This window comes from Caballeronia sp. LjRoot29, from assembly GCF_964252755.1.
Taxonomy (GTDB): domain Bacteria; phylum Pseudomonadota; class Gammaproteobacteria; order Burkholderiales; family Burkholderiaceae; genus Caballeronia.
This window is the reverse complement of the sequence record NZ_CAXUPU020000010.1, coordinates 114,141-171,180: the sequence shown is the minus strand read 5'-3', so window position 1 is coordinate 171,180 and position 57,040 is coordinate 114,141. Positions and strand designations below refer to the sequence as shown.

Below are 57,040 nucleotides of genomic sequence, written 5' to 3'. Positions count from 1 at the left end.
CGGAAATCTGGCGGAATTCGCGAAAACTCAGTTAAAATAAGCGGTTATCCAACGGCTTGCAGTTCGGAACACGCTCAGTTTCGGACAAATTCCACAGTGGAATGAGCGCGGTGGGAATAGTCAACAAGTCAATGAATAGTCAGTGAGGCGGCTACAGCGCCGGGTTTGCCAGGGTTTGCAATACAAAAGCAATCTCGATTAAACGAAGCAACCCTGCCACGAGCCGGCCGTCCACACTGCAGCGATCAGGCTCACATTTTCGTACAGGACAGTTTTTTAATATGAAGACCGCACAAGAACTCCGCGTCGGCAACGTCGTGATGATCGGCAGCGATGCCATGGTCGTGCTGAAGGCCGAGTACAACAAATCCGGCCGCAATTCCGCGGTCGTGAAGATGAAGTTCCGCAACCTGCTGTCCACCGGCAACATGGAATCGGTGTACAAGGCGGACGACAAGTTCGACGTCGTCCAGCTCGACCGCAAGGAAGTGACGTATTCGTACTTCGCCGACCCCATGTATGTGTTCATGGACGCCGACTACAACCAGTTCGAAGTCGAAGCCGACATGATGGGCGACGCCCTGCACTACCTCGCCGACGGCATGCCGTGCGAAGTGGTGTTCTACAACGAGAAAGCCATTTCGGTGGAACTGCCGACCACGCTGGTTCGCGAGATCATCTATACGGAACCGGCTGTCAAGGGTGACACGTCGTCGGGCAAGGTCCTGAAGACCGCCAAGCTCGCCACCGGTTTCGAACTGCAAGTGCCGCTGTTTTGCGGTATTGGCGACAAGATCGAAATCGATACGCGTACCAACGAGTATCGCAGCCGCGCCTAAGGCTCTTAAGGCTCCGGCGGCTATCAACGCCGGCCCGACGCTCCAGGTACAAAAATCAAAAAAAGCGCCCTTCGGGGCGCTTTTTCTTTTTGCTGAACATTATTGCCAATTCAGGCAAACTTTACCGGAACGTTTCCTGAAATTGCCGGGTGATTGCTGCATGGAATGGTATGTCCTCTGCTAAAACCTTGATTTCTTGTCGTTGTAAAGATGGCATGAAACCTGCTGTGGTTGTTGTGTCCGCGCTGTGACGGCGTCGCATTTTTCAACAATACAGACCATGCCAATTACAAAAACCACTCTCGTCCGTCTTGTCCTTGCTGTTTCATGTGCCGTACCGGTAGTCGCGATCACTGCGGGATGCTCGTCGACACCGACCCATGAATCGGCTGGCGAATACACCGCCGACTCCGCACTGACCGCCAAGGTGAAAGCGGCGTTACTCGCTGACCCGGGACTGAAATCGCTGGCGGTGAGCGTGACGACGTATCGGAGTGAAGTGCTGCTGTCGGGCTTTGTGAATTCACCGGATCAGATTCAAAAAGCGGTGGCGGTCGCGCGCGGCGTGGATGGCGTGCAGTCGGTCAAGAATGAGCTGAACGTCAAGCCGCAATAGCGCGCGAATATCACGCCGATGGGCCGAGCGATCGGGTCGGGAGCACGGTGTGCTCAGACAAGACAAGACTGGCTCATCAGGAAACACGTGGAAACCATCAGGAAGCGCAGCACAAAGACCCCGCAATGTCGGGCGAGGGCTGGAAGCTTGGGCGGAGACCGAGAATTTGACGTCATCCCGCCATCAGTCCGCGCCGGCGTAGCCCGGTATCGAGGCGTCCCCGCTGGATCTCGCCATTGAAGGCGACCGGTACGGAACGAATTTTAGACCACTTAATACGTTGTGTCCGCCATGCCACACGCTTTGATTGTCGAAGACGATCCCAATAGCCTTTCCGGCTTGTCTGCCATCCTAGCGGCCGACGGTTTTTCCGTCGATACCGCCACCACGCTCGCCGAAGCGCGCTCTGCCTTGACGCGTTTCATCCCGGACGTCGTGCTGGTCGACTTGAATCTGCCCGACGGCAGCGGTCTCGATCTGCTCCACAACCTGCCGGCGCAACCGCCCGGTGGCGCGCTGCCCGTGATTGTGATGACGGGTAACGCGACAGTGGAGAGTGCTATCGAAGGCTTGCGGCAAGGGATCTGGGATTACCTGCTGAAGCCGGTCAACATTCCGCGCCTACGCAGTTTGCTGGCCCGGATTCCGCGCCCTTACGAGCTCACAGAAGAAGTGCGGGCGTTGCGTTCAACGCTGCGTGAGCTCGGCTATTTCGGTGGATTGCTTGGGCGCAGCGGTGCGATCCAGCATGTCTACGATCTGATTGAACACACCGCGCCCACGGAAGCGGCTGTGCTGATCTGCGGCGAAAGCGGCACCGGCAAGAAGGTCGCCGCCCGCACGCTGCATGAGATGAGCCGGCGCCGTAAAGGCCCGTTCGTGTCATTCGATTGCGCCGCGGCCAACGAGACCAGCAATCGTTCGATGGAAAGCCTGATCTTCGGCCACGAGCGCGGTGCGTTTGCCGGCGCGGAGAATCGCGAACCCGGTTTGCTCGAGCAAGCGGGTGGCGGGACGCTGTTCCTCGACCAGATCGACGCGTTGCCGATCCCGCAGCAAGAAGCGCTGTTACGCGCGCTTGATTCGCAGACCTTCATGCGCGTGGGCGGCAGCAACAAGATTGTGACGGACTTCCGCCTGCTCGCCGCAACGCGCACGCCGGTGAAGGACGCCGTCGCCGATGGCAAATTGCGCGAGGATCTGTTCCTGCGCCTGAATGCGTCGTCGATTGCGTTGCCGCCTTTGCGTGACCGCGGTGACGATATCGCGTTATTGGCCGAGCATTTCGTCGATGAACTGAATCGCGAGAATCACGTGAGCGGCGTCACGAGCGGCGCGCCGAAACGCGTGAGTCCGGATTTCATCCGGGAGTGTCTGGCGACCGAATGGCCCGGCAATGTGCGCGAACTGCGTGAGCGCGTGCGCCGCGCGTATCACGCATCCGGCGATGTCATCGAAACCCTGCGCGCCGATGAGCAAGGCGGTGCCGGCGGCCGCGGACTCAACGGCAGCAGCGTGCAAGTGACGGTAGGCACGGCGCTCGCCGATGTCGAAGACATGCTGATTCGTGCAACGCTTGAAGCGGTGGGCGGCACGCGGCATCGCGCCGCTACGCTGCTCGGGATTAGTCCTAAGACGCTTTACAACAAGCTGCAGCGAATGAAGCTGGAGTGATGAAACGTTGATCGAAAAAAGCCGCTCGTTCTTGCGAACCAGCGGCTTTTTTCATGGCTGTGTTTGTCTCACTCACCCACTTGCGCGAGCGCTTTAGCTTTAGCCCAACGCGCTTTTCACCAACGCCAGCGCCTGTTGATATTCCACCTGCTCCATCAACTTGCCCCACTTCCAGGCGCGCCCTCGCGGCCGCATCCGCCGCAAGCGGGTCTGCGATGCCTTCGTCGGCACGAACGTGAGGCGATCCAGCACCTTCCCCGCTTCGTCCGGTTGATTGCAGATCAGCACCATGTCGCAGCCGGCCGTGAGCGCCGCCGTGGCCGCTTCGGTCAGCGTTCCGCCGGCGCGGGCGGCTTCCATCGAAAGATCGTCGCTGAAAATCGCGCCGTTGAAACCGAGCTTGCCGCGCAAGATCTCCTGCAGCCAGACGCGCGAAAAGCCCGCGGGTTTCTCATCGACCTGGCGATAAATCACGTGTGCCGGGATGACCGACGCCAGCGACATGCCCAGCCAGTCGTACGGTTTGGTATCGGCGGCGAGGATGTCCTCCAGCGAGCGATCGTCCACAGGCAAGGCCACATGTGAATCCGCCGATGCAAACCCATGCCCCGGAAAATGCTTACCGCAGTTCGCCATGCCGGCGAGCGCCAAGCCATGGTTCAGACTCTTGGCGAGCATCGTCACTACGCGCGGATCGTGATGCAAAGCACGATCGCCGATCACCTTCGAGTGCCCGTAATCCAGGTCGAGCACGGGCGTAAAACTCATGTCGACGCCGCACGCCCGCAACTCGGCCGCGAGCACATAACCGAAGGCGGTCGCGGTTTTTGTCGCGAGCAACACGTCACGGTCCCACAGTTCGCCGAGTTTGCCAGGCGCGGGCAGGACGGTGAAGCCATCGGTACGAAAACGCTGCACGCGACCGCCTTCGTGATCGACGGCAATCAGGATGTCTTCACGCACCGCGCGAATCGCGTCGATCAGCGCAACGAGTTGCGCGCGATCCTGGAAATGCCGTGCGAAGAGGATGATGCCGCCGGTCATCGGATGGTCGATACGGCGAATGTCGGCGTCGGAGAGCGTGGTGCCGGCCACGTCGAGCATGACGGGTCCGGGAATACGTTTTAACGAGTTCAAATTTTGAGCTAAAAAGTCAGGGGGTTTTTGTTGCTGGGGTTGCGTCCGGACTCACGCCCGTTTCAGCGATCACAAACGACACCGCGTAATCGCGTTCATCGGTGATCGTGACCTGAGCGGTGATGCCGCGCACCGCCATCCAGTCAGCGAGTTCTCCCGATGCAACAATCTTCGGCTTGCCGCTCGGCTCGTTGAGCGTTTGCAGCGCGCGCCATGTCATCGGCCAGTGCATGCCCAATCCGATTGCCTTCGAAAACGCCTCTTTCGCGGAGAAACGCGTGGCGAGGAAGGCGAGACCGCGGACTTCGGAGCGCGCTTTACGCGCGTGGTAGATACGAAGTTCGTCGGCCCCGAGGACCTTCTCGGCGAAGCGCCCATTCGTGCGCTCCATCACGCCCTCCACACGGCTTACCTGAACGAGATCCGTACCTATTCCGTAGATCGCCATCGTTGGGTCCGGGTTAAGGTTATGAGCTTTCTCAGTTATCGCGATGCGGTCGCGGCAAGCCGCGATGCCACCATGATTGCCTTCATCTCGCGCACCGCGTTGTCCCATCCGGCGAAGATCGCGTGCGCAACGATCGCATGGCCAATGTTCAATTCCACAATGCCTTCCAGCGCCGCGATCGGCTGGACATTCGTGTAATGCAGGCCGTGTCCGGCGTTCACTTTCAAGCCCAGTGAATTGCCGAAATCGACACTGCGCGCCACGCGCTCGAACTCCTTCTGCCGGGTGGCTTCGTCGTGCGCTTCGGCATAAGAACCCGTGTGCAATTCGATTACCGGCGCGCCCGCTTCATGCGCTGCGCGAATCTGCGTTTCATCCGCGTCGATAAACAACGACACCCGCGCGCCCGCCCGAGCCAGTTGCTCGCATGCAGCTTTCACGGCCTGGAACTGGCCGACGACATCAAGCCCGCCTTCGGTCGTCAGTTCCTGGCGCTTTTCCGGCACGAGACACACGTCATGCGGACGAACGCCGCACGCGATATCCAGCATTTCCTGTGTGACCGCGCACTCAAGGTTCATGCGCGTCTTGAGCAGCGGACGCAACGCGTGGACGTCGGCATCGACAATATGTCGGCGATCTTCCCGCAGATGCAAAGTGATGGCGTCCGCGCCCGCTTCTTCGGCTTGCAGCGCAGCGCGGATCGGATCGGGATACGACGTGCCGCGCGCGTTGCGCAGCGTGGCGACGTGATCGATGTTGACGCCCAGATCGATCACGTTAGCGGGCGACGAGAGAAAGAAGCTCATAGATTTTGCAGGTCGATCAGGATTTGACGGGTGGCGAGCGGTGTGCCGCCAAGATACACGTTCAACAGAAAGCGCATCAGCGTCTTGCTTTGCGCGGCCGTCTGCGGACGGCTGTATTCGTCCTTCTCCATATCGAGAAGGGTTTGCCCGGCGATCACCGGCCATTGCGACGGCACATCATCCGATGCATCGCGCACACCGCGCTCGGGATCGAACACGTATTTCTGATCGGCGAGAACTGGTTGGCGCGTGATGGTTTTATTCAACGCCATTGCGTAGCCGGTTTCACGCAACAGTACGCGCTCAAACGAGCGCAGCGCATGCAACGCAGGCTCGCCGTGCGCGAGACGCGACAACGTCAGCACATAGTGATTGAACAAGGCAGGGTGCGCGTCTTCGCGAGCGCAGAACTTGACGAGCAATTCATTGACGTAGAAGCCGCAAAGCAACGCGTCGCCGGCGAGGGGCAACATGCCACCGACCCATTCCGCTTGCGTCAGCGTTCGGACTTCGCCCTTCCCCGTCCACGATAACCCCAGCGGCTGGAACGTTTGCAGCACGCCGCGCAACGCGGAATGCGGGCGCTTGGCGCCTTTGGCGACCAGCGCGACGCGGCCGTGATCGCGTGAAAACACGTCGAGCACGAGGCTGGTCTCGCGATACGGATAACTGTGCAGCACGAACGACGGCTGCTCGGCGATACGAAAGTCCGAGCGAGGAGCCGCGCGCGGCGCTCTTGGGGCTTTCGGTTCTTTGGATTCTTTCGGTGCGGCGGATTTCGTTGACGCGGACGCAGACGCCGTCCGGCGCCTTTTAGGCGCAGGTGCGGAAGGCTCGCCGGAGCTGAAGTTATCGTCGGCGAGCGGATCGGATTCTGCGTTGGAGGACTGGGTCATCCACGCGTCATTCGTACCCATAGGCGCGTAGTCCAGCTTCATTGTCCGCCCAGCCGCTCTTCACCTTGATAAAGGTTTCGAGATACACGGGACCGTCGAACAGCCTTTCCATATCCAGGCGCGCTTCGGTGCTGATCTGTTTCAGCTTCGCACCCTTCTGGCCGATGATCATCGCCTTGTGGGTATCGCGTTCGACCAGGATGGTCGCGAAAATGCGGCGCAAGCGCCCCTCCGTTTCCCATTTATCGATGATGACCGTGCTCGTGTACGGCAACTCGTCGCCGGTCCAGCGGAACACTTTCTCGCGCAGGATTTCAGCGGCAAGAAAACGCTCGCTGCGATCGGTGAGATCGTCTTCGCCGTAAATAGGCGAGCCTTCCGGCAAAAATGGCTTCACGACCGTCATCAAACGCGTGATGTCGTCGGCATGCTTCGCGGTCATCGGCACGATTTCCTTGAAGTCGTGCAGCGCGCTCATTTTCTGCATGAACGGGAACAACGTTGCCTTATCGGTCACGTGGTCAAGCTTGTTGGCGATCAACAGGCAAGGCGTGTCGTTCGGGATCAGGTCGAGCACCTTCTGGTCATCAGGACCAAAACGGCCCGCTTCGATCACGAACAGAATGGCGTCGACAGACGTCAGCGTGGACGTGACCGCGCGGTTCAGCGAGCGGTTCAGCGCGCCACTATGCTTGGTCTGGAAACCGGGGGTATCGACGAAAATGTACTGCGCGTCGTCCAGCGTGTGAATGCCGGTGATCCGATGGCGCGTGGTCTGCGCCTTTCGCGACGTGATGCTGACTTTCTGCCCGACGAGCGCGTTCATCAAGGTCGATTTGCCGACGTTCGGCCGACCGACGATCGCGACCATGCCGCAGCGGAAACCAGGAGGAGTGGGAGCGTTCATCATGTATGGGGCTGCAGATTCGGTGAATTCGTGGGGACGCGTGGCGTCCGGATTATGCTTGTGATCGATAGCGTGCGAGCTTTAGCGGCGAGCCTCGAAGCTCGCCCTGGAAGTCCACGTCAGTGGCCGGTATCGGCGGCGCGTACGACGGTTGCATCGGCGCTTTCTTCCAGGTGCGCTTCGACCTTTGTTTCAACGCTTTCCGCGCCCTTCGAGGCCGTCGCAGAATGCGCGGCGGGCACGTCTTCACGCTGCCGCGCGGGAACTGCGGACTTCTCTACGGGTGGCGCTTCGGCATTCTTCGCGGCAGGCTTGTCAGCCGGCTTCTCAGCTTGCTTTGCGGCCGCCTTTTCACCTGCACTATCTGCCTTCGTGGCGCTTTTTTCCACCGGGCTATTCACAGCGTTATCCACCGCGGCTTCGACGTGCGCAACCGATGTCTTATCCGCGCTCTCGGTTGCTGCCGCCGTCGCCTCGGCCGCCGCTTTTTCGGCCTTTTCCGTCTTCTCCGCCCGATGAATCGTCGCCCGCTCGGTTTTCTCCGCGCTGGCGAACGTACCCGCCGACGGTTCCACATGCGATGCGCGAATCACAGCGAATGGTGCCGTAGCCGGACGCTCGGGATCGTTATGCGTGTTGCTGCCATGGCCTGCGCTAATGCTATTACTGCTGGTGCTGGCGCTGGCGCGTGCGCGCTCACGACGATCCGGCGCGCGCAGATCGAGCGCCGCCTGTACGCCCGTCACGCCCGGCACAATTTCCTGTTCAGCTTGCTTGGCCGCGCGCGAACCCTTGCGCTTGGGCTTCGCCGTCATGGCTGGCGCGGCGGAAGCCAACTCATCAAGCGCCTTCTTTGCCGCAGCCTGCTCAGCCGCGCGACGGCTTGCACCCGAACCCGACACCTTCACCTCGAGCTTCGGCACCGTGCATTCCACTTCGAATTGCTGGTTATGCGCCGCGCCGTGCGTGGCCACGACCGTATAAGTCGGCAACGCGATCTTGTGGCCCTGCAGATATTCCTGCAGCAGCGTCTTCGCGTCTTTGCCGATCGTGCGTGGATCAATGTGATCGAGAATCGGCGTGTACAGCCGCTTGATCACCTGAAGCGCAGCGTCAAAACCGCCGTCAAGAAAGACCGCACCGAAGATGGCTTCGAGCGTGTCCGCCAATATGGACGGGCGGCGGAAGCCGCCGCTGCGCAACTCGCCCTCGCCCAGCCGCAACGCCTCCGAGACATTCAGCGCCTGCGCAATCTCGTAAAGCGACTGTTGCTTGACGAGATTTGCCCGGACGCGAGAAAGGTCGCCTTCATCGAGTTTTGCGAATCGTTGGAACAAAAGCGCAGCCACCACGCAATTTAGAACGGAATCTCCGAGAAATTCGAGTCGTTCATTGTGCGTGGCACTATGACTGCGGTGGGTCATCGCCTGGCGCAGCAATTCCGCATTGCGAAATTCGTACTGAAGCCGGCTTTCCAACGGGGTTGAGGGCATGGGCAGAGTATAACGCGGGCGCCGGGAGGGGCGAATCCGGCTGAAAGGCCGAAAAAACTAAAAACCGCAGGGAAAAATGGCACAGCAAGCACACCTTAGCCGCGATTCTTCGTGCTGTTTCTAGGCGGCCCAGAGGTGACTTGCAATAACAACTACGCCGCGATGACGCGGCGTAGTTGTCGAACGAAATTACTGCTGGCGATACTGATCAAAACCGCGCTTCAATGGAACACCCCAATGCGCTTCAAACTGCTGAAGTTCATCCATATAAAGAATGCGCGGCCGACGATATTCGCGTCAGGCACGAAACCCCAATAACGGCTGTCCGCGCTGTTATCGCGGTTGTCACCCATCATGAAATAGTTACCCGCCGGCACTTTGCAAATGACGCCTTGAGCGTTGTAGTCGCAGTTGTCGCGGAACGGGAAGTCGTCAGCGCCAATTACGAACGGCGGCACTTGTGCGTTATTCAGGATCGCATTCTTGCGGCCATCGAGATTTTCTTCGAACTGCTTCGCATAACCGACGCGTTCGTCATCGAAATAATCAGGCAGCGCCGTTTCAGGAACCGGCTTGCCATTAATGGTCAGCTTCTTGTCCTGATACGCAACGGTGTCGCCCGGAAGGCCGATCACGCGCTTGATGTAATCCACCGATTCGTCTTTCGGATAGCGGAATACCACCACGTCACCACGCTTGAGCGGCGTGCCGCTGGTCAGTTTGGTATTGCTGATCGGCAGACGCAGGCCATATTCAAATTTATTGACGAGGATGAAATCGCCTACCACCAGCGTGGGCACCATGGATCCGGACGGAATCTTGAACGGCTCGACCACGAACGAGCGCACCACGAACACCACCAAGATTACCGGAAAGAAGCTTGCGGAATATTCCAGGTACCACGGCTGGCGGAGCTTTTCATCGCGTAGGCGAGCGCGCGTTTGCGGCGCGTTTTCATCGGCGAAACGGGGTTCAAGGCGCGCCTGCTGTTGATCGAATTCCACCACCGCTGCATCTGCTGCCCGGCGCCGTTGCTTCTCGAACACCAGTTTGTCGAATACCCACGCAATCCCCGTCACGACGACGAGCACCAAAAGAATCAACGCAAAATTCATCAATCGTTTCCGGTTGTTTTATTAATCTTCGACGCGAAGAATCGCGAGGAAAGCTTCCTGCGGAATCTCGACCGAACCGACTTGTTTCATGCGCTTCTTGCCGGCCTTCTGCTTTTCCAGAAGCTTTTTCTTTCGCGAGATATCGCCGCCGTAGCACTTTGCCAGAACGTTCTTACGCAATGCTTTAATGTTCTCGCGCGCAATAATGTTCGCGCCAATGGTCGCCTGAATGGCGACGTCGTACATTTGGCGCGGAATCAGTTCGCGCATCTTCGACGCTACTTCGCGTCCACGATGCTGACTCTGCGACCGGTGCACGATCACCGACAACGCGTCGACCTTGTCGCCATTGATCAGCATGTCGACCTTCACCACGTCCGACGCGCGATATTCCTTGAACTCGTAGTCCATGGACGCATAACCGCGCGATGTGGACTTCAGCCGGTCGAAGAAATCCAGCACGATTTCCGCCATTGGGATCTCGTACGTGAGCTGGACCTGTCGGCCGTGATACAGCATGTTGATCTGCTGGCCGCGCTTGTTCGTGCAGAGCGTGATTACCGCGCCCACATACTCCTGCGGCATGTACAGGTTCACGGTCACGATCGGCTCGCGCACTTCCTCGACGTACGAAGGCTCCGGCATCTTGGCCGGATTCTCGACCTGGATCAACTCGCCGTCGCGTTTCACGACTTCGTACACCACGGTTGGCGCCGTGGTGATGAGGTCCATGTCGAATTCGCGCTCAAGCCGCTCCTGCACGATCTCCATGTGCAGCAGACCAAGAAAGCCGCATCGGAAGCCGAAACCAAGCGCTTGCGACACTTCCGGCTCGTACTGCAGCGAGGAGTCGTTCAGCTTCAGCTTTTCCAGCGATTCACGCAGCGCGTCGTACTGATTCGCTTCCACCGGATACAAACCCGCGAACACTTGCGGCTTCACTTCCTTGAAACCAGGCAGCGGCACTTCGGCCGGACGCGCCAAGGTCGTGACCGTATCGCCGACTTTTGCAGCCTGCAATTCCTTGATGCCCGCGATGATGAAGCCCACCTGCCCCGCCGACAACGACGCAAGATTCGTGGCTTTCGGCGCGAACACGCCGAGGCTTTCGACCGGATAAATCGCGCCGGACGCCATCATCTTGATCTTGTCCTTCGGGCGCAGCGTGCCGTTCTTGATGCGCACGAGCATGACCACGCCGACGTAATTATCGAACCATGAGTCGATAATCAGCGCTTGCAGCGGTGCGTCCGGATCGCCCTTCGGCGGAGGCACCTTGGCGATCAGCGCTTCGAGCACGTCGGTCACGCCGAGACCCGTCTTGGCGCTACAGCGCGCGGCATCGGTTGCATCGATGCCGATCACATCTTCGATTTCCGAAATTGCGTTCTCGGGATCAGCCGCGGGCAAGTCGATCTTGTTCAGGACCGGCACGACTTCCACGCCCAGTTCGATCGCCATGTAGCAGTTGGCGACCGTCTGCGCTTCCACGCCCTGGCTGGCGTCGACCACGAGCAGCGCGCCTTCGCAAGCGGACAGCGAGCGGCTGACTTCGTACGAGAAGTCGACGTGGCCCGGGGTGTCGATGAGATTCAGGTTGTAGACCTGACCGTCGAGCGCCTTGTAGCTCAGCGCCGCGGTTTGCGCCTTGATGGTGATGCCGCGTTCGCGCTCGAGATCCATGGAGTCGAGCACCTGCACGTCCATCTCGCGGTCGGACAAGCCGCCGCACAACTGGATGATGCGATCGGCGAGCGTCGACTTGCCGTGGTCGATGTGCGCAATGATCGAGAAGTTACGAATATGATTCATTCAGTGCCGATCAAGCAAAAAGGCGCGCCCAGACAAACGCGGAGCACGCCTTGAAAATGGGGGTGAAAAACCTGTCTATTTTAGCCGAAAAGGCGGCCTGACGGCGGATTTTACGGGAAAGGTCCGATTGCTCAGGGACTTATGCGCGTGCTGGAAGTGTTCAGGAGCGCGTCCCGTACGCGCATTTCGTCCAGCCGGTAATGGCATAACTCCACGCCATCGAACACCAGCACGGGAACAAGTTCGTCGTATAACGCCTCGAGCGCAAGATCCGTGTCGATATCAATCCATTCGATAGCAACGCCGAACTCAGCCGCAATTGGCTCAAGCCCGGCGCGCAAATCTTCACACAAGTGGCACCACGCACGCCCATAAAGCTTAAGCGCGCTCATCGTGCTTATTTCTGCGCCGGCGCGCTGCGCGGACGCAACGGCACGAACTGCGTGTTGTCGCCGCGACGCACCAGCACCGCGACCATCTTGCTCGGATCGACGTTTTGCGCGACCGCGTCGAATTGCTTCGCGCTCGTGATGTCCGTGTCGCCGATACGCAGGATGATGTCGCCCTTCTGGAAGCCGGCACGCGCCGCCGGACCTTCCACCGCGTCCACCATCACGCCATTGGTGAGTTTCAGCGTCTTCTTCTGGTCAGCCGGAATGTCGCTCACCGCAATGCCGAGCGTATTGCTCGCCTTCGCCTTTGGTGGCGGCGTCTTCTTGGCCTCGGTCTTCGCGACCTTGTCCGGCTGCATTTCTGCGATCGTGATCGGCAGATCGCGCGACTGACCCTTGCGCCACACGGTGATCGTCGCCTTTGTGCCCGGCTTCGTGTCACCGACCATGCGCGGCAGGTCCGTTGCCGTGGAGACATCGTGGCCGTTGTATTTCAGGATGATGTCGCCCGGCTGGATACCGGCCTTGTCGGCCGGGCCGCCCGCTTCCACGCTGCTCACCAGCGCGCCCTGCGCCTTCGGAAGCCCAAGCGAATCCGCCACTTCCTTCGTGACCTCGCCGATCGCTACTGCAATGCGGCCGCGCGTGACCTTGCCCGTTGTCTTCAGCTGATCGGCGACGCGCATGGCTTCATCGATAGGAATCGCGAACGAAATCCCCATGAAGCCGCCCGTACGGCTGTAGATCTGCGAGTTGATGCCAATGACCTCGCCCGCCATGTTGATCAGCGGACCACCGGAATTGCCCGGATTCACCGCTACGTCGGTCTGGATAAAGGGCAGGTAGTCGCCCGTGTCCCGACCCTTCGCGCTGACGATACCCGCCGTCACCGTGTTATCGAGCCCGAACGGCGAGCCGATTGCCAGCACCCATTCGCCGACACGCACCTTGTTCGAATCGCCGATAGTAATAGCCGGCAGGCTCGTCGCCTGGATCTTGACGACCGCGACGTCCGTGCGTTCATCGACGCCGATCAGCTTCGCCTTGAATTCGCGCTTGTCCGTGAGCGTGACGTAGATAGTGTCGGCGTCGTCGACCACGTGGGCATTGGTCATCACGTAACCATCGGCCGACATGATGAAACCCGAGCCTACGCCGCTGCTCTGTTCCGAATTGTCCTGACTGTCAGGGCTGCTGCTACTGCCGCTGTCGCCACCCTGGTCGCCGTTGCCGTTGCCGTTGCCGTTCCCGCCATTGCCGCCATTGCCACCATTGCCACCGCCACCGTTGCCGCTTCCGCCTCCGTTACCACTGCCGCCACCGCGCGGCGACCCCGGCGTACCCGGCATTGGAATACCGAAGAAACGGCGGAAGAACTCGGACATGTCGCCCTCGTCCATACCGGGCGGCAAGCCGCGCAGGTCGTTGCTGCTGCTGACGCGGGTTGTCGTACGGATATTGACGACCGACGGACCGACTTTATCGACCAGTGTGGTGAAGTCGGGCAAATTCACTCCCGGCACCGCGACCGTCGTAGCGGACGGCGCAGGCGTCGACGCGGGCGCCGCTGCGGTTGCTGTGGCCGCGTAGGTCGCGAGCGGCAGGCATGCGGCAAGCGCCGCGGCCGCGAAATAGGTGCGCAGCGAGAGATTGCTCATATCGTGGTGGGCCGAGGAATTACTTGGAAGGCTTGTATTCTATGGCAGAAGCAAATTGCTGCAACGTGGCCTGGGGCACTTCGCCCAGCAAGGTAATCCAGAAATCACCGCGGCGCTTGACCAGCACGTGCGTCGCGCCGCTGTCGCCAGCCCCTTCCTTGCGGGAATTTTTTTCCGCCGGCTCGACAAAAATCGAGATTGCCGCCAGTCCGTCGGAGAAAACAGCCTGATCGACGGGAATAGGCGGTTGGCCCTTTTCACTTGACGCCATTGGCCGGCGCAACTCCCGGATTTCCCGGAAACCCGGCACGGCAGGGGTGATTTTCCACCCCTGCGCGGCCATATCGACCGGCTCGACCGGTGGGCGCACGACCGTCCACCCGGCTAGGCTCTTGATTCCGTTCGCAATCCCGGCGCGGTCCACGGACCCGCCAATCTGAACTTGCGAGAATGAAAGCTGTTCGAGCACCTGACCGTCGGGGCCAAGCGTCTGCGCTCGCAGTAGAAGGCCGGTTTTCGAGTCGGCCCAAAGCTTGTAGGCAAAGCGCCAGGCGTCTTTCGGATCGAGTTCGATCACCTGGCTATCAATCCCGGCCACGCGGTCCAAACCGAGCATTTTCGGCTCATAGACCATCAGGACCTGGTCGCTGCCGGTTGTCAGCAACGCCGGGAACGCGTCCTTGTTCTGACGTTTTTCGACGACCACCAAATGCCGTTCGGGGACGAACGTGTACATGTCGTCGTCGTGGCGAAGCATCTTGCGAGGCTTGCCATCCAGACTTTCCAGCGACTCGAACTCACCGTCGCCGCGTGCCGCAGAATGGATAATTCGCGACGATTGCACCGTTGTCCCACGCTGGTAGACGAAGGTGCCCTCGTAGTTCTGCTGCTGTGCGGCGTCGTGGATCCTGTTGAGCAGTTCCGCAGCGGACTTGCGCGCGGCGGCGGAATCGTCGCCCTGCGCAAAAGCACTCGATGCCGCTGATAACAACGCAGCTGCACAGAACATCAACGCCGGCAACCGCCCCCAATGAGTCGTTTTCTTCAACCGCACACGTTGCATCAGTTATTGGCCTTGGCTGGTAGCCGCAGTGCGAATCAAAGGCATCGAGCCCGGCATGACGGGCTGTTGGGAGAATTGCTGATGCGCTTCGAGATACTGGTCCAGGCTTGCGTCGCGAATGATGTTCGCTTCGACAACCGGCGAGCGCGTACTGGTGACGGGCATGGAAGCCATGGCCACGCGCTGTACATGATCTGAAGACACGGACGACATCTGCACGCCGTTGTGGCTGTCCACGCCCTGCAATTGAGGCACCACGATCCACGTCAGCGTGGCAGCGGCAGCGGCGACGGCAAAAGCCGGCACTACGCGTCGGCGGAACAGCCGCGAACGCAGGCGCTCAGCGGAAGCTGCTGGAATGGCCGCGGGCGCAAATACATGCGCTTCCGCTTCAAAACGCGCCGAGAACGCGTTCATGAACGCACTGCTGGCTGCAGGACTGGCCGCGAGATCGTCGGAACGCAGGGCGTCGCCGATCAAGTGGAAATCCGACCACGACGCGCGATCCTTCTGCGTAAACCCGGAAAGAAACTGACCGATGTCGCCCGAACCGTCGAACGATTCTCCGTCGACAAAAGCGGACAGACGCTCGCCGCGCGAGCTAGCTTGCGATTGCACCGAAACCGACCCCATGATGCTCCCCATCTTGACTGCACCCCGTAGTGACACTACCTGACTCAGATACCGCGTCCCTGCCCCGCGCAACCTCGCTGTTACCAGCGCTTGCCTTCGGGAGTGTCCAGCAGCGGACGCAATTTTGCCGCAATGGCTTCGCGAGCACGAAAAATTCTTGATCTGACCGTCCCAATTGGGCAATTCATCATTTCGGCAATTTCTTCGTAGCTCAGACCTTCAATTTCACGAAGAGTAATGGCGGTGCGCAGCTCTTCCGGTAAAACCGCCATTGCAGCATTGACCGTCTGTGCGATCTGCTTGCTCATCAACATCGACTCAGGCGTGTTGATATCCCTTAGTTGGTCTGCGTCGGAGAAAGTTTCCGCTTCTTCTGCATCAGCTTCGGTAGAAGTTGGAGCCCGACGGCTCTGAGTGGCAAGGTAGTTCTTCGCGGTGTTCACCGCAATCCGGTAAAGCCACGTATAAAAGGCCGATTCTCCGCGAAATTGCGGCAACGCGCGATAAGCCTTGATAAAGGCGTCCTGCGCGACATCCTCAACCTCGGCGGGATCGCGCACGAGGCGCGAGATAAGCCGGATGATTTTGCGCTGATATTTGGCGACCAGTAGCTCGAACGCTGCTTTATCGCCTTTTTGCACGCGTTCGACCAGTACCTGATCGATTTCTTTTTCGCTCACCTGGGAAATCCGTTAACTTTGGGGGTGCTACGCGGAGGGCTATTGTAGCGTTACGCTGCAGGAACACGCCGGATGCTGACCGGCGGTTACACGCGTTACAGATGTTCCTGGGCGCAGCACCGGGCGCGCACGGCCAGTTCGCGAAAGGCGGAGGTATTAGCGAGCGCGTCGGCAGCCACTAGAAACGATGCCGGGCGGCCGGCTGCGGGCATCAAGGTGAGAGCGAGCAAGCGGTCGCTCCACTGGGCACAGCCGGTTATTCGCCGATATTGCGCGCTGCCCGCACGATCCCACGTAGTCAAACCGTCCTGCCCAATCTCGAACGCGACAGGCCGGCGGCGCTCGCCGCCCCAGGCCACAGTGGCCAGAGCCGCGGTCACCGTCAAAGCGGCGACACATCCGCTGAATAGTCCGGCGTAAGCCGCCACGCACTGGAACACCGATCCCGCCGATACCACCACGAGCGCTGCGGTAGCGCCCCAGAGGAATCGTGAGGGCCGGAGCGTGTGCCGGCACGGGGACTCAGCGAGCAAGTCCGCCGGCGCACGAGGCAACAAACGTGCGCGCTTGTCATTCGCCTATTCCCGCGACGATCAGGCGCGCGCCGCTAAGCACGCCGCTCAATGCTTCTTGAAAACGAGCGTGCCGTTCGTGCCGCCGAAACCGAACGAGTTCTTCAGCGCCACATCGATCTTCATTTCCCGCGCTTCGTTCGCGCAGTAATCCAGGTCGCACAGCGGGTCCTGGTTGAAGATGTTGATGGTGGGCGGCGAGATCTGGTGATGCAGCGCCAGCACGGTGAAGACCGATTCCAGCCCGCCGGCGCCACCGAGCAGATGGCCCGTCATCGACTTGGTGGAATTCACCACGAGCTTCTTCGCGTGGTCGCCGAACATGTTCTTAATACCAACGGTCTCGGCCAGATCGCCCAACTGCGTGGAGGTGCCGTGAGCGTTCAGGTAATGCACTTCATCTGCATTGACCTGAGCGTTTTTCAACGCATTGCGCATGCTGCGACGCGCGCCGTCGCCATCTTCCGGCGGTGCGGTCATGTGATATGCGTCACCGCTCATGCCGTAGCCACTGACTTCGGCATAGATCTTCGCGCCACGCGCTTTCGCGTGCTCATACTCTTCGAGCACCATCACGCCCGCGCCTTCGCCGAGCACAAAACCGTCGCGATCCTTGTCCCACGGACGGCTCGCTGTCGCAGGGTCATCGTTGCGCTGGGACAACGCGCGTGCAGCCGCGAAGCCGCCGATACCCAAGGGCGATACAGTCGCCTCGGAGCCGCCGCAGATCATCACGTCGGCGTCGCCATATTCGATCAGCCGCGAACCTTCGCCAATGCAATGCAGACCCGTCGTACAAGCGGTCACGATGGCCAGATTCGGCCCTTTCAAACCGAAGCGGATGGAAAGATGGCCGGAGATCATGTTGATGATCGACGCCGGCACGAAGAACGGCGAAACCCGGCGCGGACCACGGTTCAGCAATTCCGTCTGCGTAGCTTCGATCATCGGCAAGCCGCCAATTCCCGACCCCACCACCACGCCCACGCGCTCCGAGTTTTCCTCGGTGATTTCCAGCCCGCTGTCCTGCATGGCCTGCACACCGGCGGCGATGCCGTAATGGATAAAGGTATCCATGTGGCGCGCTTCCTTGGCCGGCATATAGGCTTCGACGTTGAAGCCCTTGACTTCGCCGGCAATGCGCGTGGAGAAGTTCGTGGTATCGAACTTCGTGATCTCGGCAATACCCGACTTGCCAGCGACCAGATTGGCCCAGCCGTCGGCAACGGTATTGCCAACAGGCGAAATCAGCCCAAGGCCTGTAACAACAACACGACGACGGCTCACGGTAACCCCTTATCCATAAATGACAAAAAGCAAAAGCCACAAGATTCACAGGAAATTGCCCTGTGAGCCCTGTGGCTGTTAAATCGGTTCGAATCGCGACAGAGCGTCAACCCCGAATGGTGTGGAAGCAGCTTGGCGCGTCGGGCTTTAGGCCTTGACGTTGGCGCGAGCGTAGTCGATCGCCTGTTGAACCGTCGTGATCTTCTCGGCTTCTTCGTCAGGGATTTCCATGCCGAATTCGTCTTCGAGAGCCATCACGAGTTCGACGGTGTCGAGCGAGTCAGCGCCCAGATCGTTGACGAACGAAGCTTCGTTCTTGATTTCAGCTTCGGCGACGCCCAGTTGTTCGGCGACGATCTTCTTCACGCGCTGTTCGATATTGTCCATGCAGCCCTCCGAGGGAAATGTAGTTCAAAAACACAAGTGCGCGCATTTTATCAGGTTTGTACCCGTAAATACCCACGCACGGAATCAGCTTTGTTTAGCGCGTGACGTGCCTTTGATGCCCGTCACGCCTTTCTTGCGCCCTTTCCCGCTTACCACTTCTGACAACAGATTTCGCAACTTGCGCACGGCACTTTAATTCAGCACTTTGCGCACCCGCCAAGGCGCGGATATTAACGAAATGCCTGTCACATGTACATGCCGCCGTTCACATGGAGCGTCGTACCCGTTATGTAGCCGGCGTGTGGCGAAGCAAGGAAAGCCACAGCATGCGCGATATCTTCAGGGCTGCCCAGTCGACCGAGTGGTATCTGTGCTGTGAGCGCCGCACGCTGCGCTTCCGGCAAAACCTTGGTCATGTCGGTATCGATAAAACCCGGCGCAATGCAGTTCACCGTGATCCCGCGGCTGCCGATTTCACGGGCCAGCGCACGCGTCATGCCAGCCACGCCGGCTTTCGCCGCCGCGTAGTTCGCCTGCCCCGGGTTCCCCGACGACGCCACGACCGACGTGATATTGATGATCCGGCCGCCGCGCGCTTTCATCATCGGGCGCAGCACGGCGCGCGAAAGACGGAAAACGGCACGCAGGTTGGTGTCGATCACGGCGTCGAATTCGTCGTCCTTCATGCGCATCGCGAGCTGATCTTTCGTGATCCCGGCGTTGTTGACCAACACGTTGAGGCCGCCGAATTCCTTGACCACGCCGTCGATAAACGCTTCGCTCGCGGCCGCGTCCGTCACGTTCAGCACGGCGCCACGGCTTTGTCCGCCAAACTCTTTCAATGCTTCGGTAATGCCCTCGGCGCCGCTTTCGCTGGTCGCCGTGCCAATCACCGTCGCGCCCTGGCGCGCGAGTTCGACCGCGATTGACCGGCCAATACCCCGCGACGCGCCCGTCACGACCACTATGTGCTTGTCCAGAATCATCTTTCGTCCGCTCCTTGGTTTGTCGCTTGACCGCGTTGGCGTCATCCAGCTAGCCCCGCCAGCGATTTCAGCCGACGAGCAGTTTGCGTGTTTCTTCGAGCGAAGCCGGATCGAAGATAGACGCGCCGATCAGCGTGCCGTCGATACGCTTCGTCAACCCGTTCAGCACCTTGCCCGGGCCGCATTCGATCACGTGCGTGACGCCTTCGTGCGCCATCTTCTGCACGGTTTCGACCCAGCGCACGGGACCCGCGGCCTGACGCACGAGCGCGTCCTTGATCGCAGCCGGCTCGGCGACGCTCGCGACATCGATGTTATTGATCAGCGGAATTTGCGGCACGCCGATATCAACCGTCGCCAGATACTCGCGCAACTGGTCCGACGCCGGCTTGAGCAGCGACGAATGGAACGGCGCCGACACCGGCAGCGGCAACGCGCGTTTCGCACCCTTGGCCTTGGCGATTTCGCAGGCCTTTTCAACGCCTGCTTTCGCGCCCGCAATCACAACTTGGGACGGCGCGTTGAAGTTGACCGCTTCCACGATCCCCGCCGCCGATGCTTCGGCGCAGACGGCGCGCACGGCTTCGTCGTCGAGACCCAGAATGGCTGCCATGCCGCCTTCGCCGACGGGCACCGCGCTTTGCATCGCTTGGGCACGAAACCGTACGAGCGGTACGGCGGCGGAAAACGGCAGCGCACCAGCAACAACCAGCGCCGTATATTCGCCGAGGCTATGACCCGCGACAACCGCCGGTTTCAACCCGGTTTCCTTTTCCCACACGCGATAAATCGCGTACGCGGCCGTCAGCATCACAGGCTGCGTGTTCGTGGTGAGACCCAATTCTTCGACCGGACCTTCGGCAATCAGCTTGCCCAGATCCTGGCCGAGTGCATCGGATGCTTGCTGCACGGTTTCGCGCACCACGGCGTGATCGGCAAATGCATTGAGCATGCCGACCGACTGGGAACCTTGTCCCGGAAAAACGAACGCGAATTTCATGAGGTTCTTACTCGATTGAATTGTCGATTGACTGACGTGGCGAGGAAGTCGTGTCGGTTGGATATCCGCTCAGTAACGGATAACCGACGCGCCCCACGTGAAGCCGCCGCCCACCCCTTCGATCAGCAAGTGCTGGCCGCGCTTGATACGACCGTCGCGCACAGCGACATCGAGTGCGAGGGGAATGGATGCCGCCGACGTATTGCCATGCTCGCCAACCGTCACGACCATGCGCTCCAGCGGCACATGCAACTTGCGCGCGGTGCTTTCCATGATGCGGATATTGGCCTGATGCGGAATCAGCCAGTCGATATCGCCAGCAGTCAGTTGCGCTTTCTCAAGCGCCTCGACGGCGACTTTTTCCAGCACCTTGACCGCCAGTTTGAACACCGCCTGACCGTCCATGTGCAGGAACGCGCTGCCTTCGATTACACCCTTGTTCACATTACCCGGCGTGCACAGGATGTTCGCGTGGCTGCCATCGGCATGAAGCGCACTGGAGAGCACGCCAGGTTCATCGGAGGCCCGCAGGATAACGGCGCCCGCGCCGTCGCCGAACAGCACGCAGGTGGTGCGGTCGTTGAAATCAAGAATGCGCGAGAAAGTTTCAGCGCCAACGACCAGCGCTGTGCGATGCGTGCCGCCGCGAATAAGGCTGTCCGCCATTGCAACGGCATAAGCGAAACCCGAGCAGACGGCCTGAATGTCGAACGCTGCGCCGCTGTTCCTGATGCCGAGCTTGTTCTGCAGCAGGCAAGCGGTGCTGGGGAAAACGAAGTCAGGCGTGGACGTGGCGACGATAATCAGATCGATCGATTGCGGATCGATATCCGCCGCCTCGATCGCATGGCGCGACGCGTGCAACGCGAGTTCGCTGGTCGTCTGATCGGGTGCGGCGAAATGACGTGCGTGAATACCGGTGCGTGCGACGATCCATTCATCGCTCGTCTCAACACCCTGCTTCGCCAGACGTTCGGCCAGAGCCTGGTTCGAGACACGATCCGGCGGCAAGTAACTGCCCGTTCCGATCACACGGGAATAGAGATTCGTTTGAGCCATTATGCCTTCGAGGATAGCGCGGGACCCGGTTCGCCCGGCTGCACGAGCGGGCGGGCAACGACCGTATTATCGCCTGGGACGACAGGGTCGGATGCGGGGTCGACCGGATTCGGGACCACGGTGCCAGCAGTGTCAGCGGAAGCGCCGAGCGCCGCTTGTTGGACGGGAGCAGCGTTTTCTTCCATGGCGCGCACGAGGCGTTCAAGCACGCCATTTTTGACGGCATCATACCCGCGTTTGATAGCCCACTCAAACCCGTAAGCCTGTGCCGATCCGTGGCTCTTGATGACCAGCCCGCGCAGGCCGAGCAGCGCGGCGCCGTTGTACTGGGCCGGGTCGACCCGCCGTTTGAAGCGTTTGAGAACGGGCAACGCGACGAGCGCCATCAGCTTGGTCAGGAGCGACCGGCTGAACTCCTCGCGGATCATGTCGGTCAGCATCTGCGCCAAACCTTCGGAGGTTTTCAGCGCCACGTTGCCGACAAAACCGTCGCACACGACCACGTCGGTCGTACCTTTATAGATGTCGTTGCCTTCCACGTTGCCGTAGAAATTGAGCGTGCTTGCGCGCAGCAATTCGCCGGCGCGTTTGATGACCTCATTGCCCTTGATGACTTCTTCGCCAATATTGAGCAGACCGATGGTCGGGCGCTCCTTATTGCCGATGGCGGCAACAAGCGCGTGGCCCATTTCGGCGAATTGAAGCAAGTGCTGCGGCTCGCAGTCCACGTTCGCGCCCAGGTCGAGCACAGTGGTGAAGCCTTTCTGGCTTGGCATCGCGAAAGCGATAGCCGGTCGCTCAATGCCCGGCAGCGTCTTGAGCACGTAGCGGGACACGGCCATCAATGCGCCGGTGTTACCTGCCGAGATGCACGTCTGAGCCTGGCCGTCCTTGACGAGATTAAGCGCCACTCGCATGGACGAATCTTTCTTCCGGCGCAGCGCCACCTCTACCGAATCGTCCATCTCGACCACTTCGGTGGCCGGGACGACCGTCAGCCGGGTTTCGCCGGTGGCTTTGGACTTCTTCAGTTGCGCGCGGATGGCCGACTCGATGCCGACAAGTAACAACTGCGCATCCGGATGCGAACGCACGAAACTGACCGCGGCGGGAACGGTCACGGCCGGGCCGTGGTCGCCTCCCATGCAGTCGATAGTGATCTTTACGGTCATGGAGTGCGACGAATTTCAGGCACAAAAAAGCGGCAGTGAAATGCCGCCTTCTTGGTATACCGGGAACATGTCAAGCGCAAACAACCGCGACTCAGACCACGAGTCAAGACGGTGACGCGAGACGCAACAAGCGTCGTACGCTTAGTCGTTCTTCGTCTTGATGACTTTCTTGCCACGATAGTAGCCGTTCGGGCTCACGTGGTGACGCAGATGCACTTCACCCGTGCTCGGCTCAAGAGCCAGCGCCGGCGCGGTCAGGAAGTCGTGCGAACGATGCATGCCGCGCTTGGACGGCGATTTCTTGTTTTGCTGAACTGCCATGATAACTCCAGAAAAATTTTGCGAATTCTAACACAGCTCGACACATCCGAGACCCTGACCCCGAGCCAGTGAGTCTTTCCGGACGCATCGCGCCGACTGATGATTCGACACCCGACCTGGTGCCGGATGCCAATACTCTTTAGTGCGAGCGTTTGAAGCACACGCTTCGACACACTTAATGCGTGTTGTCGTCCGAACCGCCCTGCCTGAGCTTACCGAGCGCGGCGAACGGATTGGGTCTGCCCGAGCCGCCATCCTGCTGCGCGCTTGCATCGCCATTCAGACCACCATCGTCCAGCTCGCCCTCGGTGCCCGCGAGGCCCGTTACCAGGCTCTCATGCACTTCAGGACACACTTCGTGCTTCGGCACGAGCGGCAGGGCCAACAACAATTCATCTTCGATCAAGTCGATGAGATCGAACTGGCGTGAGCCAACGATCACTTCCACTTCATCGTTGTCTAGCGGAAATTCGTCCGCTTCATCTTCTGTCTCGACAATGCGATACGTTGCATCGACATCCAGATGTTGCGAATACGGCGAAAGACAACGCTGGCATTCGATCCAGACCGATCCGTGCACCGCGAGCCGCAAATAGGGCTGCGGCGCTTCGGTACCGTCGTCCTGCAACTCGGGCTGCATGGAGCCTTCGGCCTGCCATGAAAAAACCGTGTCGCGGTCGGGAGCATCTGCCGGCACTTCGTTCAACATACGCGGCAATTGCGAGACCCGTACACCACCTGCTGCCTGCCGACGGCTTTGGGCGAATTCGAACAAGTCGAGCGCGCGCAAGTCGGCGGGACATGCAGGTTTGCCAGGATTTTGTGTCATGTGCGCTCCTGCAGTGGTCGTTGCCGCGACGGCTGGATAGCTGGTCCGCGGAGGACGACCGGGGGTGAAACTGCAGTATGCACCGCACTAGACCCGTCCGGCTGGTGTGGTTTATCCCGATTTTCCAGCCGATTTTCCAGTTTTGGCAGCGGGCCGCATCTGGTTGCGCTTTTTGGCTCTTTTGGGCTTTCACCCTCGCCCGGCGAGGCGCTCGGTACACTCCAGCTTCCGTTGCCGTACCAGCATGCGTCGCTTTGTACGTAGCAAGGCCTTCGCATACCGATGAAAAGCCCAAAATCATAGCGGCTTTGTCTTTTCGAGTCAAACACTTATGCTTCGGTGGGCGGCGGCGCCATTTTTAGCTTCTTATTGGCTTCTTGGATCGGCCGCGACCCGTTTTCAGTGCCTGATTCAGTCCCTAACCTCGTTGTCTATAGCCATCTTTCATGCCCGACGTCTCAAATCAGCCGCGCCTCATCCTTGCATCGAGTTCACGCTACCGGCGGGAATTGCTCGAACGCCTGCGCATTCCCTTCGATGTGATCTCGCCCGATATCGACGAAACGCCGCTCGATGGCGAGACGCCGGAAGCCACGGCTGTCCGGCTATCGATTGCCAAGGCGCGCGCGGCCGCGGCCCGTGTGACCAATGCCTCCGGTGCGCTCGTGATCGGTTCGGATCAGGTCGCGACCTGCGACGGCCGGCAGATCGGAAAGCCCGGCACGCACGACAACGCTCGCGCCCAGCTTCAATCGATGCGCGGCAAGAGCGTCGAATTTCACAGCGCGCTGTGTCTCTTCGACAGCCGCACGAACCATATCCAATCAGCCGATATCGTCACGCGTGTGCAATTCCGCGAGCTGCCGGATGCGGAAATCGAAGCCTATTTAGTTGCCGAAACGCCCTACGACGTGGCGGGCAGCGCGAAATCGGAGGGATTGGGCATCACGCTTGTCGATGCAATCCATTCCGACGATCCCACCGCGCTGGTGGGTTTGCCGTTGATCGCGTTGTCGCGGATGTTGCGCGCGACCGGTTTTCCCTTGGCGGGGGCAGCATGAGCGGCGTTTTGTACCTGATCCCGAACACGCTCGGCGACGGCGACAGTGCCGCGCTCGCCGACGTCCTTCCCGAGCCCGTGCGTGCACGCGCCGCGTCGCTGCAGTACTACATTGGCGAGAACGCGAAAACCACGCGCGTCTTCCTGAAGAAGGTCGGAACCGAGCGGCCGATCCAGGAAATCGAAATCCGCGAACTCAATGTCAACACGCCGCCGGGCGAAGTCGACAAGTTGCTGAAGCCGATTCTGGCCGGTACCGACGCCGGCCTTGTCTCCGAAGCTGGCTGCCCCGCGGTCGCAGATCCAGGCGCCTTGCTCGTTCGTCGCGCCCACGAGCGCGGCGTCAAAGTGGTGCCGTTTGTCGGACCCAGTTCAATTTTGCTGGCGCTGATGGCATCGGGCATGAACGGGCAGAGTTTCGCGTTCAACGGCTATCTTCCCGTCGATGCCGCCGACCGGGGCAAGCGCCTGCGCGAACTGGAAGTGTTGTCGCGGAAGGCTAACCAGACGCAGATTTTTATCGAGACGCCGTACAGGAATCGTGCGCTGCTGGATACGCTGCTCGCGACCTGCGCGCCGTCCACGCTGGTGTGTGTCGCGGTCGACCTGACGTTGCCCACTGAGACGATCCTCACCCGAACGGTGTCGGAGTGGAAAAAGAAAGCCGCGCCGGAGTTGCATAAACGGCCAGCGATTTTCCTTTTGCTCGGGGCTTAGCCTAAAACGTAAAAAAACCGCTCGCCTGGGGACTCGAGGCGAGCGGTTTTCATTTGAAAAACGGTGCAAAACTTACTTCAGCTGCATCTTCCCGCCCATCATCAAAGCCTTCATCGACGCATTGCCGACCGCCGCGCCAAACTTGCGCGCCACGCGCTCGCCAATGCTCTCCTTCTGCGTGTAATCGACAATATCCGGCTGCTTGACGATCTCGCGCGCGACGTAATCGGCGTCGCCGAAACCATCGGCGAGGCCCAGTTCCACGCTCTTCTGACCCGTCCAGAACATGCCCGAGAACACATCGGGCGAGTCTTTCAGCCTTTTGCCGCGGCCTTGTTTGACGGCATCGATGAATTGCTGGTGAATCTGGTCGAGCATGTCCTGCGCGTGTGCATCCATCGCGGGGGTTTCAGGCGAAAACGGGTCGAATGCGCCCTTGTTCGCGCCCGATGTGTGCAGCCGGCGTTGCACGCCCAGCTTGTCCATCAGGCCCGTGAAACCGAAACCGTCCATCAGCACGCCAATCGATCCGACGATGCTCGCCTTGTCGACGTAGATTTTGTCGGCCGCCGCCGCCGCGTAATAACCACCCGACGCGCACATGTCACCCACCACCACATACAGCGGCTTCGACGGATATTTCGCCCGCAAGCGGGTGATCTCGCGATTGATGATGCCCGCCTGCACCGGACTGCCGCCCGGGCTGTTGCAGCGAAGGATCACCGCCGCAGTGCCGTCGTCCTCGAAAGCGCTGTCGAGCGCGGCGTTCACGTTGTCCGAACTGGCGTCGCTATTGGCGGAAATCTCGCCCTCCAGTTCAACCAGCGCCGTGTGGCGGGCGGATTTTGCGACTTTGTCACTGGTGAAATCGAACGCGCTCCAGACCGCGATCGCCAGGATCGCCAGGAACACGAATCGGAAAAAGATCCGCCAGCGGCGCGCGGCCCGTTGTTCGTTGATTGCCGCGAGCGCGATGCGTTCGAGCGCGGCGCGCTCCCAGTTTTCGCCGGTATCGCCGATGGAATTGGGACGCGCCTTATCCGCGGAATCGGTGGGAATTTGATCGGACATGCGTCGCCTGGTTGACTGATTGAAATTGAAAGGTGGGTTTGTTTCGAGTTGCGAGAAAAGCGCGAGAACGAATCGCAAGAGCAACCGCGAGAACGTTCAAGCTGGACGGATATCGTCGTCAGGAAGCCAGAAGACGGCGCGGCCTTCGGGTGTATCGCGATCTTCCGCTGCCACCCGTCGCAAACGTGCGCCGCGACATGGTCCACCGACGCATTTCCCCGTGTCCGGCTCGTAAATCGCGCCGTGAGTTGCGCACATCAAGTATAAGCCGGAGCTCTCGAAGAACTTGCCTTCGGACCAGTCCATCTCCATGGGCACGTGCGCGCAACGATTGAGGTAGCCAAAGGGTTTGCCGTCGTATCGGACGAAAAATACCGTGGCTTCGCCGCCCTTGTCGACCGCTTTGTGCCGAACGCCGTCGCCGCCGTCGACCAGTTTCTCCGATGCGCAGATTCGCACTGGGTCAAGGGGCCGATCAAGCGACGTTCCGGTCATGCATTCTCCCGCAGCCAGTCCCCCAGCGACGTGACGTTTTCGGCGACGAACAGCGGTTCCAGCGCATGCAGCGACTTGGCCGGATGCGCGCCGTACGTCACACCGACCGCCGCCGCGCCGGCATTCTTCGCCATCTGCAAGTCGTGCGTGGTGTCGCCGATCATCACGGTGCGGCTTACGTCCTGCCCGAGTTCACGCGTCAGTTCGTGCAGCATGGCCGGATGCGGCTTGGAGAACGTTTCGTCGGCACAGCGGGTGCCGTCGAAGAGGCTCGTCAGGCGCGACTGGTCCAGCGCGCGGTTCAAACCCACGCGGCTTTTGCCCGTGGCAACTGCCAGCAGATAACCTTCGTCGCGAAGGTTTTGCAGCATGCCGCGCACGCCGGCGAAGAGTTCGGTTTGCTCGCCCTTGATCAAATAATGGAAGCGATACCGCTCGGCAAGCTTCGGGTAATCGACGGGATCGAGCGTGGGCGCGGCAATCTGCAACGCGTCGCGCAGCCCCAGGCCAATCACGTAGCTTGCTGCTTCGTCGGCGGGAACGGGCAGGCCCAGGTCGCGGCACGCCGCCTGAATGCTGCGCGTAATGTGCGCCGTGGAATCCATCAACGTGCCGTCCCAGTCGAAGACAATCAGATCGAATTGCTGACGGGCCATTTATTGGGTCTCTCTAGAATTTTGCTTGAGTTGTTCGATAAAGCGCCGGCATTCGGCCGGCAACGGCGCCTCAACCTGAAGCGTCTCGCCCGTCGCCGGATGCACGAGTTTCAGCCGGAAAGCGTGCAAAAACATGCGTTTGAGCGATGGATCGGCGTTAGGACGGACCAGATTCTTGTTTAACGCAAAGTCGCCGTATTTAGTATCCCCGGCGATCGGCAGGCCGATATGCGCCATATGCACACGAATCTGATGCGTACGGCCTGTCTTCAGTTCCGCCTCGACCCACGCGTACTCGCTGAAGCGCTCGATCAGGTTGAACACGGTATGCGACGCAAGGCCGTCGTCCTGGACGCGCACGCGCCGCTCGCCTTCGGGCGTCAGGTATTTGTGCAGCGGTTCCTTCACGATCCGCCTGCGACCCCAACCCGCCAGCCAGTCGCCATGACCGACGGCCTGATAGCGTTTATCGATACGGTTATCGCGCATTTGCTCATGCACATTGATCAGCGCCGAGCGTTTTTTCGCGAGCATCAGCACGCCGGACGTCTCGCGGTCCAGCCGATGCACCAACTCGAGGAATTTTGCCTGCGGGCGGGCGTTGCGCAATTGTTCGATCACACCAAACGCCACGCCACTGCCGCCATGAACGGCGACACCGGCGGGTTTATCGATCACGATCAGATGATCGTCTTCAAATAGTATGGGGAATTCAGCCGCGGGCGCATTCGATGAAACCGGCGTTTCGTCCAGTTGCGCGGTACGAATAGGCGGGACGCGCACGAGATCGCCCATTTCGAGCCGATAAGCGGCGTCGATACGCCCCTTATTCACGCGCACTTCGCCGCTGCGCAAAATCCGGTAAATGTGACTTTTCGGTACGCCTTTACAGACGCGAAGTAGAAAATTGTCGATGCGCTGACCCGCCGCATTTTCGTCGATCTCGATCATTGAGACCTGTTCGCTTGCGACCTTTTTATGGGATGTTTTGCCTAACTCATTCATTCTGAATATAATTTGCGGACAGTCTGGAAAAAGCCACTAAGCTGGCCGGATGTTGTCAGACTGTACAGGTGCAAGTGTTAAACCGTTATTTTACTTGCGCCCAGGGCCAGTTGCTCACCCGGAAAACGGAGTAACAAGTTGCACGCACGACGATATCGCACGGCAGGGACGGTGCCCACAGGCGCGTTCGGTCGAGTCGATCGTCGACACGGTAACGGATTTTTGGCGATCAAGAATTTTATCGGCGAGAGACAGTGAGGTCCGGTTTAAAACCCGGCTTCTTCCGGATGTGACCCGGGTATCAGGCAGGTATCTAAAAGATATCGGGCGGGTATCAAGTTAGGGTGAACGGAACATTGTCGCTTGGCCGTTGCGAAGAAAACGGCTTCTGTTGCAAGCTGCGCTGAAACGGGCGAAGCGTGGCAGAGGACGCAACAAGACGAGACACCCAACGCGGTTATCGGGCGCTTTGAGCACCTGGCTAGCCGCAACGGCAACCTGCTGCAGGTTTGAAAAACGTCGGTCGGTTTGCTTGGTCGCGCTGGTTTGCGCGACAACCTTCCTCCCGTTTGACCCTGCATCGGGCCGCAACCGGCTGCTGCTGGCTGCGCTGCCGGCTCTTCGAGTAGTTTGAAGGACGTCGAGCCGAAAGCGCTGTGCCGCTTAAGCCGCGCCGTTGCTTCACGGCGTGTCAAAGTCTTTTCGCATGTGCCCCGAGGCTTGCTGCCCGTCACGACGCATTTCGTCGCTGACCGGCCGCCAGACCTGTTCCAGGCAATTCTCCCCCGCCAGAACTCTCGCTCCAGCGTGCTTTGTGACAACACACACAAAAAAGCGCGGCGCGCCCGCCCTCCTGCTTCACGCGATTGACAACCGCGCGAATTCGCTCGACGGGGGCCGGTAGAGCCGCTCTGGAGCCGTCCAATGAAACGCATGCTGTTTAACGCGACGCAGCAAGAAGAATTGCGCGTCGCCATCGTCGATGGGCAAAAACTCATCGACATCGACATCGAAACCGCCGGGCGCGAACAGCGCAAAGGCAATATCTACAAGGGAGTCATCACCCGCATCGAGCCGTCGCTCGAAGCCTGCTTCGTGAACTATGGCGAAGACCGCCACGGTTTTCTGCCGTTCAAGGAAGTCGCCCGCCAGTATTTCAAGGACGGCGTCGACATGCGCTCCGCGCGCATCCAGGACGCGCTGCGCGAAGGCCAAGAACTGATCATCCAGGTCGAAAAGGAAGAGCGCGGCAACAAGGGCGCGGCCCTGACCACGTTTATCTCGCTCGCCGGACGTTACCTCGTCCTGATGCCGAACAACCCGCGTGGCGGGGGTGTATCGCGTCGGATTGAAGGCGACGAGCGTCAGGAATTGCGCGAAACAATGTCCCAGCTCGATTTGCCGGAAGGCATGAGCATCATTGCGCGAACCGCAGGCATTGGCCGCTCGGCCGAAGAACTGCAGTGGGACTTGAACTACCTAATGCAATTGTGGCGCGCGGTAGAAGCGGCGTCGCAAAGCGGTGTAGCCGGCAAGCCGATGCTGATTTATCTCGAATCCAGCCTCGTGATCCGCGCGATCCGCGATTACTTCCAGCCGGATATCGGCGAAATTCTGATCGATACCACCGAGATCCATGACCAGGCCAGCGCCTTCATGGACATCGTGATGCCGGATAACCTGTCCAAGGTTAAGCGTTATCACGACGACGTTCCCCTCTTCTCCCGTTTCCAAATCGAACACCAGATTGAAACCGCGTATTCGCGCACGGTGCCGTTGCCCTCGGGCGGCGCGATCGTGATCGACCACACGGAAGCGCTGGTGGCTATCGACGTGAACTCGGCGCGCTCGACGAAGGGCGCGGATATCGAGGAAACGGCGACCCGCACGAACCTCGAAGCCGCCGATGAAGTCGCGCGCCAGTTGCGCCTGCGGGATCTGGGCGGCTTGATCGTGATCGACTTTATCGACATGGAGTCGGCCAAGAGCCAGCGCGAAGTCGAGCAGCGCCTGAAAGACGCGTTGAAGCACGATCGTGCACGCGTACAAATGGGCAAGATTTCGCGCTTCGGTTTGATGGAACTGTCGCGTCAGCGCCTGCGTCCGGCGCTCTCCGAAGGCAGCCACGTGACATGCCCGCGTTGTAACGGAACGGGCCACATTCGCGATACCGAATCGTCCGCGCTGCAAGTGCTGCGGATCATTCAGGAAGAAGCGATGAAGGAAAACACCGCGGCAATTCATTGCCAGGTGCCGGTGGAAGTCACTGCTTTCCTGCTGAACGAAAAGCGTTCGGAAATCAACAAGATCGAGTCGCGATTCAAGGTCAACGTCGTGTTGATCCCGAACAAGCATCTCGAAACGCCGCATTACAAGCTGGAACGCCTGCGTCACGACGATACGCGTCTCGACGAACCGCGTGCCTCCTGGAAGATGGCCGAAGAAGCGGCGCACGAACTGGAATCCGAAACGGGCTACAGCAAGCGCACCGAAGAAATCAAGCCGAAGCAGGAAGCGATGGTCAAGGGCATCACGCCGGCATCGCCCGCGCCTAGCGCACCGGTAAAGGTGATCGCGCCGGTTGCAGCGCCTGCGCCGGTGGTGGCAGCATCGACAGGCGGGTTTATCGGCTGGCTGAAGAATCTGTTTGGCGTGCAACCCGAAGTGAAACCGGTGCCCGTGCCGGTCGTCACGCCCGCACCGGCACGTCCGGCACGCGGCGAACGGCCGGAGCGGTCGGGCCAGGGTGGCGATCGGAACCGTAACCGTCGTGGCGGCGGTGCGGCTTCGCGCGATAGCGCTGCTGCTACTGGCGCTTCTGGTTCGACGCCAAGCGCGCCGGGCACGGCGGGTGGCCGTCAGCCGCGCCGCGAGGAACGGGAACCGAAGGAAACGCGTGAACCGCGTGAAGCTCGGGAAACCCGCGAGCCGCGCGAACCGCGTGGTGGACGTGAAGGCCGCGAGCCGCGTGAAGCACGCGAAGGCCGCGAACCGCGTGAGGCACGTGAAGGACGTGAGCCGCGTGAGAATCGTGGCGAACGCGGTGGTGAACGCACGCCGGAAAGCGCTGAAGCCGCCGATCGCGGTCAACGCCGTGAACGTGGCGAACGTCCGGAACGGGGCGAACGCCGCAAGCCGCAGCCGGAAGCCGCTGTCGAAGCATTGACGCAAGGCGAAACGGTCGTGTCGGAGTTGACGGACAACGCGCTGTCAGGCCAGGAATCGCAGCAGAACGGCAACGCTGACGCATTGCAGGCCGATCAGGCCAGCGCAGCGCGTGAGGGCGAAGAGCGCCGTCGTCGCCGTCGGGGTCGTCGTGGTGGACGCCGTGATCGTGAAGAAGATGGCGTGACGGCCAATCAGGCGGGTGACACTGCTGAAAACGAAGGCAATGCCGACAGCGAGCGCGCTCAGGCCGGTGTGTTCGACACGGATTCGTCGAATGAAGCCGATGACAGCCGCGATTTCGCACCTGTTGTGGCTAAACCGGTTGTCGCTCAACCCGTTGAGACGGCGCAGGCAGTGCAAGCGCCTGTGCAAGAACCTGCGCACGCAGTCACGGTCGAGCCGGTTTCGGCCGCCGCGATCAGCGTGACGGAGTTGCCTGAACCGGTTCGTGTCACGCAAGCGGCGCCGGTCGAAGCAGTGCCCGTGGAAGCAAAGCGCGCCGAAGCCGAAGGGTTTGTCGTGTCGCATGGGGCGCAGGAAGTGCACGCGGCCGAGCAAACCAGCGCAACGGTTGTCGAAGCGCCAGCAACGAACATCTTCGAAAAGCCAGTCTCACGGCCGATCGAAAATCCGTTCGGACCAACGCCCAAGGTCGCGGAAGAAAAGGTCGAAAGTCCTTTCGCCGATACCCCGAAGGCAGCGGAACCCGCGGCCGCCGTTGCTCACGCAGCGCCGCAAGCCGAGGTTGCTGAACCGGTGAAAACGGCGCCTGTCGCCGCAACGCCGGAATCGGACCTGATTTTGCCGATCGCATCGCCCGCGCCTGTTGTGGCTGAGGCGTCTGCGCCGGTCGAATCCGAGCCGGTGAAGACGTTCGAACCGGTGGAAACCGTGGCTCCCGCAGCGCCCGCTACCGTAGCGGTTGCTCCGGTTGCTCCCGTCGCGCCTGTCACCTTGAAGGAAGAAGTGCTCAAGCCGATGCTGGATACGGCGGGCCTCGTCTGGGTGAACACCGACGCCGACAAGCTCCGCGCGGCCCGCGAAGCTGCAGCGCAGGCTGAAGCGCCGAAACGTGTCGTGCGCGAACGCAAGCGCCTGCCGCCGCTCGACGCCGCGCCGATGCAGCAAGTCGAGACGGGTAACGACGCACACGACGCACACTAAACGCGTCTGACGTTTCGAAAAGCGCCACATGACTTCGGTCGGTGGCGCTTTTTTTATTGGTCGCGTGACAAATGCCCGTGAAAAGGTCACGGCAAGCCGCTTTAAAACCGTCCTTCCGCTAAAATGAATTGTTCGATGTTCATAGCAGCCGCCCTACCGTCGCCGCTGCACGAGAAATAAAACGATCATGTCCCGACGCATCATTCCTGTTACCGATGTCAGCGCGATCCCGGATTTTTCCGGCATCGCTGCGACGCCGCGCGGACTGCTCACCGACCGGCTGTCGCGTGAGTTGCGCGATTTGCGCATATCGGTGACTGATCGTTGCAATTTCCGCTGCGTGTACTGCATGCCGCGCGAAGTTTTCGATAAAAACTACGCATTTCTGCCTCACAGCGCGCTGCTGTCGTTTGAGGAAATCGAGCGGTTGGCACGGTTGTTCGTCGCGCACGGGGTTGAAAAAATCCGGCTGACCGGCGGCGAACCGCTGTTGCGCAAGAACATCGAATTCCTGATCGAACGATTAGCGCTGCTGCGCACGCCGGAAGGCCGTCCGCTCGATATCACGCTCACCACTAACGGCTCGATCCTCGCCCGCAAGGCGCGCTCGCTGAAAGACGCGGGGTTGTCGCGGGTAACGGTAAGCCTCGACGCCCTCGACGACGCGTTGTTTCGCCGCATGAACGACGCCGATTTCGCCGTCGCGGACGTGCTCGAAGGCATCGAGACCGCGCACGCCGTTGGCCTCGCGCCGCTGAAGGTCAACATGGTGGTCAAGCGCGGGACGAACGACCACGAAATCGTGCCGATGGCGCGCCATTTCAAAGGCAGCGGCACGGTGCTGCGCTTTATCGAATATATGGATGTGGGTGCGTCGAACGGCTGGAACATGAGTGAAGTGTTGCCGTCGGCGGAGGTGGTCGCGCGCATTGCAGGGCATTTCGCGCTGCTGCCGCTCGAAGCCCACAACGACGCAGAAACCGCGCAACGCTGGGGTTACCAGGACGGCGGCGGTGAAATTGGCGTTATTTCGAGCGTGACGCGCGCGTTTTGCGGTTCGTGCACGCGCGCCCGCCTCTCTACCGAAGGCAAGCTGTATTTGTGCCTGTTCGCCACGTCCGGCCACGACTTGCGCGCGTTGATGCGCAGCGGCGCGAGCGACGCCACGGTTGCAACCGCCATCGCCCGGATCTGGGAAGCACGCACGGACCGCTATTCGGAACTTCGCGGCAGCAATGCGTTGCCGGCGGTCGATCCGGACGCGCCGCGCGTCGAAATGTCGTACATCGGCGGCTGACATGGCCGAGCTCACGCAGCCAACCGATACTCCCGGCCATCCCTTTCCGAAGCACGACATCACCGGCGTGGTGCTCGCGGGTGGACGCGGATCGCGCATGGGCGGCGTCGATAAAGGCCTGCAGCCGCTCGACCTCGAACCGCTTGCGCTCCACGCGCTGCGCGCGCTCAAGCCGCAATGCGGCGCGATGCTGATCAGCGCCAATCGCAGCCTCGAGATCTACGCGCAACTTGGCATGCCGTTCCAGGCAAAGGTGATTGCCGATGCGTTTCCCGATTTCCCTGGCCCGCTTGCCGGGATATCGGCGGCGTTGCATGCAGCATCCACTGAGTTCGTGCTGTTCGTGCCCTGCGATGCGCCTTTCGTCGATCCTCACCTGGCCGAACGCCTATTCGATGGCCTGAGCGCCGAACACGCGGATATCGCGATGGCAACCGTCGCCGATGCCACCGGCGAACGCCACGTTCACCCGGTTTTCGCGATGCTGCGCACGTCGCTGGTGGACGATCTTGACGCATTTATTCTTGCCGGCGAGCGCAAGGTCCGCGCGTGGTACGCGCGCCACAAGGCGGTAGAAGTGACCTTCGCCAACGAGCGTGCGTTTTACAATGTCAACGATTTGCAGCAGCTAGCCGATCTCAACCGCAACTAAGCACCGGTTCGTTTCATTCCGTGCTCAGGTTTGCGGCGAGGCCCCGGCTTGGTCAGCGCCGCACTTGCCTGCGCCAGCATCCTCGACATGCCAGCCTTTTCCACCGGTCCGCCCGCGGGCTTTGATCGCGACTTCCGCTCCACCCATCGATGAACACACCCAGGCACTTTTCGAGCTGCGTCGCCGAGTACGATCCGAACGCGCTGCCCGTCAGCGCGGCGCAGGAAATCGTGCGCCAGTGGGCGTTGCCGCGCGGCCGTATCGAAGTGGAACGCGTGCGTCTCTTCGACGCACTCGACCGGGTGCTGGCAGAAGACGTTATCTCGCCGATCAACGTCCCTTTCCACGACAACTCGGCCATGGACGGTTATGCGTTCGATGGCTCCACGTTGCCGGATGGACCGGATGATGAACCGCTTCGCTTGACGGTCGCCGGAACCGCGCTCGCCGGACAACCCTTCGAAGGTAGTCCGCTCGCCGCCCAGTGCGTGCGCATCATGACCGGTGCGCTGATCCCGCCGGGGTGCGATACGGTCGTTCCGCAAGAGCTCGTACAGCGCACCGGCGACGCCATCACGTTCGCCGCAGCGCGTATCGTGCGCGGCGCGAATCGGCGGCTCGCAGGCGAGGATCTCGCGCAGGGCCAGCCGGCGTTGCGCCAGGGTCGTATCGTGCGCGCGTCGGATCTTGGTTTGCTTGCGTCGCTGGGCATTGGCGAGGTCGCGGTGCAACGGCGCTTGCGTGTCGCGTTTTTTTCAACCGGCGACGAATTGCGTTCGGTTGGTGAAACGCTGGCGCCGGGTTGTGTCTACGACAGTAACCGCTATACCCTCTTCGCCATGTTGCGCCGGATGAACGTGGAACCGGTCGACCTGGGAATCGTGCGTGACGATCGTGCATCGCTTGAACGGGCTTTGCGTCAAGCTACGCAAGATGCCGACGTGGTGATCAGTTCGGGTGGTGTGTCCGTAGGCGACGCTGACTTCACGCGTGACCTGATGAACGCGCTTGGCGACGTGGCGTTCTGGAAGATCGCGATGCGTCCGGGCCGGCCGCTCGCGTTTGGCCGCCTGTGGTCGGGCAAGCGTCCGGGCGAAGGCGAGTCTGCGTTGTTCTTTGGCTTGCCGGGCAATCCCGTCGCGGTAATGGCGACGTTTTATTTCATCGTGCGCGAGGCGCTGCTCGCCATGTCGGGCGCGACGCCGCATGCGCTGCCGTTGATATCGGCGACGAGTTCGCAGCCGATCAGCAAACGCGCCGGGCGCACGGAGTTTCAACGCGGTGTTGCACGCCGGGACGCCGCCGGGCGTTGGCATGTGGTGATCACCGGGCCGCAAGGCTCGGGCGTGCTGAGTTCAATGAGCGAAGCCAATTGCTTCATTGTCCTGAAGCACGACGCAGGAAACATCGATGCCGGAGACAGCGTCGAAATCCTGCCATTCGACGGCCTGATCTAGTTTCAAAGGCTTTTCGACAACCTGCTTCAAGAACCTGAACCTTAAGAACCTGAACTGCCGTCGCGACATGCGCGGCTAAAACGGACGGTTCGAATGCATTGCACTATGACTGACGGGGCTTTTCCTTCATGAAAAAACAGATTTCGTTCATCGCGCCGGGACAAACGGCCAAAGCGCTGATTCTCGTGTACCTGACCTTCAGCGTACCGATCGTGTTGCTTGGCGTGCTGGTTGCGTTCTTCCGATACGGCTCAGTCGAACTGAGCACCGTGACAAGCGCACTGCTGCTCAATGCCATTCTCGGCTTCATCTTGCTGTGGATTGCTTGCCACGCTTACAACTGGGTGGCGTCGCGATTCGGCGGCATTGAGATCGTCTTGTCCGACGCGCCGGAAGAGGCATGATGAGCACTCAGATCCGACCCGCAGCGCCCGCCGATGTCGGCGCGATTTTTAGCTTGATGATCGAGCTAGCCGAGTTTGAAAAGCTCATGCACATGTTCATTGCAACCGAGGCCGGCGTGCACGACGCGCTGTTCGGCGCGCGGCCGTGTGCCGAAGCGCTGGTGGCCGAAGAAGACGGCCGCATAGTGAGTTATGCGCTGTTCTTCCAGAATTATTCAACCTTTCTAGGCAAGCGCGGGTTGTATCTGGAAGACCTGTACGTGAAACCGGGCATTCGCGGCAGCGGACTCGGCACCAAGATGCTCCGTGCCTTGGCGGCGCTTGCGGTGGAACGCCAGTGCGGCCGCTTCGAATGGACCGTGCTCGATTGGAACGCAAACGCCATCGGCTTCTACGAGAAGATGGGCGCAACCGTGCTGCCCGACTGGCGCATCGTGCGCATCACCGGCGACGCATTGGCTACGCTGGCTTCGCCTGCTGTGGCTTGAGGACCGAGTTCTAAGCGCCAGGTTCGTGGCGATCCACTGATTCCTCACCTTCATCGCCGAGCAGGTTGGCCGCCTGCTCGCCCGGCAACGCTTCCACGTCGCGAAGCTTCTTGCTCATCTGCCGCGTCCGCGTTTCCGCCGATTCAATAGAGCGCGTCACCGCCTCAAGCTGCGAGCGCGTCTTCGACAGCACTTCGCCAAACTTCCTGAACTCCGTTTTCACTGCGCCGAGCACTTGCCAGACTTCACTGGAACGCTGCTCGATTGCCAGCGTCCTGAACCCCATTTGCAGGCTATTCAGCAACGCGGTCAACGTGGTCGGCCCCGTCACGCTCACCCGATATTCCCGCTGCAGAAAATCGGTCAACCCAGGACGGCGCAGGATTTCTGCATACAGGCCTTCGGTAGGCAGGAATAACAACGCGAAGTCCGTGGTGTGTGGAGGCGCAACATACTTCTGGGCGATGGCCTTCGCCTCCGCACGAATGCGGCCTTCCAGCGCACGTGACGCCTCCTCGACTGCCACCACATCTGCTCGATCTTGCGCATCGATCAGACGTTCGTAGTCCTCGCGCGGAAACTTCGCGTCGATAGGCAGCCACACCGGCGTAGCCACCGCATTCGGGCCGCTCTGGCCGGGCGCGTCGTGACGGCCAGGCAGCTTGATTGCGAACTCCACGCGGTCGTTGCTCTTCGGAATGGTTGCGACATTCTTCGCGTACTGGTCCGGCGTCAGCAATTGTTCGAGCAACGATTCGAGCTGCACTTCGCCCCATGTTCCACGCGTCTTCACGTTGGTCAGCACCTTCTTCAAGTCGCCAACCCCTGCCGCCAGCGTCTGCATTTCCCCCAATCCGCGATGCACCTGTTCCAGCCGGTCCGACACCAGCTTGAACGATTCACCCAGCCGTTGTTCGAGCGTGGCGTGCAGCTTTTCGTCGACGGTGCGGCGCATTTCTTCGAGCTTCGCCGCGTTGTTCGCTTCGATATCCTTCAGCCGCGCTTCTAGCGTTGCGCGCACTTCAGTCAGGCGACGGTCATTCGACTCTGACATCTGCGCGAGCTGCAACGTGAGGGCATCGCCGAAACGCTTCAGCGCCTGACTTTGTTCATCGCGTGCGTGCTGGCCTTGCAGCGCGTTGCTCTCCGTCAGCGTGACCAGTTGCCGGGAGAACGCCTCAAGCTGCGTGCTCTGGACGTTCGCCATGCTCGCGAGTTGCGTCGCGAGCGTCTGCTGGAATTGAGCGAACGCGGTGCCCGCCTCGGTACGCGACGCGCGGGACGTTTCGGTGACTTCGCCCCTCACGTTGCGTTCAAGCCGCTCCTGGCCGCGCGCGTGCGCTTCGCCCATATCGATGATCCGATGGGCCAGCGCCTCGAACTGCTCCTCGACCTCTGTTCCGCGCTTCGGCCGCAACAACAGCACCAACGCGATCACCAGAGCGATCGCGAGGACAGCGACACCTACGCTCAACAGCAACAACATGTTCATTTCTTCCGCACTTCCGGATTGATCGGGTTTGGCGGATTGCCCGCGCGCGGACCTTCACCCAGCGCGGCGATCAAGTTGTCCGCGGCGAGATTGGCCATGGCGCGGCGCGTGGATTCGGTCGCGCTGGCAATGTGCGGTGTGAGCACCACGTTCGACACCGTCAGGAAATCACGATTGAAATTCGGCTCGCCTTCGAACACATCGAGCCCGGCCGCCGCGATGGTCTTGTTGCGCAACGCCTGGATCAGCGCAGCGTCGTCGACGATCCCGCCACGCGCGATGTTCGTCAGCGTAGCCGTAGGTTTCATGCTTGCCAGTTCAGCCGCGCCGATAGTGTGGTGATTCTCGGCGGTGTACGGCAACACCAGCACGACGTGATCAGCGCGCTTGAGCAAATCCGCCTTCGACACATACTCTGCGTTCAGGTCCGCCTCGATCTCCGGCGCGGCGCGCGAACGGTTGTGATAGATCACGCGCATGTTGAACCCGCGCGCGCGCCGGGCGAGCGCCTGACCAATGCGGCCCATGCCAAGCACACCGAGCGTGGAACCGCATACGTCGGTGCCCAGGAACGCGTCGTAGGACCATGTGCCCCACTTGCCCGCGCGCAGGAAGTGCTCCGATTCCGCAATACGCCTTGCAGCGGCCATCATCAGCGCCCAGCCGAAGTCGGCCGTGCTCTCGTTCAACACGTCCGGAGTATTGGTGCCGAGCACGCCGTGCGCGTTCAACGCCTGCATGTCGAAGTTGTTGTAACCCACGGCCATGTTCGACACGACCTTCAGGTTCGGCGCGCCTTCCAGGACCTTCGCCGTGACGGGATCGCCTGCCAGCAAGGCGCCGTCGCGATCAGCCATGCGGCGCGCGAATTCGTCGGAGCCAAGCGGTGCGCCCGGATTGGCATCGACTTCAAAATACTGCCGGAGACGTTCGATAACGTCCGGGAAAATGGGGCGGGCAACCAGCACCTTCTTCATCGACTTCTCCTAAAAGAACAGCCATCCAGTAAGCAGGAACAAGGGCAGCAAAATAACGGTCGACCAGCCAAGATACGCGAAGAATCCCGGCATCACGATGCCGCGCGATTCGGCAATCGCCTTGACCATGAAGTTTGGCGCATTGCCGATATAGCTGTTCGCGCCCATGAACACGGCACCGGCCGAGATGGCCGCGAGCGTGGTGGCGCCGGTCGTCATCAACGTTGGGGCGTCACCGCCAGCAAGGTTGAAGAACACGAGATAAGTCGGCGCGTTGTCGAGAAATGACGACAGCAGGCCCGTTGCCCAGAAGTACGCAATGTCGATGGGTTTGCCGCTTGCATCGGTCACCATGTGCACGATGCCGGCAAACGCACCGTCCGCACCCGCGCGCAGGATCATGATCACGGGCGCGATGGTAATGAAGATGGCGGCAAACAACTTCGCGACTTCTTCAATAGGCGCCCAGTTGAACGCGTTGCCTGCGCGCGCGCTTTTCGGCGTGAGCACGAGCGACAAGAGCGTCACCACGACGAGCAGCCCATCGCGCACGGCGTTCTGCAACGCGACATGCGTACCGAATACATCAAACTCGATGCCCGGTTTCCACAAGCCGCTCATTAGCACCAGCGCGACCACCGCCGCGAGCAAAACGAAATTGATCTTGCCGTCCACGCTCAATGCCGTCTTCACCTCACTCCGATGCACCACGTCTTCCTTGGCGAAGTAATAACGGTCGAGCGCGTAGAAAAGCGCCAGCAAAACCACGCAGATGAAGAGCGTTGGCGCGGCGAGATGCACCGTGGTCCAGAAAAAACTCACGCCATTCAGGAAGCCGAGGAACAGCGGCGGATCCCCGAGCGGCGAGAGCGAACCGCCGGCATTGGCCACAAGAAAGATGAAGAACACCACGCGATGCACAACGTGCTTGCAATGTTCATTGGCGCGCAGCAGCGGGCGAATCAGCAGCATGGCCGCGCCCGTTGTTCCCATAATGCTGGCGAGCACCGTGCCAAGCGCGAGCAGCCCGGTATTCAGGCGCGGGGACCCGTGCAGGTCGCCATGCAGGCAGATGCCGCCCGCGACAGTAAACAGCGCCGTGAGCAGGATGATGAACGGCACATACTCTTCCAGCATGGCATGCACGAAGGTCGCGAATGCAACCTGCGTACCGAAGCCAAGTGCAAAAGGGACAAGAAACAGGAGCGCCCAAGCCGCCGATATCTTGCCGAAATGAGAATGCCAGGCGTGCGGCGCGATCAGCGGAACGATCGCGATGGACAACAGGATCCCGGCGAACGGAAGTGCCCATAGCGGAGACAGCGTGGCGCCATTCAGCGATGCCGCGGATGCGGTCAAGGGCAGCAAGAGCAGCGCCAGGCCTTGCCATAAACGTTGCCTGTTTACGGACGTGCTCATGCTGGAGCGCTACCGCTTGCAATTTGGCGTACGGCCGATGGTTTCATGATGCTGTCCTCGTTGGCCTGTGCGTCGTGGCGAGTGCCACGCGGCGTTTGCCGCGTGGCATTTGAATCGCGGCATGTGCGTCGATCAAGGACTCGATTATAACGATCGCACCCACTCGAATACCCTCGACCGAACGGCTAACGCGGGGCAGCATCGACCTTCAACAACAGCTTCGCGAGCTACAGTTCATCCACGGGTTTAGCGATGTCGAACACCTGGCGCAGGTAGGCAAGATAAGCCTGGTCGTCGCACATGTTCTTGCCGGGGGAATCGGATAGTTTGGCCACGGGCTGGCCGTTGCAGCGAACCATCTTGATCACGATCTGCAACGGCTGATAGCCAAGATCGTTAGTCAGGTTGGTGCCCACGCCGAAGGCGAGCTGACAGCGGCCATGGAAACGTTCGTAGAGACGCAGGACCTTCGGAATGTCGAGTGCGTCGGAGAACACCAGCACCTTGGTGCGCGGGTCGCAACGGTTCTCTTCGTAATGGCGGATCAGCCGCTCGCCCCAGTCGAACGGGTCGCCGGAGTCGTGGCGGGCGCCGTCGAAAAGCTTGCAGAAGTACATGTCGAAGTCGTTGAGGAACGCCTTCATGCCGTAGACGTCGGAGAGCGCAATGCCCAGGTCGCCGCGATATTCCTTCGCCCACATCTCGAAGCCGAAGATCTGCGAATCTCGCAGCCGTGGGCCGAGCGCCTGGCAAGCTTGCAGGTATTCATGCGCCATGGTGCCGAGCGGACGCAAGCCGTGCTTCATCGCGTAGTAGACGTTGCTCGTGCCCGTGAACTGCTCGCCCAGGCCTTCCTTCAGTTTGAGGATCACCTCTTCATGCCACTGCTTGGAAAACCGCCGGCGGGTGCCGTAGTCGGCGATCTTGCAGTCGGCAACTTCGGGGCGGCCGCCGAGCAACTGGATCTTGTCATGCAGGCGGTCACGGCCGGTATCGAAGGTCGGGTCGCGCTGCGTATTGCGGAAATAGACCTCGTTGACAATCGCGAGGATCGGAATCTCGAACAGGATGGTGTGCAGCCACGGACCAACAATATCAATGTCGATCTCGCCGTTCTGCTTGGCGGAGGGCTTGATCGTGACGGACTTCTCGTTGAGATGAAAGAGCGCGAGGAAGTCGATGAAATCGCTCTTGATGAAGCGCATCCGGCGAAGATATTCGAGCTCCTCTTCCTTGAAGCGCAGATGGCAAAGCTGGCGCACTTCGTCGCGTATCTCATCTATATACGGCACGAGATCGATATCCGGCGTGCGGCAGCGGAACTTGTATTCCGCGTGGGCTGCCGGGAAGTGATGCAGCACGACCTGCATCATCGTGAACTTGTAGAGATCGGTGTCGAGCAGCGAATGGATAATCATGGTTCCAGACGAACGGCTAGGGAAACGAGTAAAAGCGCGAGTAAAGGGCGAGTAGAACCGCCCACAAGCGCGCGGATAAAACCGCAAACGGACCCGGCACGCCCCAATGAACTGCCTGCTTTGCCCCCGGCGGCCTCCAGTGCATGTTACCCGAAGTGTCCAGCCGGAGCGGCACGCCCACTCTGGCGAAACACGCTGGACAGCAGGTGCGCAGGAGCGCGTCGGCGACCCATAAACAAATCACTAAACGATATAAGGTCTTCTAACCCGGGGTCGCGCTCAAATATACCGGTACGCTACAATATCGGTTTTGGCGCGCAGATCGTGCACAGTCGGGTTATATAGTTAGGCTAAAGCGCTCAAAGCTCTATACCCCTGCCCCGAATAGAGTCTCTCGGTTAGAGACGCTCGGTTCGCTGGCTGGACCCCGACTTCATGTTGCCCTCGCCGCCTCCCACGAATTCTGTATGCAGGAGCCTGAATGACTCACGTTGTGACCGAAAGCTGCATTAAGTGCCGCTATACCGATTGCGTGGACGTGTGCCCAGTGGATTGCTTCCGCGAAGGTCCCAACTTCCTGTCGATCGATCCTGACGAGTGCATCGATTGCGCCGTTTGCGTCGCCGAATGCCCGGTCAATGCGATCTATGCCGAGGAAGATGTCCCCGGTGATCAACAGCATTTCATTGAACTGAACGCCGAACTGTCGCGCGGCTGGCCGAGCATCACCAAGACCAAGGCGCCGCTGCCCGAGGCCGACGAATTCAAGGACGTGAAAGAGAAGCTTGAGCTGTTGGCGCGTTGAGCCCGAGGGGCCACACGTCGTGGCATTCTGAGTAACGCTTCGCTAGTTTGTGACTTTTTGAATTGAGATGATCGCAGGGTGTTGACAGGCTAGATTCTCCTCCATATAATTTCGTTTCTCTGCTGCAGATGTTCCTCGATAGCTCAGTTGGTAGAGCGCCGGACTGTTAATCCGTAGGTCCCTGGTTCGAGCCCAGGTCGAGGAGCCAAAAAGATTTCAGCTCGAAAAGCCCAATCGAAAGATTGGGCTTTTTGCATTCTGGGCCGTAAATCAAGCTCAATAATCTTGGGATCACAAATACGCCGCAGTATCGATACCGCCCTCAGCGCCATCGATCAATCAGGACAGTTGAACATATATTCGCCTGGTCAACGAGTGCCCCCCAGCCTCTCCCTTCAATCAGATCACCCGCTTACCCGATCATCCAATCTTTAAAATTGATGGTCGTCAGACAACGGTATAATCTTGTCTATCCACTGCACTTCCGAACTACGACACCGCCACCCGGCTGACCCAAGGAGCGTTTCTGATGGTCGAATCCCTCACATCCGTCATAACACCCCGACGCGCCCGAAACCTGGCGGAAAGCGTGTTCGACTACGTGATCGAACAGATTGAATCCGCTGCGCTGAAGCCGGGCGACAAGCTCCCCACCGAAGCGAAACTCATGCTGACGCTCGGCGTGAGCCGCACGGTTGTACGTGAAGGTATTTCTCGCCTGCAGGCCAACGAGGTTATCGAAACACGTCATGGCATTGGCAGTTTCGTGCTGGAACCACGTCGCGAAAAACTGGGCATCGACATGGTGCCGGCCACCACCTTGCGTGACGTGTTGTCCGTGCTTGAATTGCGTATCAGCCTGGAAACCGAATGCGCCGGCCTCGCCGCACAGCGCGCGCAGCCGGAAGATCTCGTGCGCATGCGCGCGGCGCTCGACGCAATAGAGGCCACCAGCCGCAACGGCAGCGACAGCGTCGCGGCCGATCTCCAGTTCCATATCGCGCTCGCCCGGGCGACCGGAAACCGCTATTTCGTCGATATCCTGACCCAGATGGGCAGCGCCCTGATCCCGCGAAACCGCATCGATTCAGCGGGGATTGCGAAAGCCGATCCGAAAGCCTACGTCTCGCTGGTCAATCTTGAGCACGAGAGCATCCTCGAAGCCATCACGCGACGCGACGCCGAAAGCGCGCGCGCCGCCATGCGCATGCATTTATCGAATAGCCGGGAACGCCTGCGCCGCGCGAATCAGTCAAGCGAAGCGGCCGGCTAAGGCAGCTCGCGTAACGCCAGCGCCGAGTGACCGAATAACATCTATCTCACAGACGGGCGCCTGCAGCCGCATCAGCAGGTGCCCAACTCCTGCCAGCACATCCCCGAACATCAATGATCTTGTCTGACGTCCGACTTTAATCCATAATCTTGTCAGCACAATCGATGAAAATTACATCTCATACATCGGGAACCGCGCCGTGGACACGGGTTAACACCCATTTTGACCGTCCTCATACCACTTTTAGAATGTCATCAGACAACGTATCACACGTTGTGAGACTGCGAATTGACTTACGGCGGTCGCATCGATACCCCGGACTGACCGGGAAGTCATCCGGAGATGAATTTTTGTGACGCCCGACCTCACCTTATCGACACCCGACGCGCTGACATCGGCGGCGTCAAAAGTTAAGCGCCACGTGTTGCCGCTTTTCCTGATCATGTTCATCGCGAACTACATCGACCGGGTGAATATCGGCTTCGTCAACACGCATATGCAGACGGACCTGGGGATTGGCGCCGCGGCGTACGGGTTGGGGAGCGGCTTGTTCTTCGTCGGCTATGCGTTGTTCGAAGTGCCGTCGAATGTGCTGATGGCGCGCTTCGGCGCACGCGCGTGGCTCACGCGGATAATGTTCACCTGGGGCCTGGTCGCGGGCGCCATGGCCTTCACCTGGAACGACACGTCGTTCTATGTCATGCGGTTCCTGCTAGGCGTTGCCGAGGCCGGCTTTTTCCCGGGCGTGGTGTATTACTTCACGCAATGGTTGCCGCAAAAAGAGCGTGGCAAAGCGGTCGCGATCTTCCTGGGCGGCTCGGCACTGGCGTCGGTGTTATCGGGGCCCGTGTCAGGCGCCCTGCTTTCGATACGCGGCTTCGGCCTGCACGGCTGGCAGTGGATGTTCCTGATCGAAGGCCTGTTTTCAATCCTGCTGTGCGGCGTGAGCTGGTTCATGCTCAAGTCCCATCCCCGCGACGCCAAATGGCTCTCCGCGCAAGAACAACAGGCGCTGAGCACCGCGATTGCCCGCGAGCAGGCAGAGCGGGAAGCAGCCGGCAACGCGCATCTGCCGATCACAAGGCTCTTGAAAGACCCGCAGATCGTGCTGTTCTGCGTGCTGTATTTCGCGATCCAGCTGACTATCTATGCCGCCACGTTCTGGCTGCCGACCATCATCCGCAAGATGGGCGGCCTGAGCGATTTCCAGGTCGGCCTCTATAACGCGGTGCCGTGGCTGATCGCGATGTTCGCGATGTATTGCTTCGCGATGTTGTCGGCGAAATGGCGCTTCCAGCAGGCGTGGCTCGCGCTCGCACTGGTCATTGCTGCGTGCGGATTGTTTGCATCGACCTCGGCGAACCCGGTCTTTTCGTTCGTCGCCATCTGCTTTTCTGCGATCGGTTTTAAAGCAGCGGCGTCGCTGTTCTGGCCACTGCCGCAGGGATACCTCGATGTACGCGTCGCGGCCGGCGTGATCGCGCTGATCAACTCGGTCGGCAACCTGGGCGGCTTTTTTGCGCCGGCAGCGTTCGGTTATCTGCAGCAACACACGGGCTCGATCTCCGGCGGTCTGTATGGGCTGGGAATTGCGTCGATCATCGCGGCCGTTATCGCGTTTTTCGCGAAGGACCGGTTGACCGGCCGCCCCGAACACGCCACCGAACCAAACCCGACCCCGGCCGCTTAAGAGCCCAAATCAACTCACACTGAGCACGTCCATGTCCCCGAACCCAAGCGTTTCAACCGCTGCGAACGCCACGCCCACCGTCACTGAACTTCGCGTGGTCCCGGTTGCCGGCCGCGACAGCATGTTGCTGAACCTCAGCGGCGCGCACGGCCCGTTCTTCACGCGCAACATCGTGATCCTGCGCGACAGCGCGGGGCATACGGGCGTTGGAGAAGTGCCGGGCGGCGAGAGCATCCGCAAGACGATCGATGACGCGCGTCCGCTCGTCGTCGGCCAGTCGATCGGCAATCTGCACGCCGTGCTCAACACCACGCGCAAGCAATTCGCGGATCGCGATGCCGGCGGACGCGGCACGCAGACCTTCGACTTGCGCACGACCATCCATGCCGTGACCGGACTTGAAGCTGCGTTGCTCGACTTGCTCGGCCAGCATCTTGGCGTGCCCGTGGCGGCGTTGCTCGGCGAAGGCCAGCAACGCGATGAAGTGGAGATGCTCGGCTACCTGTTTTATATCGGCGATAAAAACAAGACCGACCTGCCCTATTCCGAGGGCACAAACGGCACCGATGACTGGACCCGCCTGCGCAACGAAGAAGCGATGACGCCTGAAGCCATCGTGCGGCTGGCGGAAGCCGCGCACGCGCGTTATGGCTTCAACGATTTCAAGCTGAAGGGCGGCGTGCTTTCCGGCGATGCGGAAATCGAAGCGGTCACGGCGATCGCCGAACGCTTCCCCAAAGCCCGCGTGACGCTCGACCCGAACGGCGCGTGGTCGCTATCCGAAGCGGTGCGTCTGTGCCGCGACCAGCATCACGTGCTCGCGTACGCCGAAGACCCGTGTGGTGCCGAAAACGGTTATTCCGGCCGCGAGGTCATGGCTGAATTCCGTCGTGCCACGGGCCTGCCGACGGCGACCAACATGATCGCGACCGACTGGCGCCAGATGGGCCACGCGATTCAGTTGCAATCGGTGGACATTCCGCTCGCCGATCCGCATTTCTGGACGATGCAAGGCTCGGTTCGCGTGGCGCAAATGTGCAACGAGTGGGGCCTGACGTGGGGCTCGCATTCGAACAATCACTTCGACATTTCGCTCGCCATGTTCACGCACGTCGCGGCGGCAGCGCCCGGCAAGATTACTGCCATCGATACCCACTGGATCTGGCAGGACGGCCAGCGTCTGACGCGCGAGCCGCTGCAGATCGTGGGCGGCAAGGTGAAGGTGCCGGCGCGGCCGGGACTGGGTGTGGACATCGATATGGACGAACTCGATAAAGCCCACGCGCTGTATCAAGAACACGGTCTGGGCGCCCGCGACGACGCCATCGCGATGCAATACCTGATCCCGAACTGGACCTTCGACAACAAGCGCCCGTGCCTCGTGCGCTGATTTTCTCAACTCAACGGCGCATTTAGCGACTCACCCAAAAACCAATTCACGACCGACCATGACAACACCTCAAGAGCTCAAGCAAATCGTTTCCGAAGGGCTGCTGTCCTTTCCGTTGACCGACTTCGACGAACAAGGCGACTTCCGCGCCGATACCTATGCTGCGCGTCTGGAATGGCTTGCACCGTATGGCGCGACGGCATTGTTCGCGGCCGGTGGCACAGGCGAATTCTTCTCGCTGACGCACAGCGAATATTCGAACGTGATTCGCACGGCAACGGAAACCTGCAAGGGCCGTGTGCCGATCCTCGCCGGTGCGGGCGGTGCGACGCGGGTGGCGATTGCTTATGCGCAGGAGGCCGAACGGCTTGGCGCGAACGGTATTTTGCTGATGCCGCATTACCTGACCGAAGCCAGCCAGGAAGGCATTGCCGCGCACGTCGAACAGGTGTGCAAGGCGGTGAAGAACATTGGCGTGATCGTGTATAACCGCGCCAATTCAAAGCTTAACGCCGACATGCTCGAACGCCTCGCCGATACCTGCCCGAACCTGATCGGCTTCAAGGACGGCGTGGGTGAGATCGAAAACATGGTGACGATCCGTCGCCGGCTGGGTGACCGGTTTTCGTACCTCGGCGGCTTGCCGACGGCCGAGGTTTATGCAGAAGCGTATAAGGCGCTGGGCGTGCCGGTGTATTCATCGGCGGTATTCAACTTCATTCCGAAGACCGCGATGGAGTTTTATAAAGCGGTGGCATCGCAGGATCGCGTGACGACTGGCCGCCTGCTCGATGAGTTCTTCATGCCGTACCTCGCGATTCGCAACCGCAAGGCGGGTTATGCGGTGAGTATCGTGAAGGCGGGGGCGAAGCTGATTGGCCGCAGCGCCGGTCCCGTGCGCGCACCGTTGACCGACCTGACCGAAGATGAAATGGCGCAGCTCGACGTGCTGATCAAGAAGCTCGGCGATCAATAAAGTTCGCGGCAGTTAAAAAGCCGTTCCAACTTGCGTTGGAACGGCTTTTTTGCATTTTGCGTCGCGTATAAACGCTTAAAACCTAAGCCGCGAGCAACACCACCGTCAACGACCGCACGCCCTGCGCGCCGCGAATCAACACGCCTTCGATATCCGCCGTCGCCGATGGCCCCGTCACCAGCACGGCATAACGCGCGGCCTTGAAGTCATCGCGTCGATACACATCCTGCAGCCCATCCACAATCTGCGCAGGATCGAGCAGCACGACCAGGTGCTGCACCAAGTAACCGATCGAATTGACGATGTATTCGTCCTCGCTGAACCAGACCGAGCCCGTTTCCGCCACGCCGAAGCGCGCCCGCACGACGCCCGCGTCAACGTCCTGAAGCAACGCAGGGGACATATCGGCGGTAAGCGCGCGGTTTCCTTCGATACCCGGAACCGCCGACGCGACTATCGCGCCCGCGCCAAAACGCTCGACGAGCAGCGCACGCACCGTATCGAGCGACTCGCCTTTGACCACCGTCCCGCCCATTGCAGCAAGCGCGGTACGAAAGCGTTCGAGGCGCTCACCGGGCGGGGTATCGAAGAGTGGAACGTCGGGACGCGGCCGCGCGGCCGGTTGCGCCGTACGGATTTTCGTCAAAAAAGCCTCACGCGTTGTTGTCATTTCGGCGCCGCCTTGCGATTTTTCTTGTACCACTCGTGGAAGGTTTCAGCCGGCGTTTCAGGCAAGTCGCGCTGACGGCCCCAGATGTTCAACGGGTTATAAAGCACGAAGTTCGGCAGCCGCTTGAGCGCGCCGCCGAGCGACGCCACCGTGCCTCGATACAACGTCGGACTGGCAAGCAGGCGCCCCGCCATCTTCAGCACTTCCTGCTTCACGAACGGCACTTCATGGTTCGCTGCAATCACCTCGCGCCACTTGTAGATCTGCTCGTGAATATTGACCTTCGTCGGACAGACGTTGGTGCAACTGCCGTTGAGCGTCGATGCAAACGGCAGGCTGCTGAAACGCTTCATATCGTAAGTAGGATTGATGATCGCGCCGATCGGCCCGGAGTACGTAAAGCCGTACGACAAGCCGCCGCTGCGCCGATACACCGGGCACGTATTCATGCACGCGCCGCAGCGGATGCATTTGAGCGAGTACCAGAAATCCTCCATCGCGAGGCGCTCGGAACGGCCGTGATCGACGAGAATGTAATGCATCTCCGAGCCCGGCCGGGGCGCGCGGAAATGCGAAGTGTATTGCGTGATCGGAGAGCCGAGCGCGCTGCGCGACAGCATGCGAATGAACACGCCGAGATCGGAAATCCGGGGAATCAGCTTTTCGATACCAATCGATGCAATGTGCAGCGGCGGCACATTCGCCGACAAATCCGCGTTGCCCTCGTTCGTGCAGACAACCACCGTTCCCGTTTGGGCGACCGCGAAGTTGCAGCCCGTCATGCCGGCGGTTTTCTCGCGTACGAAATAAGGCCGCGTGTTCATGCGCTGGCTTTCAGCGAGATAGTGGATGTCGCTATTTTTTGGATCGGTGCCGATCGTCCGGCCGAACAGTTCTGCCACATCCGCGCGCAGTTTATGCACGGCGGGCACGACCATGTGGCTCGGATCCTGGTTATCCAGTTGCTGGATGCGCTCGCCGAGATCCGTTTCCATCACCGTAATGCCGCGCGGTTCGATGTACTCGCGCATCTTGCATTCATCGGTCAGCATGGATTTGCTTTTGACAAGCGTGGTGAGACCGCGCTCGGACATCAGCTTGTAGACGATCTCGTTATGCTCTTCCGCGGTCGCAGCGTAATGCACGATCACGCCGTGCGACTCGGCTTGCGTAATGAACTGGTCGAGGTAATCGGCGAGATTTGAAAGCGTGTGCTCCTTGATCCCCGATGCCAGCTCGCGCAACGTCTCCCATTCGGGCATGCCGTGCGCTTGCGCATCGCGTTTGCTGCGCAGGTCCCAGAGACGCTTATCGTGGAAAGCGACGTGATCTTCCTTCGCGATAAACGCACCCGCCGCCTTCGCGTGATCGAGCCGTTTGCTTTTTCCCTTCACGACCTCGCTCATGAGCGTGCTCCATTCAGGACTTGGGCGATGTGGATAAACCGCGCATCGAGTTTCAGGCGTTCTGCGCAGCCTTGCTGATGCATGAGGCAGGACATATCGCCGGAGACAATATATTGCGCGCCCGCGCCGAGGTGATCGCGGACCTTGTCCTGCCCCATCCTCACCGATACCGCTTCCTCGGTCACGGAAAACGTGCCGCCAAAGCCGCAGCATTCGTCGGGCCGCGCAGGCGTGACGAATTCGATGCCTTTGACGCCTTCCAGCAGCGCGCGCGGTTTGGAGAATGGCGCTCCATTGATCTCCGATGCAGACACTTCCTTTAAGTGCCGGATGGCGCTGCAGCTATTGTGCAAGCCCACGCGATGTGGAAATTCGGCCCACGGAAATTCGCGCACCTTGAGGACATCGTGGAGAAATTCGACCAGTTCGTAGGCGTTCGTGCGGACCTTTTTCACCGCTGCCGTCTGCTCGATCGCCGTCAAATGCTCGCGCACGTGATGAATACAGCTCGCCGATGGACCGACCACGTAGTCGTAATCCGCGAAGTTGCGGGCGAACACCCGCTCGGCGCCGGCCGCTTCCTTTTGCGCGCCGCTGTTCGCCATCGGCTGGCCGCAGCAGGTCTGTTCCTCCGGGTAATCGACTTCCACGCCCAGACGTTCGAGCAATTCGAGGGTCGCGATGCCGACTTCGGGATAGAACGCATCGATAAAACAGGGAACGAACAGGGCGACTTTCATTGGATGGGCAGTGGGGAGCCAGAAAGACAAACGATTTGCCAAATTTGGTAAGCTTGGTCTGACCAAGACTTTAAAGTTTGCAGCGTTTCATGTCAAACTGCCAAACCTCGAGCGCGAACGAACTTCCATGCCTTTTCAGCCCGTCCATTCCTACACCCGCACGCGCATTACCGATGTCGTCTCCGACCAGATCCGCGCGCTGATCACCAGCGGCGCGTTACTCCCCGGACAACGTCTGCCTGCCGAACGCGATCTCGCGGAGCAGCTCAACGTGTCGCGCCCATCGCTGCGTGAGGCGTTGATCCGGCTGGAATCGGATGGATTCATCCAGGCAGCCGCGCGCACCGGCTTCGTGGTCTCCGATGTCACCGCGCCACTCGTATCCGCGCCGCTCGCCGCGTTGCTGAGCCAGCATCCGACGGCCAGCGCCGATGTCCTCGAACTCCGCCACGGTCTCGAATCCCTGGCAACGGGTTACGCGGCCGAACGCGCCACCGCAACCGATCTGGCGCGTATCACCGAAGCGTTCAACGCGCTCAAGACGGCCGCCATCGAACCGAAACGCACGCGGATAGCCGAACACGACGCCGCGTTTCATCTCGCTATCGCCGATGCCACCCACAACCTCGCCCTCGCCCACGTGATGCACGGCCTGCAGGAACTCGTGCGTGAATCGATGTTGACATCGCACCGGCTGGTGGACTACGACGATCAGGTCGAAGCGGATTTGCTGGCGCAACATCAGGCAATATTCGATGCCATCGTCGCCCGCGACCCGCTACGCGCCCGGGAAGCCGCGGGCAAACATCTTGACTACGTCAGTAGGCTTTATCGTGACCGCTTGCCCCGCTTATCCAAGCCGGAAGCTAAACCCGAAGCGCCCCGCCACTCGGCAAAAAATCAAAATCCGGAGACCACACCATGACCCTTTCCAGCGCCCACTGGGGCAACCTCGCGGATGGTACGCCTGTCGATCTTCACACGCTGAGCCATGACAACGGCTCGAAGGTAACGGTCACGAATCTGGGCGCGGCTCTCGTCTCCTGGTTCGCGCCGGATCGCGACGGCAACCTGGCGGATATCCTGCTCGGCCACGACGCCCCCGCCGCGTACACCACGGGTCCGGCCTACATGGGCGCAACCGTCGGACGCTGGGCGAACCGCATTGCGAACGCGCGTTTTTCCCTCGATGGCGTGGAGTACCCGCTCGAAGCGAATCAGCCGCCGAACTCGCTGCATGGCGGTTTCCAGGGTTTCAGCTTCAAACTATGGCAGGCGGAGCACAGGGGAGACGCGTTGGTGTTCACGCTGGAATCGCCCGCGGGCGATAACGGTTTTCCCGGCAGGCTCACCGTCCAGGTGACCTACACGTTCAACGACGCGGGCGAACTGACGATCACCTACGACGCCTTCACGGACGCCCCCACGCCCCTCAATCTCACGAACCACGCGTACTTCAACCTGTCGGGCGTGGACTCGACGACGATCCACGACCACGAGATCGAGATTGCCGCCGACCGGTTTTTCGCCATCGATGAACATACGATTCCGACCCACCTGCAAGACGTCGCCGATACCCCGTTCGACTTTCGTACGGCTGCGCTGCTCGGACCGCGTATCGATACCCGCGACAACGAGCAAGTCACGCTGGCGGGCGGCGGTATCGACCATTGTTTTGTGTTGCGCAACGAAGCGCCGGTCACCGAACTGCCCGAAATGCGGCGTGTCGCGGCTGTTTATCATCCGGCTAGCGGACGCGAACTGATCGTCGCGACCACCGAACGCGGCTTGGTGTTCTACACCAGCAACAGTCTTGAAGGCGTGCCGGGCAAGCGCGGCGTGACCTATCACAAGCACGGCGCGCTCTGCCTCGAAGCGGGTGGGTTTCCAAACCAGATCAACATGGACGACGCGGAAGACGTCGTGTTGCGCCCCAACGAGCGGTATCGGCAGGTCACGCGCTACGCCATTCGTGTGAAGTAGAAACGTGCCGCCGATAGGAACCCGCCTACAGTCGAATAGGACACGCGCGGGTATCGGCGGCCCGGCCTCTCATCGATACTGAATTCATCGAATCAGAAATCGAATGGAGGAAGACAATGCCTTATCTACTGGGTTGGCTGCTTGGCGTGCCGGTGATCGTGCTGGTGATCCTGTATCTGATTTTTCACTGATCGCGGCATTGCTCACACGTAACGCGAAAGCGCGGCATGCGGTTTCACGTGGATTGAACCAAGGCGTCGTTACAATACGACGCCTTTTTCAATTCCTCATTCCTCGAAGGATTCCGATGAAACGCGCTCTCTTCTCCTTGAAGTCTTTCGCGTCATGTTCGTCGCTCGTTGCGTTGCTTGCTGCGCCTGCCCTGCACGCCCAGGAAATAGCCAGCGTCAACACGAATTTCCGCTTCACCGGCTCGGATCGCGTCACGGTCGAGGCGTACGACGACCCGGCGGTCACCGGTGTCACGTGCTACGTCTCCCGTGCCCGCACGGGCGGCGTTAAAGGAACGCTGGGAATAGCCGAAGACCCGTCTGAGGCCTCCATAGCTTGCCGTCAGGTCGCGCCGATCAAGATCGATGCGCCGCTCAAGCAGAAAGCCGATGTGTTCTCGGAACGGATGTCGTTTATCTTCAAGACGCTGCATGTAGTGCGTATAGTCGATGCCAAGCGCAATACGCTGGTCTACTTGACCTACAGCGACCGGATTACGACCGGCAGCGCGAAGAACAGCGTGACCGCCGTGCCAATGCCAGCGGGCACGACCATTCCCGTCAAATAAGACCGCCGCGCCGGTTGATCGAGCATCGACGAAATAATTGAAAGCTGGCCTAAAGTTTCCCCTCCCCACGCCGATATAAAGACGAACGGCCGTCGCCCTCATGGCGACGCCGACTGTCTTTCCGCGCCGGCTGAAACCGGTCGACGGGATCGGGAACCGGGAAACATCATGGGTCAGATTACCCTTACATTTAAAGACGAAACGATCGCAGCGCTACGCCGCGACTTCGAGACGCTGATTCGCCTGTCGCTCAAGTTCGACCCGCAATTCGTCACGCCCACGTTCGAAGATTTCCTGCGCGCAAAACTCCTCGACAACCCCACGCCGCTGACCGAACAGGCAGTGCAGCGAATGCTGCAAAACGGTCAGTACGCATGGGCGAAACGGGCGCTCGACAAGGAGTTTCCTGACGTCGTTGAAATGATGATGCGTCAAGCCGGGGAACACGGTTTCGGCTTTGCGGTCCGCTCGGACTGGAAACCTGACGATCTCGTGAAGGCATCGCGCGCGTGGGCGACGGCGATCGTGACCGAGGCGAACGGAGACCCGGCGCAGATCGATACGCTCGCGTCGCAGATCAAGTCGGCGGCATCGGACATACAGGAACTGGAGATGAAAATGCAGACGCCCGCATGGCGTCTCGCCGATTCATTGCGTCAACGCGTGTACGAAACCAAGATTGCGACAGAACATAGCGCGGGATCGACCGCGCGCGAAAAGCTCGGTGAACTGCGCTGCCTGCTGCGACTCGGCATGTTTCATGGCTCGGTGGCAAAGCAGGAAGCACAGCAAGTGCTCGAGCAGATACGCATGATCAAGCCGGAAATTTTTATTGAAGAGCCGTATGACGGGTTCACGCGCTTCGGCAACTGGTTGCGCACGATCTTCACGCCGGAGCGCAAAGCGCCGAAGCCTTCGCGTGCGGAACGTTGAGTGGAGCTTGAGCCCTTGGCGAGCTCAAACGAAACCCTTCACTCCCACATCTTCTTGAGCCGCGCGGCGATATCGACTTTCGCCTTTGCCGCAGCGGCCAGTCCGGCGGCCGTCGGCGCGGCGGGCTCGGGGACCGGGGGCCACGCGCACGCTTCGAACTGCGGCATCAGATGCGCGGGGATGAAACGCGTACGCGCCGCCCACACATGCCGGTCACCCATATGGACCTGGTTGTGCACGTAGAAACGCTGCGGCGTGACAATGTGCAGATGCTCTTTTGCGCGCGTCATGGCGACGTACAACAGCCGCCTTTCTTCATCAATTTCCTCGTCGCTGCCCGTGCCCATATCGGACGGGATGCAGCCGTCCACGCCATTCATCACGAACACGTTCTTCCACTCCTGTCCCTTGGCCGAATGGATGGTGGAGAGAATCAGATAATCCTCATCGATGAGCGGAACACCCGATTCATCGCTCGTGGCATCGGGCGGATCAAGCGTCAGTTCGGTCAGAAAACGCTCGCGCGTGGGATACGTAGACGCGATGCTTTCCATCTGCAGCACGTCGCCATGGCGAATTGACGCGTCTTCGTGATTGCGTTCCAGATGCGGTTCGTACCAGCGCCGGATCATTTCGAACTCAGCAGGCCATCCGCTTTCGCGCGCGCAAATTTTCGACATCAGCGCCACAAGCGCCGGCCAGTCTTCGCTCGCGCGCAACGGCGCGGCGAATGCGGCTAACGCAGCCGGCGTGTCGGAGCGCTCGGCGACCTGATCGAGCACACGCCCGGCAATAGCCGGCCCCACGCCCGGCAGCAATTGCAGCACGCGAAACCCGGCTACGCGATCACGCGGGTTCTCACCCCAGCGCAAGACCGCGAGCACGTCCTTCACGTGAACGGAATCGAGAAACTTCAGCCCGCCGAACTTCACGAACGGAATGTTGCGCCGCGTGAGTTCGATTTCGAGCGCGGCGCTGTGATGCGCGGCGCGAAACAGCACCGCTTGCTGCTTGAGCGTCATGCCGCCTTCACGCGCCTCCAGCACCTGTTCGACGATATAACGCGCCTGATCGGCTTCATCGGCTACGGAGACGAGACGCGGCCGTTGCGCCGATGCCTTGTCGGTCCACAAGTTCTTCGTATATCGCTCGGCCGCGAGTCCGATCACCGCATTCGATGCCGCCAGAATGGGCTGCGTCGAGCGGTAATTGCGCTCGAGCGTCACGCATTTCGCGGGCGGATTGAAGTGATTCGGGAAGTCGAGGATATTGCGCACCGTCGCGCCGCGAAACGAATAGATGGACTGGGCGTCGTCGCCGACTACGGTGAGGCCGCGGCCATCGGGTTTCATCGATAGCAGGATGGACGCCTGCAGCTTGTTCGTGTCCTGGTATTCATCGACGAGCACGTGGTCGAAACGGCTGGAAAGATCCGCGGCAATGGACGGCTCGGCGGCGAGATGCGACCAGTAGAGCAGCAAGTCGTCATAGTCGAGCACGCTTTGCTGCTGCTTCGCGTGAACGTACGCCGCGAATAAGCGGCGCAGGTCGTCTTCCCATTCGCGGCACCACGGAAAGGCCTGATCGAGCACGGTGGCAAGCGATACGCCGGTATTGACCACGCGCGAATAGATGGCGAAGCAGGTGGAT

Annotated in this window: 54 protein-coding genes, 1 tRNA gene and 1 pseudogene (2 of these 56 only partly in view); 22 read left to right on the top strand and 34 right to left on the bottom strand. The window is 60.3% G+C overall.

Annotated features, from left to right (window positions below; all coding sequences use genetic code 11):
- The 4 genes from earP to ACSQ83_RS14400 form a co-directional block, all read left to right on the top strand.
- On the top strand, window positions 1-40 hold the final stretch of the coding sequence (earP, locus tag ACSQ83_RS14415; RefSeq protein WP_436228603.1) for an elongation factor P maturation arginine rhamnosyltransferase EarP. 1,142 nt of this gene lie to the left of the window's left edge; 40 of the gene's 1,182 nt are visible here — the last part of the coding sequence; its start codon lies off the left edge, out of view; it ends in the stop codon at window positions 38-40.
- Between the two features lie 241 nt (window positions 41-281).
- On the top strand, window positions 282-839 hold the full coding sequence (efp, locus tag ACSQ83_RS14410) for an elongation factor P (RefSeq protein ID WP_062089336.1): 558 nt from the start codon (window positions 282-284) through the stop codon (window positions 837-839).
- Window positions 840-1,119: 280 nt separating this feature from the next.
- Window positions 1,120-1,455, top strand: coding sequence for a BON domain-containing protein (locus ACSQ83_RS14405; RefSeq protein ID WP_436228602.1), 336 nt, complete (start codon window positions 1,120-1,122; stop codon window positions 1,453-1,455).
- Window positions 1,456-1,746: 291 nt separating this feature from the next.
- Window positions 1,747-3,129 carry a sigma-54-dependent transcriptional regulator gene (locus ACSQ83_RS14400; protein WP_436228601.1) on the top strand — a complete coding sequence of 461 codons (1,383 nt, stop codon included), beginning with the start codon at window positions 1,747-1,749 and terminating at the stop codon, window positions 3,127-3,129.
- A gap of 99 nt (window positions 3,130-3,228) precedes the next feature.
- Here ACSQ83_RS14400 and nagZ read toward each other — a convergent pair whose 3' ends face one another.
- The 22 genes and pseudogenes from nagZ to ACSQ83_RS14290 form a co-directional block, all read right to left on the bottom strand.
- Entirely contained in the window at window positions 3,229-4,233 is a 1,005-nt protein-coding gene (nagZ, locus tag ACSQ83_RS14395) for a beta-N-acetylhexosaminidase (protein ID WP_436228600.1), read from the bottom strand.
- 49 nt (window positions 4,234-4,282) lie between these two features.
- Window positions 4,283-4,714: a holo-ACP synthase gene (gene acpS, locus ACSQ83_RS14390; RefSeq protein ID WP_436228599.1), complete on the bottom strand. Its 432-nt coding sequence runs from the start codon at window positions 4,712-4,714 to the stop codon at window positions 4,283-4,285.
- Window positions 4,715-4,749: 35 nt separating this feature from the next.
- Window positions 4,750-5,523 (bottom strand): pyridoxine 5'-phosphate synthase, encoded by a 774-nt coding sequence (pdxJ, locus tag ACSQ83_RS14385; RefSeq protein ID WP_436228598.1) that lies wholly within the window; start codon window positions 5,521-5,523, stop codon window positions 4,750-4,752.
- Window positions 5,520-6,440: a DNA repair protein RecO gene (gene recO / locus ACSQ83_RS14380; protein WP_436228597.1), complete on the bottom strand. Its 921-nt coding sequence runs from the start codon at window positions 6,438-6,440 to the stop codon at window positions 5,520-5,522. Before recO ends, pdxJ begins: the two co-directional genes overlap by 4 nt.
- Entirely contained in the window at window positions 6,427-7,326 is a 900-nt protein-coding gene (gene era / locus ACSQ83_RS14375) for a GTPase Era (protein ID WP_436228619.1), read from the bottom strand. The genes recO and era overlap by 14 nt, the downstream gene beginning before the upstream one ends.
- Before the next feature lie 119 nt (window positions 7,327-7,445).
- Window positions 7,446-8,819, bottom strand: coding sequence for a ribonuclease III (rnc, locus tag ACSQ83_RS14370; protein WP_436228596.1), 1,374 nt, complete (start codon window positions 8,817-8,819; stop codon window positions 7,446-7,448).
- Between the two features lie 221 nt (window positions 8,820-9,040).
- Window positions 9,041-9,934, bottom strand: a complete 894-nt coding sequence (gene lepB / locus ACSQ83_RS14365) for a signal peptidase I (protein ID WP_436228595.1) — start codon at window positions 9,932-9,934, stop codon at window positions 9,041-9,043.
- Between the two features lie 21 nt (window positions 9,935-9,955).
- Window positions 9,956-11,746 carry a translation elongation factor 4 gene (gene lepA / locus ACSQ83_RS14360; RefSeq protein ID WP_436228594.1) on the bottom strand — a complete coding sequence of 597 codons (1,791 nt, stop codon included), beginning with the start codon at window positions 11,744-11,746 and terminating at the stop codon, window positions 9,956-9,958.
- Between the two features lie 131 nt (window positions 11,747-11,877).
- Window positions 11,878-12,138, bottom strand: coding sequence for a glutaredoxin family protein (locus ACSQ83_RS14355; RefSeq protein ID WP_436228593.1), 261 nt, complete (start codon window positions 12,136-12,138; stop codon window positions 11,878-11,880).
- Between the two features lie 5 nt (window positions 12,139-12,143).
- The gene (locus ACSQ83_RS14350; RefSeq protein ID WP_436228592.1) at window positions 12,144-13,796 is read right to left on the bottom strand and encodes a DegQ family serine endoprotease; all 1,653 of its coding nucleotides are present in this window, start codon (window positions 13,794-13,796) and stop codon (window positions 12,144-12,146) included.
- A gap of 19 nt (window positions 13,797-13,815) precedes the next feature.
- Window positions 13,816-14,859 (bottom strand): MucB/RseB C-terminal domain-containing protein, encoded by a 1,044-nt coding sequence (locus tag ACSQ83_RS14345; protein WP_414949012.1) that lies wholly within the window; start codon window positions 14,857-14,859, stop codon window positions 13,816-13,818.
- Window positions 14,860-14,862: 3 nt separating this feature from the next.
- The gene (locus ACSQ83_RS14340; RefSeq protein ID WP_436228591.1) at window positions 14,863-15,492 is read right to left on the bottom strand and encodes an RseA family anti-sigma factor; all 630 of its coding nucleotides are present in this window, start codon (window positions 15,490-15,492) and stop codon (window positions 14,863-14,865) included.
- 80 nt (window positions 15,493-15,572) lie between these two features.
- A complete protein-coding gene (rpoE, locus tag ACSQ83_RS14335) occupies window positions 15,573-16,172 on the bottom strand; it encodes an RNA polymerase sigma factor RpoE (RefSeq protein WP_031363443.1) in 600 nt (199 codons plus the stop codon).
- 95 nt (window positions 16,173-16,267) lie between these two features.
- Window positions 16,268-16,705, bottom strand: a complete 438-nt coding sequence (locus ACSQ83_RS14330; protein WP_436228590.1) for a hypothetical protein — start codon at window positions 16,703-16,705, stop codon at window positions 16,268-16,270.
- Window positions 16,706-16,792: 87 nt separating this feature from the next.
- Window positions 16,793-18,031, bottom strand: a complete 1,239-nt coding sequence (gene fabF, locus ACSQ83_RS14325; RefSeq protein WP_414949007.1) for a beta-ketoacyl-ACP synthase II — start codon at window positions 18,029-18,031, stop codon at window positions 16,793-16,795.
- 147 nt (window positions 18,032-18,178) lie between these two features.
- The gene (acpP, locus tag ACSQ83_RS14320; RefSeq protein ID WP_004197638.1) at window positions 18,179-18,418 is read right to left on the bottom strand and encodes an acyl carrier protein; all 240 of its coding nucleotides are present in this window, start codon (window positions 18,416-18,418) and stop codon (window positions 18,179-18,181) included.
- Between the two features lie 245 nt (window positions 18,419-18,663).
- Complete coding sequence (fabG, locus tag ACSQ83_RS14315; RefSeq protein WP_404610589.1) at window positions 18,664-19,404, bottom strand: 3-oxoacyl-ACP reductase FabG; 741 nt, start codon at window positions 19,402-19,404, stop codon at window positions 18,664-18,666.
- A gap of 67 nt (window positions 19,405-19,471) precedes the next feature.
- Complete coding sequence (gene fabD, locus ACSQ83_RS14310; RefSeq protein WP_436228589.1) at window positions 19,472-20,404, bottom strand: ACP S-malonyltransferase; 933 nt, start codon at window positions 20,402-20,404, stop codon at window positions 19,472-19,474.
- Window positions 20,405-20,473: 69 nt separating this feature from the next.
- Entirely contained in the window at window positions 20,474-21,463 is a 990-nt protein-coding gene (locus ACSQ83_RS14305; protein WP_414949001.1) for a beta-ketoacyl-ACP synthase III, read from the bottom strand.
- Window positions 21,464-21,635: 172 nt separating this feature from the next.
- A pseudogene (gene plsX / locus ACSQ83_RS14300) lies at window positions 21,636-22,635 on the bottom strand (phosphate acyltransferase PlsX); the annotation flags it as partial.
- Between the two features lie 141 nt (window positions 22,636-22,776).
- The gene (gene rpmF, locus ACSQ83_RS14295; RefSeq protein WP_299710249.1) at window positions 22,777-22,956 is read right to left on the bottom strand and encodes a 50S ribosomal protein L32; all 180 of its coding nucleotides are present in this window, start codon (window positions 22,954-22,956) and stop codon (window positions 22,777-22,779) included.
- A 175-nt stretch (window positions 22,957-23,131) separates the two neighbouring features.
- Entirely contained in the window at window positions 23,132-23,785 is a 654-nt protein-coding gene (locus tag ACSQ83_RS14290) for a DUF177 domain-containing protein (protein WP_414948999.1), read from the bottom strand.
- Between the two features lie 446 nt (window positions 23,786-24,231).
- Here ACSQ83_RS14290 and ACSQ83_RS14285 point away from each other — a divergent pair, with 446 nt between their 5' ends.
- A complete protein-coding gene (locus tag ACSQ83_RS14285; RefSeq protein WP_436228588.1) occupies window positions 24,232-24,846 on the top strand; it encodes a Maf-like protein in 615 nt (204 codons plus the stop codon).
- Window positions 24,843-25,562, top strand: a complete 720-nt coding sequence (locus ACSQ83_RS14280) for an SAM-dependent methyltransferase (RefSeq protein WP_436228587.1) — start codon at window positions 24,843-24,845, stop codon at window positions 25,560-25,562. The genes ACSQ83_RS14285 and ACSQ83_RS14280 overlap by 4 nt, the downstream gene beginning before the upstream one ends.
- Window positions 25,563-25,634: 72 nt before the next feature.
- Here ACSQ83_RS14280 and ACSQ83_RS14275 read toward each other — a convergent pair whose 3' ends face one another.
- From ACSQ83_RS14275 to ACSQ83_RS14260, 4 genes are all read right to left on the bottom strand, one after another.
- Window positions 25,635-26,633, bottom strand: a complete 999-nt coding sequence (locus tag ACSQ83_RS14275; RefSeq protein ID WP_436228586.1) for a S49 family peptidase — start codon at window positions 26,631-26,633, stop codon at window positions 25,635-25,637.
- Between the two features lie 96 nt (window positions 26,634-26,729).
- Complete coding sequence (locus ACSQ83_RS14270; protein WP_436228585.1) at window positions 26,730-27,128, bottom strand: Rieske (2Fe-2S) protein; 399 nt, start codon at window positions 27,126-27,128, stop codon at window positions 26,730-26,732.
- A complete protein-coding gene (locus ACSQ83_RS14265) occupies window positions 27,125-27,784 on the bottom strand; it encodes an HAD-IIIA family hydrolase (RefSeq protein ID WP_414948990.1) in 660 nt (219 codons plus the stop codon). The genes ACSQ83_RS14270 and ACSQ83_RS14265 overlap by 4 nt, the downstream gene beginning before the upstream one ends.
- A complete protein-coding gene (locus tag ACSQ83_RS14260) occupies window positions 27,785-28,789 on the bottom strand; it encodes an RluA family pseudouridine synthase (protein ID WP_436228584.1) in 1,005 nt (334 codons plus the stop codon).
- Between the two features lie 924 nt (window positions 28,790-29,713).
- On the opposite strand from ACSQ83_RS14260, the gene ACSQ83_RS14255 reads away from it, so the two are divergent.
- The 6 genes from ACSQ83_RS14255 (at window position 29,714) to ACSQ83_RS14230 (ending at window position 37,419) form a co-directional block, all read left to right on the top strand.
- Window positions 29,714-33,121: an Rne/Rng family ribonuclease gene (locus ACSQ83_RS14255; RefSeq protein ID WP_436228583.1), complete on the top strand. Its 3,408-nt coding sequence runs from the start codon at window positions 29,714-29,716 to the stop codon at window positions 33,119-33,121.
- Between the two features lie 187 nt (window positions 33,122-33,308).
- Window positions 33,309-34,418, top strand: a complete 1,110-nt coding sequence (gene moaA / locus ACSQ83_RS14250) for a GTP 3',8-cyclase MoaA (protein ID WP_436228582.1) — start codon at window positions 33,309-33,311, stop codon at window positions 34,416-34,418.
- A gap of 1 nt (window position 34,419) precedes the next feature.
- Window positions 34,420-35,070, top strand: coding sequence for a molybdenum cofactor guanylyltransferase MobA (gene mobA, locus ACSQ83_RS14245; protein WP_436228581.1), 651 nt, complete (start codon window positions 34,420-34,422; stop codon window positions 35,068-35,070).
- A 149-nt stretch (window positions 35,071-35,219) separates the two neighbouring features.
- Window positions 35,220-36,527: a molybdopterin molybdotransferase MoeA gene (gene moeA / locus ACSQ83_RS14240; RefSeq protein ID WP_436228580.1), complete on the top strand. Its 1,308-nt coding sequence runs from the start codon at window positions 35,220-35,222 to the stop codon at window positions 36,525-36,527.
- Between the two features lie 128 nt (window positions 36,528-36,655).
- Window positions 36,656-36,931, top strand: coding sequence for a hypothetical protein (locus ACSQ83_RS14235; protein WP_031363462.1), 276 nt, complete (start codon window positions 36,656-36,658; stop codon window positions 36,929-36,931).
- The gene (locus tag ACSQ83_RS14230) at window positions 36,928-37,419 is read left to right on the top strand and encodes an N-acetyltransferase family protein (protein WP_436228579.1); all 492 of its coding nucleotides are present in this window, start codon (window positions 36,928-36,930) and stop codon (window positions 37,417-37,419) included. Before ACSQ83_RS14235 ends, ACSQ83_RS14230 begins: the two co-directional genes overlap by 4 nt.
- 10 nt (window positions 37,420-37,429) lie before the next feature.
- Here ACSQ83_RS14230 and rmuC read toward each other — a convergent pair whose 3' ends face one another.
- The 4 genes from rmuC to pncB form a co-directional block, all read right to left on the bottom strand.
- Window positions 37,430-38,905: a DNA recombination protein RmuC gene (gene rmuC, locus ACSQ83_RS14225; protein WP_436228618.1), complete on the bottom strand. Its 1,476-nt coding sequence runs from the start codon at window positions 38,903-38,905 to the stop codon at window positions 37,430-37,432.
- Window positions 38,906-38,907: 2 nt separating this feature from the next.
- Window positions 38,908-39,888 (bottom strand): 2-hydroxyacid dehydrogenase, encoded by a 981-nt coding sequence (locus ACSQ83_RS14220; protein WP_436228578.1) that lies wholly within the window; start codon window positions 39,886-39,888, stop codon window positions 38,908-38,910.
- A gap of 9 nt (window positions 39,889-39,897) precedes the next feature.
- The gene (locus ACSQ83_RS14215) at window positions 39,898-41,307 is read right to left on the bottom strand and encodes a sodium:proton antiporter (RefSeq protein ID WP_436228577.1); all 1,410 of its coding nucleotides are present in this window, start codon (window positions 41,305-41,307) and stop codon (window positions 39,898-39,900) included.
- 227 nt (window positions 41,308-41,534) lie between these two features.
- Window positions 41,535-42,725 carry a nicotinate phosphoribosyltransferase gene (pncB, locus tag ACSQ83_RS14210; RefSeq protein ID WP_414948972.1) on the bottom strand — a complete coding sequence of 397 codons (1,191 nt, stop codon included), beginning with the start codon at window positions 42,723-42,725 and terminating at the stop codon, window positions 41,535-41,537.
- A gap of 481 nt (window positions 42,726-43,206) precedes the next feature.
- Here pncB and fdxA point away from each other — a divergent pair, with 481 nt between their 5' ends.
- From fdxA to kdgD, 6 genes are all read left to right on the top strand, one after another.
- A complete protein-coding gene (fdxA, locus tag ACSQ83_RS14205) occupies window positions 43,207-43,530 on the top strand; it encodes a ferredoxin FdxA (protein ID WP_299707510.1) in 324 nt (107 codons plus the stop codon).
- 132 nt (window positions 43,531-43,662) lie between these two features.
- A tRNA-Asn gene (locus tag ACSQ83_RS14200) sits at window positions 43,663-43,738 on the top strand.
- Window positions 43,739-44,059: 321 nt separating this feature from the next.
- Entirely contained in the window at window positions 44,060-44,803 is a 744-nt protein-coding gene (locus tag ACSQ83_RS14195; protein WP_414967353.1) for a FadR/GntR family transcriptional regulator, read from the top strand.
- Between the two features lie 352 nt (window positions 44,804-45,155).
- Complete coding sequence (locus tag ACSQ83_RS14190; RefSeq protein WP_436228576.1) at window positions 45,156-46,493, top strand: MFS transporter; 1,338 nt, start codon at window positions 45,156-45,158, stop codon at window positions 46,491-46,493.
- Between the two features lie 31 nt (window positions 46,494-46,524).
- Window positions 46,525-47,883, top strand: coding sequence for a glucarate dehydratase (gene gudD, locus ACSQ83_RS14185; RefSeq protein ID WP_436228575.1), 1,359 nt, complete (start codon window positions 46,525-46,527; stop codon window positions 47,881-47,883).
- A gap of 58 nt (window positions 47,884-47,941) precedes the next feature.
- Window positions 47,942-48,859 (top strand): 5-dehydro-4-deoxyglucarate dehydratase, encoded by a 918-nt coding sequence (gene kdgD / locus ACSQ83_RS14180; protein WP_436228574.1) that lies wholly within the window; start codon window positions 47,942-47,944, stop codon window positions 48,857-48,859.
- 82 nt (window positions 48,860-48,941) lie between these two features.
- On the opposite strand, the gene ACSQ83_RS14175 is transcribed toward kdgD, so the two are convergent.
- From ACSQ83_RS14175 to ACSQ83_RS14165, 3 genes are read right to left on the bottom strand one after another with little or no spacing between them, the layout of a single operon-like run.
- Window positions 48,942-49,529: a LutC/YkgG family protein gene (locus ACSQ83_RS14175; protein WP_436228573.1), complete on the bottom strand. Its 588-nt coding sequence runs from the start codon at window positions 49,527-49,529 to the stop codon at window positions 48,942-48,944.
- The gene (locus tag ACSQ83_RS14170) at window positions 49,526-50,935 is read right to left on the bottom strand and encodes a lactate utilization protein B (protein WP_436228572.1); all 1,410 of its coding nucleotides are present in this window, start codon (window positions 50,933-50,935) and stop codon (window positions 49,526-49,528) included. The genes ACSQ83_RS14175 and ACSQ83_RS14170 overlap by 4 nt, the downstream gene beginning before the upstream one ends.
- Window positions 50,932-51,675, bottom strand: coding sequence for a (Fe-S)-binding protein (locus tag ACSQ83_RS14165; RefSeq protein WP_436228571.1), 744 nt, complete (start codon window positions 51,673-51,675; stop codon window positions 50,932-50,934). The genes ACSQ83_RS14170 and ACSQ83_RS14165 overlap by 4 nt, the downstream gene beginning before the upstream one ends.
- A gap of 127 nt (window positions 51,676-51,802) precedes the next feature.
- Here ACSQ83_RS14165 and ACSQ83_RS14160 point away from each other — a divergent pair, with 127 nt between their 5' ends.
- The 4 genes from ACSQ83_RS14160 (at window position 51,803) to ACSQ83_RS14145 (ending at window position 55,390) form a co-directional block, all read left to right on the top strand.
- Window positions 51,803-52,600, top strand: a complete 798-nt coding sequence (locus ACSQ83_RS14160) for a FadR/GntR family transcriptional regulator (RefSeq protein ID WP_436228570.1) — start codon at window positions 51,803-51,805, stop codon at window positions 52,598-52,600.
- Window positions 52,597-53,658, top strand: a complete 1,062-nt coding sequence (locus ACSQ83_RS14155) for an aldose epimerase family protein (RefSeq protein ID WP_436228569.1) — start codon at window positions 52,597-52,599, stop codon at window positions 53,656-53,658. Before ACSQ83_RS14160 ends, ACSQ83_RS14155 begins: the two co-directional genes overlap by 4 nt.
- A gap of 307 nt (window positions 53,659-53,965) precedes the next feature.
- Entirely contained in the window at window positions 53,966-54,457 is a 492-nt protein-coding gene (locus ACSQ83_RS14150; protein WP_414967359.1) for a CreA family protein, read from the top strand.
- Window positions 54,458-54,625: 168 nt separating this feature from the next.
- On the top strand, window positions 54,626-55,390 hold the full coding sequence (locus ACSQ83_RS14145; RefSeq protein WP_414948960.1) for a DUF4088 family protein: 765 nt from the start codon (window positions 54,626-54,628) through the stop codon (window positions 55,388-55,390).
- Window positions 55,391-55,428: 38 nt separating this feature from the next.
- Here the strand turns inward: ACSQ83_RS14145 and ACSQ83_RS14140 are convergent, their stop codons facing one another.
- A protein-coding gene (locus ACSQ83_RS14140) for an ATP-dependent helicase (protein ID WP_436228568.1) crosses the window boundary here: on the bottom strand, window positions 55,429-57,040 show its 3' portion. Its footprint extends 527 nt past the window's final position; only the last 1,612 of its 2,139 coding nucleotides appear in the window; the start codon falls outside the window, past its right edge; it ends in the stop codon at window positions 55,429-55,431.

Excerpts from the sequence above, each read along its gene's own strand:
- moeA (WP_436228580.1), top strand. The coding sequence starts at position 35,220 with ATGAACACACCCAGGCACTTTTCGAGCTGCGTCGCCGAGTACGATCCG.
- ACSQ83_RS14290 (WP_414948999.1), bottom strand. The coding sequence starts at position 23,785 with ATGACACAAAATCCTGGCAAACCTGCATGTCCCGCCGACTTGCGCGCG.
- ACSQ83_RS14170 (WP_436228572.1), bottom strand. The coding sequence starts at position 50,935 with ATGAGCGAGGTCGTGAAGGGAAAAAGCAAACGGCTCGATCACGCGAAG.
- fabD (WP_436228589.1), bottom strand. The coding sequence starts at position 20,404 with ATGAAATTCGCGTTCGTTTTTCCGGGACAAGGTTCCCAGTCGGTCGGC.
- fdxA (WP_299707510.1), top strand. The coding sequence starts at position 43,207 with ATGACTCACGTTGTGACCGAAAGCTGCATTAAGTGCCGCTATACCGAT.
- ACSQ83_RS14350 (WP_436228592.1), bottom strand. The coding sequence starts at position 13,796 with ATGAGCAATCTCTCGCTGCGCACCTATTTCGCGGCCGCGGCGCTTGCC.
- moaA (WP_436228582.1), top strand. The coding sequence starts at position 33,309 with ATGTCCCGACGCATCATTCCTGTTACCGATGTCAGCGCGATCCCGGAT.
- ACSQ83_RS14280 (WP_436228587.1), top strand. The coding sequence starts at position 24,843 with ATGAGCGGCGTTTTGTACCTGATCCCGAACACGCTCGGCGACGGCGAC.
- era (WP_436228619.1), bottom strand. The coding sequence starts at position 7,326 with ATGAACGCTCCCACTCCTCCTGGTTTCCGCTGCGGCATGGTCGCGATC.
- efp (WP_062089336.1), top strand. The coding sequence starts at position 282 with ATGAAGACCGCACAAGAACTCCGCGTCGGCAACGTCGTGATGATCGGC.
- fabG (WP_404610589.1), bottom strand. The coding sequence starts at position 19,404 with ATGATTCTGGACAAGCACATAGTGGTCGTGACGGGCGCGTCGCGGGGT.
- ACSQ83_RS14165 (WP_436228571.1), bottom strand. The coding sequence starts at position 51,675 with ATGAAAGTCGCCCTGTTCGTTCCCTGTTTTATCGATGCGTTCTATCCC.
- gudD (WP_436228575.1), top strand. The coding sequence starts at position 46,525 with ATGTCCCCGAACCCAAGCGTTTCAACCGCTGCGAACGCCACGCCCACC.
- rmuC (WP_436228618.1), bottom strand. The coding sequence starts at position 38,905 with ATGTTGTTGCTGTTGAGCGTAGGTGTCGCTGTCCTCGCGATCGCTCTG.
- ACSQ83_RS14355 (WP_436228593.1), bottom strand. The coding sequence starts at position 12,138 with ATGAGCGCGCTTAAGCTTTATGGGCGTGCGTGGTGCCACTTGTGTGAA.
- ACSQ83_RS14220 (WP_436228578.1), bottom strand. The coding sequence starts at position 39,888 with ATGAAGAAGGTGCTGGTTGCCCGCCCCATTTTCCCGGACGTTATCGAA.
- acpS (WP_436228599.1), bottom strand. The coding sequence starts at position 4,714 with ATGGCGATCTACGGAATAGGTACGGATCTCGTTCAGGTAAGCCGTGTG.
- ACSQ83_RS14285 (WP_436228588.1), top strand. The coding sequence starts at position 24,232 with ATGCCCGACGTCTCAAATCAGCCGCGCCTCATCCTTGCATCGAGTTCA.
- ACSQ83_RS14265 (WP_414948990.1), bottom strand. The coding sequence starts at position 27,784 with ATGGCCCGTCAGCAATTCGATCTGATTGTCTTCGACTGGGACGGCACG.
- kdgD (WP_436228574.1), top strand. The coding sequence starts at position 47,942 with ATGACAACACCTCAAGAGCTCAAGCAAATCGTTTCCGAAGGGCTGCTG.
- nagZ (WP_436228600.1), bottom strand. The coding sequence starts at position 4,233 with ATGCTCGACGTGGCCGGCACCACGCTCTCCGACGCCGACATTCGCCGT.
- ACSQ83_RS14405 (WP_436228602.1), top strand. The coding sequence starts at position 1,120 with ATGCCAATTACAAAAACCACTCTCGTCCGTCTTGTCCTTGCTGTTTCA.
- ACSQ83_RS14305 (WP_414949001.1), bottom strand. The coding sequence starts at position 21,463 with ATGGCTCAAACGAATCTCTATTCCCGTGTGATCGGAACGGGCAGTTAC.
- ACSQ83_RS14235 (WP_031363462.1), top strand. The coding sequence starts at position 36,656 with ATGAAAAAACAGATTTCGTTCATCGCGCCGGGACAAACGGCCAAAGCG.
- ACSQ83_RS14150 (WP_414967359.1), top strand. The coding sequence starts at position 53,966 with ATGAAACGCGCTCTCTTCTCCTTGAAGTCTTTCGCGTCATGTTCGTCG.
- ACSQ83_RS14160 (WP_436228570.1), top strand. The coding sequence starts at position 51,803 with ATGCCTTTTCAGCCCGTCCATTCCTACACCCGCACGCGCATTACCGAT.
- mobA (WP_436228581.1), top strand. The coding sequence starts at position 34,420 with ATGGCCGAGCTCACGCAGCCAACCGATACTCCCGGCCATCCCTTTCCG.
- ACSQ83_RS14345 (WP_414949012.1), bottom strand. The coding sequence starts at position 14,859 with ATGCAACGTGTGCGGTTGAAGAAAACGACTCATTGGGGGCGGTTGCCG.
- recO (WP_436228597.1), bottom strand. The coding sequence starts at position 6,440 with ATGGGTACGAATGACGCGTGGATGACCCAGTCCTCCAACGCAGAATCC.
- ACSQ83_RS14195 (WP_414967353.1), top strand. The coding sequence starts at position 44,060 with ATGGTCGAATCCCTCACATCCGTCATAACACCCCGACGCGCCCGAAAC.
- lepB (WP_436228595.1), bottom strand. The coding sequence starts at position 9,934 with ATGAATTTTGCGTTGATTCTTTTGGTGCTCGTCGTCGTGACGGGGATT.
- rpmF (WP_299710249.1), bottom strand. The coding sequence starts at position 22,956 with ATGGCAGTTCAGCAAAACAAGAAATCGCCGTCCAAGCGCGGCATGCAT.
- ACSQ83_RS14155 (WP_436228569.1), top strand. The coding sequence starts at position 52,597 with ATGACCCTTTCCAGCGCCCACTGGGGCAACCTCGCGGATGGTACGCCT.
- lepA (WP_436228594.1), bottom strand. The coding sequence starts at position 11,746 with ATGAATCATATTCGTAACTTCTCGATCATTGCGCACATCGACCACGGC.
- ACSQ83_RS14215 (WP_436228577.1), bottom strand. The coding sequence starts at position 41,307 with ATGAGCACGTCCGTAAACAGGCAACGTTTATGGCAAGGCCTGGCGCTG.
- ACSQ83_RS14340 (WP_436228591.1), bottom strand. The coding sequence starts at position 15,492 with ATGGGGTCGGTTTCGGTGCAATCGCAAGCTAGCTCGCGCGGCGAGCGT.
- ACSQ83_RS14260 (WP_436228584.1), bottom strand. The coding sequence starts at position 28,789 with ATGAATGAGTTAGGCAAAACATCCCATAAAAAGGTCGCAAGCGAACAG.
- pncB (WP_414948972.1), bottom strand. The coding sequence starts at position 42,725 with ATGATTATCCATTCGCTGCTCGACACCGATCTCTACAAGTTCACGATG.
- ACSQ83_RS14255 (WP_436228583.1), top strand. The coding sequence starts at position 29,714 with ATGAAACGCATGCTGTTTAACGCGACGCAGCAAGAAGAATTGCGCGTC.
- ACSQ83_RS14145 (WP_414948960.1), top strand. The coding sequence starts at position 54,626 with ATGGGTCAGATTACCCTTACATTTAAAGACGAAACGATCGCAGCGCTA.
- ACSQ83_RS14270 (WP_436228585.1), bottom strand. The coding sequence starts at position 27,128 with ATGACCGGAACGTCGCTTGATCGGCCCCTTGACCCAGTGCGAATCTGC.
- ACSQ83_RS14230 (WP_436228579.1), top strand. The coding sequence starts at position 36,928 with ATGATGAGCACTCAGATCCGACCCGCAGCGCCCGCCGATGTCGGCGCG.
- ACSQ83_RS14175 (WP_436228573.1), bottom strand. The coding sequence starts at position 49,529 with ATGACAACAACGCGTGAGGCTTTTTTGACGAAAATCCGTACGGCGCAA.
- acpP (WP_004197638.1), bottom strand. The coding sequence starts at position 18,418 with ATGGACAATATCGAACAGCGCGTGAAGAAGATCGTCGCCGAACAACTG.
- ACSQ83_RS14275 (WP_436228586.1), bottom strand. The coding sequence starts at position 26,633 with ATGTCCGATCAAATTCCCACCGATTCCGCGGATAAGGCGCGTCCCAAT.
- pdxJ (WP_436228598.1), bottom strand. The coding sequence starts at position 5,523 with ATGAGCTTCTTTCTCTCGTCGCCCGCTAACGTGATCGATCTGGGCGTC.
- rnc (WP_436228596.1), bottom strand. The coding sequence starts at position 8,819 with ATGCCCTCAACCCCGTTGGAAAGCCGGCTTCAGTACGAATTTCGCAAT.
- ACSQ83_RS14400 (WP_436228601.1), top strand. The coding sequence starts at position 1,747 with ATGCCACACGCTTTGATTGTCGAAGACGATCCCAATAGCCTTTCCGGC.